This window comes from Micromonospora sp. HK10, from assembly GCF_000982955.1.
GTDB lineage: Bacteria > Actinomycetota > Actinomycetes > Mycobacteriales > Micromonosporaceae > Micromonospora.
In genome coordinates, this window is the sequence record NZ_KQ058729.1 from 1 (window position 1) to 52,262 (window position 52,262).

Annotated in this window: 47 protein-coding genes, 2 pseudogenes and 1 riboswitch; of the genes and pseudogenes, 14 read left to right on the forward strand and 35 right to left on the reverse strand. The window is 70.5% G+C overall.

All coding sequences use genetic code 11. The annotated features are described in order from the left end of the window. Positions 1–213: 213 nt before the first annotated feature. The gene (locus LQ51_RS08000; protein WP_091113588.1) at positions 214–561 is read left to right on the forward strand and encodes a hypothetical protein; all 348 of its coding nucleotides are present in this window, start codon (positions 214–216) and stop codon (positions 559–561) included. Positions 562–566: 5 nt separating this feature from the next. Further along, the gene (locus tag LQ51_RS08005) at positions 567–1,016 is read left to right on the forward strand and encodes a hypothetical protein (protein ID WP_124778772.1); all 450 of its coding nucleotides are present in this window, start codon (positions 567–569) and stop codon (positions 1,014–1,016) included. Between the two features lie 422 nt (positions 1,017–1,438). On the opposite strand, the gene LQ51_RS08010 is transcribed toward LQ51_RS08005, so the two are convergent. Beyond that, positions 1,439–4,891, reverse strand: a complete 3,453-nt coding sequence (locus LQ51_RS08010) for a M28 family peptidase (RefSeq protein WP_369799830.1) — start codon at positions 4,889–4,891, stop codon at positions 1,439–1,441. A 287-nt stretch (positions 4,892–5,178) separates the two neighbouring features. On the opposite strand from LQ51_RS08010, the pseudogene LQ51_RS08015 reads away from it, so the two are divergent. Continuing rightward, a pseudogene (locus tag LQ51_RS08015) lies at positions 5,179–7,833 on the forward strand (LuxR C-terminal-related transcriptional regulator); the annotation flags it as partial. On the opposite strand, the gene LQ51_RS34485 reads toward LQ51_RS08015, so the two are convergent. Then, positions 7,819–7,938, reverse strand: coding sequence for an IS3 family transposase (locus LQ51_RS34485; protein WP_223201434.1), 120 nt, complete (start codon positions 7,936–7,938; stop codon positions 7,819–7,821). The pseudogene LQ51_RS08015 and the gene LQ51_RS34485 overlap by 15 nt on opposite strands. A gap of 733 nt (positions 7,939–8,671) precedes the next feature. Here LQ51_RS34485 and LQ51_RS33775 point away from each other — a divergent pair. Continuing rightward, positions 8,672–8,974 carry a hypothetical protein gene (locus LQ51_RS33775; RefSeq protein ID WP_231605543.1) on the forward strand — a complete coding sequence of 101 codons (303 nt, stop codon included), beginning with the start codon at positions 8,672–8,674 and terminating at the stop codon, positions 8,972–8,974. Continuing rightward, entirely contained in the window at positions 8,974–9,231 is a 258-nt protein-coding gene (locus LQ51_RS33780; protein ID WP_231605545.1) for a hypothetical protein, read from the forward strand. The genes LQ51_RS33775 and LQ51_RS33780 overlap by 1 nt, the downstream gene beginning before the upstream one ends. A gap of 32 nt (positions 9,232–9,263) precedes the next feature. Here LQ51_RS33780 and LQ51_RS08025 read toward each other — a convergent pair whose 3' ends face one another. From LQ51_RS08025 to LQ51_RS08040, 4 genes are all read right to left on the reverse strand, one after another. Next, positions 9,264–10,109 carry a hypothetical protein gene (locus LQ51_RS08025; RefSeq protein WP_046564056.1) on the reverse strand — a complete coding sequence of 282 codons (846 nt, stop codon included), beginning with the start codon at positions 10,107–10,109 and terminating at the stop codon, positions 9,264–9,266. Continuing rightward, positions 10,106–10,687, reverse strand: a complete 582-nt coding sequence (locus tag LQ51_RS08030) for an RNA polymerase sigma factor (RefSeq protein WP_046564057.1) — start codon at positions 10,685–10,687, stop codon at positions 10,106–10,108. The genes LQ51_RS08025 and LQ51_RS08030 overlap by 4 nt, the downstream gene beginning before the upstream one ends. 126 nt (positions 10,688–10,813) lie before the next feature. Beyond that, positions 10,814–11,965, reverse strand: coding sequence for a hypothetical protein (locus LQ51_RS08035; protein WP_046564058.1), 1,152 nt, complete (start codon positions 11,963–11,965; stop codon positions 10,814–10,816). A gap of 6 nt (positions 11,966–11,971) precedes the next feature. After that, positions 11,972–12,283 (reverse strand): hypothetical protein, encoded by a 312-nt coding sequence (locus LQ51_RS08040; protein ID WP_046564059.1) that lies wholly within the window; start codon positions 12,281–12,283, stop codon positions 11,972–11,974. A gap of 206 nt (positions 12,284–12,489) precedes the next feature. Between LQ51_RS08040 and LQ51_RS08045 the strand changes: the two genes are divergently transcribed. The 3 genes and pseudogenes from LQ51_RS08045 to LQ51_RS08060 all read left to right on the forward strand — a co-directional run. Then, positions 12,490–13,056 carry a hypothetical protein gene (locus tag LQ51_RS08045; RefSeq protein ID WP_046564060.1) on the forward strand — a complete coding sequence of 189 codons (567 nt, stop codon included), beginning with the start codon at positions 12,490–12,492 and terminating at the stop codon, positions 13,054–13,056. Between the two features lie 2 nt (positions 13,057–13,058). Next, positions 13,059–13,706: a nucleotidyl transferase AbiEii/AbiGii toxin family protein gene (locus tag LQ51_RS08050; protein ID WP_046564061.1), complete on the forward strand. Its 648-nt coding sequence runs from the start codon at positions 13,059–13,061 to the stop codon at positions 13,704–13,706. Positions 13,707–14,366: 660 nt separating this feature from the next. Beyond that, positions 14,367–15,269, forward strand: a pseudogene (locus LQ51_RS08060) (ATP-binding protein); the annotation flags it as partial. 291 nt (positions 15,270–15,560) lie between these two features. On the opposite strand, the gene LQ51_RS08065 reads toward LQ51_RS08060, so the two are convergent. The 16 genes from LQ51_RS08065 to LQ51_RS08140 form a co-directional block, all read right to left on the reverse strand. Beyond that, a complete protein-coding gene (locus LQ51_RS08065) occupies positions 15,561–15,959 on the reverse strand; it encodes an Imm7 family immunity protein (protein WP_046564062.1) in 399 nt (132 codons plus the stop codon). 1 nt (position 15,960) lies between these two features. Continuing rightward, positions 15,961–21,390 carry a restriction endonuclease fold toxin gene (locus LQ51_RS08070; RefSeq protein WP_082159319.1) on the reverse strand — a complete coding sequence of 1,810 codons (5,430 nt, stop codon included), beginning with the start codon at positions 21,388–21,390 and terminating at the stop codon, positions 15,961–15,963. A 306-nt stretch (positions 21,391–21,696) separates the two neighbouring features. Further along, the gene (locus LQ51_RS08075; RefSeq protein ID WP_046564063.1) at positions 21,697–22,266 is read right to left on the reverse strand and encodes an NADPH-dependent FMN reductase; all 570 of its coding nucleotides are present in this window, start codon (positions 22,264–22,266) and stop codon (positions 21,697–21,699) included. Then, positions 22,253–23,176 carry an arylamine N-acetyltransferase family protein gene (locus LQ51_RS08080; protein WP_052744778.1) on the reverse strand — a complete coding sequence of 308 codons (924 nt, stop codon included), beginning with the start codon at positions 23,174–23,176 and terminating at the stop codon, positions 22,253–22,255. The genes LQ51_RS08075 and LQ51_RS08080 overlap by 14 nt, the downstream gene beginning before the upstream one ends. Positions 23,177–23,193: 17 nt before the next feature. After that, the gene (locus LQ51_RS08085) at positions 23,194–24,249 is read right to left on the reverse strand and encodes a LacI family DNA-binding transcriptional regulator (protein WP_046564064.1); all 1,056 of its coding nucleotides are present in this window, start codon (positions 24,247–24,249) and stop codon (positions 23,194–23,196) included. Between the two features lie 330 nt (positions 24,250–24,579). Continuing rightward, a complete protein-coding gene (locus LQ51_RS08090; protein ID WP_231605551.1) occupies positions 24,580–25,509 on the reverse strand; it encodes an RNA polymerase sigma-70 factor in 930 nt (309 codons plus the stop codon). A 66-nt stretch (positions 25,510–25,575) separates the two neighbouring features. Beyond that, complete coding sequence (locus tag LQ51_RS08095; protein WP_046564066.1) at positions 25,576–25,959, reverse strand: DoxX family protein; 384 nt, start codon at positions 25,957–25,959, stop codon at positions 25,576–25,578. Then, positions 25,956–27,158, reverse strand: coding sequence for an NAD(P)/FAD-dependent oxidoreductase (locus LQ51_RS08100; RefSeq protein ID WP_046564067.1), 1,203 nt, complete (start codon positions 27,156–27,158; stop codon positions 25,956–25,958). Before LQ51_RS08100 ends, LQ51_RS08095 begins: the two co-directional genes overlap by 4 nt. Positions 27,159–27,294: 136 nt before the next feature. Beyond that, positions 27,295–27,696: a monovalent cation/H(+) antiporter subunit G gene (mnhG, locus tag LQ51_RS08105; protein WP_046564068.1), complete on the reverse strand. Its 402-nt coding sequence runs from the start codon at positions 27,694–27,696 to the stop codon at positions 27,295–27,297. Continuing rightward, positions 27,693–27,956, reverse strand: a complete 264-nt coding sequence (locus LQ51_RS08110) for an MrpF/PhaF family protein (protein WP_046564069.1) — start codon at positions 27,954–27,956, stop codon at positions 27,693–27,695. Before LQ51_RS08110 ends, mnhG begins: the two co-directional genes overlap by 4 nt. Further along, the gene (locus LQ51_RS08115) at positions 27,953–28,582 is read right to left on the reverse strand and encodes a Na+/H+ antiporter subunit E (RefSeq protein ID WP_231605553.1); all 630 of its coding nucleotides are present in this window, start codon (positions 28,580–28,582) and stop codon (positions 27,953–27,955) included. Before LQ51_RS08115 ends, LQ51_RS08110 begins: the two co-directional genes overlap by 4 nt. Continuing rightward, entirely contained in the window at positions 28,579–30,120 is a 1,542-nt protein-coding gene (locus LQ51_RS08120; RefSeq protein ID WP_046564070.1) for a Na+/H+ antiporter subunit D, read from the reverse strand. The genes LQ51_RS08115 and LQ51_RS08120 overlap by 4 nt, the downstream gene beginning before the upstream one ends. After that, positions 30,117–30,581 (reverse strand): Na(+)/H(+) antiporter subunit C, encoded by a 465-nt coding sequence (locus tag LQ51_RS08125; protein ID WP_046564071.1) that lies wholly within the window; start codon positions 30,579–30,581, stop codon positions 30,117–30,119. Before LQ51_RS08125 ends, LQ51_RS08120 begins: the two co-directional genes overlap by 4 nt. Then, positions 30,578–33,400: a Na+/H+ antiporter subunit A gene (locus LQ51_RS08130; protein WP_046564072.1), complete on the reverse strand. Its 2,823-nt coding sequence runs from the start codon at positions 33,398–33,400 to the stop codon at positions 30,578–30,580. The genes LQ51_RS08125 and LQ51_RS08130 overlap by 4 nt, the downstream gene beginning before the upstream one ends. A 111-nt stretch (positions 33,401–33,511) precedes the next feature. Next, on the reverse strand, positions 33,512–33,985 hold the full coding sequence (locus tag LQ51_RS08135) for a cation:proton antiporter regulatory subunit (protein WP_046564073.1): 474 nt from the start codon (positions 33,983–33,985) through the stop codon (positions 33,512–33,514). Positions 33,986–34,198: 213 nt separating this feature from the next. Next, the gene (locus LQ51_RS08140; protein ID WP_197087566.1) at positions 34,199–34,690 is read right to left on the reverse strand and encodes an NADPH-dependent F420 reductase; all 492 of its coding nucleotides are present in this window, start codon (positions 34,688–34,690) and stop codon (positions 34,199–34,201) included. Between the two features lie 44 nt (positions 34,691–34,734). Between LQ51_RS08140 and LQ51_RS33785 the strand changes: the two genes are divergently transcribed. Further along, positions 34,735–34,995: a hypothetical protein gene (locus tag LQ51_RS33785; protein WP_231605555.1), complete on the forward strand. Its 261-nt coding sequence runs from the start codon at positions 34,735–34,737 to the stop codon at positions 34,993–34,995. 18 nt (positions 34,996–35,013) lie between these two features. Further along, positions 35,014–35,991: a PP2C family protein-serine/threonine phosphatase gene (locus LQ51_RS08145; RefSeq protein ID WP_231605557.1), complete on the forward strand. Its 978-nt coding sequence runs from the start codon at positions 35,014–35,016 to the stop codon at positions 35,989–35,991. Here the strand turns inward: LQ51_RS08145 and LQ51_RS08150 are convergent, their stop codons facing one another. Beyond that, positions 35,992–36,390, reverse strand: coding sequence for an STAS domain-containing protein (locus LQ51_RS08150; protein ID WP_231605559.1), 399 nt, complete (start codon positions 36,388–36,390; stop codon positions 35,992–35,994). 168 nt (positions 36,391–36,558) lie between these two features. Here LQ51_RS08150 and LQ51_RS08155 point away from each other — a divergent pair, with 168 nt between their 5' ends. Further along, positions 36,559–36,981: an ATP-binding protein gene (locus tag LQ51_RS08155; RefSeq protein ID WP_082159320.1), complete on the forward strand. Its 423-nt coding sequence runs from the start codon at positions 36,559–36,561 to the stop codon at positions 36,979–36,981. A gap of 28 nt (positions 36,982–37,009) precedes the next feature. Here the strand turns inward: LQ51_RS08155 and LQ51_RS08160 are convergent, their stop codons facing one another. From LQ51_RS08160 to LQ51_RS08170, 3 genes are all read right to left on the reverse strand, one after another. Next, entirely contained in the window at positions 37,010–37,330 is a 321-nt protein-coding gene (locus LQ51_RS08160; RefSeq protein WP_046564077.1) for a helix-turn-helix domain-containing protein, read from the reverse strand. A gap of 624 nt (positions 37,331–37,954) precedes the next feature. Next, entirely contained in the window at positions 37,955–38,995 is a 1,041-nt protein-coding gene (locus LQ51_RS08165; protein WP_046564078.1) for a ribonucleotide-diphosphate reductase subunit beta, read from the reverse strand. Then, on the reverse strand, positions 38,992–41,370 hold the full coding sequence (locus tag LQ51_RS08170; protein WP_046564079.1) for a ribonucleoside-diphosphate reductase subunit alpha: 2,379 nt from the start codon (positions 41,368–41,370) through the stop codon (positions 38,992–38,994). The genes LQ51_RS08165 and LQ51_RS08170 overlap by 4 nt, the downstream gene beginning before the upstream one ends. A 126-nt stretch (positions 41,371–41,496) precedes the next feature. Beyond that, positions 41,497–41,705, reverse strand: a riboswitch (cobalamin riboswitch). Positions 41,706–41,905: 200 nt separating this feature from the next. Between LQ51_RS08170 and LQ51_RS08175 the strand changes: the two genes are divergently transcribed. After that, positions 41,906–42,415 (forward strand): hypothetical protein, encoded by a 510-nt coding sequence (locus LQ51_RS08175; protein ID WP_231605561.1) that lies wholly within the window; start codon positions 41,906–41,908, stop codon positions 42,413–42,415. A 77-nt stretch (positions 42,416–42,492) separates the two neighbouring features. Here the strand turns inward: LQ51_RS08175 and LQ51_RS08180 are convergent, their stop codons facing one another. From LQ51_RS08180 to LQ51_RS08215, 8 genes are all read right to left on the reverse strand, one after another. Beyond that, entirely contained in the window at positions 42,493–43,230 is a 738-nt protein-coding gene (locus LQ51_RS08180) for a protein kinase family protein (RefSeq protein WP_046564081.1), read from the reverse strand. A gap of 94 nt (positions 43,231–43,324) precedes the next feature. Beyond that, positions 43,325–44,731 (reverse strand): glycoside hydrolase family 6 protein, encoded by a 1,407-nt coding sequence (locus LQ51_RS08185; protein ID WP_046564082.1) that lies wholly within the window; start codon positions 44,729–44,731, stop codon positions 43,325–43,327. Positions 44,732–44,901: 170 nt separating this feature from the next. Continuing rightward, the gene (locus LQ51_RS08190; RefSeq protein WP_046564083.1) at positions 44,902–45,471 is read right to left on the reverse strand and encodes a nucleotidyltransferase family protein; all 570 of its coding nucleotides are present in this window, start codon (positions 45,469–45,471) and stop codon (positions 44,902–44,904) included. Positions 45,472–45,642: 171 nt separating this feature from the next. Beyond that, positions 45,643–45,870, reverse strand: coding sequence for a hypothetical protein (locus LQ51_RS08195; protein WP_046564084.1), 228 nt, complete (start codon positions 45,868–45,870; stop codon positions 45,643–45,645). A gap of 111 nt (positions 45,871–45,981) precedes the next feature. After that, a complete protein-coding gene (locus LQ51_RS08200) occupies positions 45,982–46,848 on the reverse strand; it encodes a MauE/DoxX family redox-associated membrane protein (RefSeq protein WP_052744779.1) in 867 nt (288 codons plus the stop codon). A gap of 112 nt (positions 46,849–46,960) precedes the next feature. Then, positions 46,961–47,557, reverse strand: coding sequence for a hypothetical protein (locus LQ51_RS08205; RefSeq protein WP_046564085.1), 597 nt, complete (start codon positions 47,555–47,557; stop codon positions 46,961–46,963). 15 nt (positions 47,558–47,572) lie between these two features. Next, a complete protein-coding gene (locus LQ51_RS08210; protein WP_046564086.1) occupies positions 47,573–47,983 on the reverse strand; it encodes an RlpA-like double-psi beta-barrel domain-containing protein in 411 nt (136 codons plus the stop codon). Positions 47,984–48,128: 145 nt separating this feature from the next. Then, the gene (locus LQ51_RS08215) at positions 48,129–49,343 is read right to left on the reverse strand and encodes an FUSC family protein (protein ID WP_046564087.1); all 1,215 of its coding nucleotides are present in this window, start codon (positions 49,341–49,343) and stop codon (positions 48,129–48,131) included. A 369-nt stretch (positions 49,344–49,712) separates the two neighbouring features. Here LQ51_RS08215 and LQ51_RS08220 point away from each other — a divergent pair, with 369 nt between their 5' ends. Next, a complete protein-coding gene (locus LQ51_RS08220) occupies positions 49,713–50,459 on the forward strand; it encodes an SAM-dependent methyltransferase (protein ID WP_046564094.1) in 747 nt (248 codons plus the stop codon). 84 nt (positions 50,460–50,543) lie between these two features. Then, the gene (locus LQ51_RS08225) at positions 50,544–50,987 is read left to right on the forward strand and encodes an ATP-binding protein (RefSeq protein WP_046564088.1); all 444 of its coding nucleotides are present in this window, start codon (positions 50,544–50,546) and stop codon (positions 50,985–50,987) included. 9 nt (positions 50,988–50,996) lie between these two features. Here the strand turns inward: LQ51_RS08225 and LQ51_RS08230 are convergent, their stop codons facing one another. Then, entirely contained in the window at positions 50,997–51,974 is a 978-nt protein-coding gene (locus LQ51_RS08230; protein WP_046564095.1) for an aldo/keto reductase, read from the reverse strand. Between the last annotated feature and the right edge of the window lie 288 nt (positions 51,975–52,262).

Consider the following 52,262-nt stretch of genomic DNA (forward strand, 5'->3'; position numbering starts at 1 on the left):
ACCACTCCAGCGGACGCAACCGGCGGGGGGAGCGGGGTTGGCACCTCGAACGTCAGCCACGATCACGGCGGAACACACTTCAGCCATCCCCACTCCCGGCCCAACGGGCACGGCAACCTCAGCCTGCCGCCGTCACCGACAGACACCCCGGACACGATGTGCGAGTTCGGTGGGCATCGACCCTCTTCGACGAGCGCGGAAGAGCGTGCGGTGATGCCCATAAAGGGCGCGCGGCGCCAGCCCTGCCGCAAGGGCTTTCGGCGGTTCAGTAGCCCCACCGGTGCCGGACGCGGGTTTCGCGTACCGGGATTTCGGGGTGGGGACTTCGGGTTCGTCGCCTACGCCGACACCGACACCGCCCAGGACGTCCTGGTCCGCGTTGTCGGTGGCGACACCGACCCGGGAGCCCAGACCGCCCCCCTCGCACGCGCCCGCGAGTTGTGGTGGCTCTCCCGCGCCGTACGGGCCAAGTACACCGCCATCTCCCGCGCCGTGCCGCTGCTGCTCGCCGGGTACGCCGGCGCCGCCACCACCGCAGCCCTGGCGATCTGGGCCCGGTGACCACGATGACCGCGACCACCACCCTCGTCGTGCAGGACCCCGTCGACGCCTACGAACTGTTCGCCCACGCCCGCACCGTGCTCAGGCTGCCCCTGGACGGCCGATGGCACCTGGTCGACCACGGCCGCGTCCACATGCTGCAAACCCTGCCCGGACAGGGCGCACCGGCCCTGGCCAGCGTGCACCTCCCCGTCGACGGCAGCCGGCACCCCGGCGAGCCCCACGCCGGCATCCCCGGCGGCTACGCCCTGCTCGCCTTCACCACCGACGGCGGCGACACCAACAGGACCCAGCGCCGGCACCGCGACCTCGCCGGCCAGGCTAGTGCGTGGCTGACCCACCGACGGCTTCGCTGGACCTGGTCACACGCCGACGGGCCCTTCACGACCAACCACGCCGATCTTGCGACCAGGGGCCAAATAGTTGATCTTTTTGGGGGTCTGCGCGGTCCCTGATCGCTGCCACGGTGGTTGACCGCTGTGAGTCGATCTCCTCTGAGCATCGGCGAGCTGGTCGAGCACTGGACCCTTGTCCCTGCTGAGCTGGACCTGGTTGCGTCCAAGCATGGCGAGATACGGCCGGGTTCGCGCTGTTGCGGAGGTTCTACGACCGGTACGGCCGCTTCCCGCGAGGTTGGGCAGATCTGCGCCCGGAGGCGATGGACTTCGCCTCTCGCCAGGTCAAGGCGGAGCCGGGTTACTTGGCGTTCTACGGAGACCAGGGCCAGCGGATCCATCACACCCCCAATCGGCTAGATCAACCCGACAACGCACCCAGAATCCAATCCACGGATTCAGGCTAAGGTCCGGTCCGGCAGCGGAACAGGGGCGCAGGACCTGCGGCAGGGTGGGGCGAGCGCCCCACCCTGCCGTTGAACTCAGCCGATCTGCAGGGTCACGTCGTCCAGCACGAAGCTGGTCTGCAGGTAGGCGTCCTCGGTGCCGGTGAAGGTCAGCGTGACCGTCTGGCCGGCGTACGCGCCGAGGTTGACGGTGCGCTGCGTGTAGCCCGTGGCAGCGTTCATGTTGGACAGCGACGCCACGGTGGTGCCGTTGGCCTTGATCGTGAACACGTCGTAGGCGAGCGCCCCGTACTCGTTCGTGTCGATGTGCAGCCAGTAGGTCAGTACCGCACTGGTGCAGCCCGACGGGATGGTGACGGTCTGGCTGATGGCGTCGGTCGCGGTGTAGCCGTATCCGCCGAGCCACGCGTACCGGGTGCCGCTGCGCGGCACCTGCCCGATAGAGGTGCCGATCGCGCCGGTGGAGCCGGTCCACGGCGAGGTGCCGCTTTCGAACCCGCCGTTGAGGATCAGCTGGGCGGCGGTGCAGCCGCCCGGTCCGCCGGTCACGGTCAGCGTGTACGTGGTGCTGTGCGACACCGAACCCGTGCCGGTGATGGTGATGGTGTAGGTGCCGCCGGCCACCGACGAGCCGACCGCGATGGTGGCGGTCGACGAGCTGCCGGAGGTGACCGACGACGGGCTGAACGAGACCGTTACGCCCGTGGGGGCGCCGCTGGCGGTCAGGGTCACCGTCTGGGCGCTGCCCGAGGTGGTGGCGGTGCCGACGGTGGTCGTGGTGCTGGACCCCGCGTTCACGGTGCCCGACGAGGGGCTGGCCGAGATCGAGAAGTCGTTGGTCGGCGTCGAGGTGCCGACCGCCCGGTTCCACAGCGTGTAGGCGATGCCGTCGGCAGCCCGGTCCAGGGCGGTGGCGTTGATGTTGCTGGTGGTGTCGCAGGAGGAGTGGTAGCAGGAGTCGTACGGCTGACCGGCGGTGCCGCCCCACTTCGACGCCTGGGCCGACGTCTTGGTGGCGCTGGCGCCCATCGCGTAACCGGAGGTCGGGATGCCCGCGTTCTGGAACGAGTAGTCGTCGGAACGGCCCTGGCCCTCGACGTTCTCCTCCGGCTGCAGGCTGAGGGAGTCCCAGTACGCCTTCATCGGCTGCGACGCGGTCGAGGTGATGTTGTTGATGAAGTAGCCGCCGTTCTTCGACGCGATCATGTCGAAGTTGTAGTAGGCCTTGATCGCCGTTCGCTGGGTACTGGTCAGCGAGTTGACGTAGAACTTGGAGCCGTTGAGGCCCTGTTCCTCGTCGGTCCACCAGCCGAAGCGGACCTTGTTCAGCATGGTCGGGTTCTGCGCGGCCAGCGCGAGGGCGACCTCGAGCAGCGCCGCCGAGCCGGAGCCGTTGTCGTTGATGCCGGGACCGGCCGAGACGCTGTCCAGGTGGGCGCCGAACATGTAGACGTTGCTCGCGTCGCCGCCCGGCCACTCGGCGATCAGGTTCGGGCCTGCACCGCTGGTGCAGCCGGAGGTGCAGGGCTGCTCGGTGACGGTGTAGCCGGCGGTCTGGAGCTTGCCCTTGAGGTAGGCGACCGACTGCAGGTAGCCGTTGCCGGTCGAGCGGCGGGTGCCGCCGTTGTTGGTGGCGATGGTGTTGAGCTGTGTCAGGTGCGCCTGCACGTTGGACACGCTGATGTCCGGGGCGGTGCCGCCGGGGGTGCCGCCGTTGACCGTCAGCGTGTACTGGGCCGTGTGGGTGACCGACCCGGTGCCGGTCACGGTGATGGTGTACGTGCCCGCGGCCGCGCCGGACGTGGTCGCCACCGTCATCGTGGAGCTGCCGCCCGAGGTGACCGACGTCGGGCTGAACGATACGGTGACCCCGGACGGGGCGCCGGAGGAGGTCAGCGACACGGTCTGCGCGCTGCCGGAGACGGTGGCGGTGTTGACCGTCGCGGTGACCGAGGAGCCCGCGTTGACGCCGCCCGAGGTGGGGCTGATCGACATCGAGAAGTCGGTGCTGGTCGCGGTGCAGGTCGGGTCGCCGGTCTGGGCCGGGACCGCGACCGCGTTCCACGCGTCCTTGGTCCGGTTGAACAGGACGCACGAGGAGTCCAGGTTCTTCGCGGCGGTCAGGGTCGCGGTGCGGTACTTCTTGTGGGTCATGCCGGAGGTCTTCAGCAGCATGCCGCCGTAGAAGATCTTTCCGGCGGACTGGATGCCCACGCCGGTGACCGACGACGGGCCGCCCGAGCAGATGGGGCTGTTCGGCTTGCCGCCGCCCGGCGCGCTGCCCTCGGCGAGCAGGTAGAACCAGTGGTTGAGCGGACCTGCGGCCGCGTGTACCTCGGTGTTGGGAATCGACGAGGAGTAGCAGTTCGGGTGGCCATCGACCAGCGAAGGGTTGTACATGTTGCGGATCGGGCCGCTGCCGACGAGGTCGATCTCCTCACCGACCAGGTAGTCGGGTTCGTCGTAGGCGCTGGACTGGTTGGCGTATGCCTCGGTCAGGGCGCCGAAGATGTCGCCGGTGGCTTCGCCGAGGCCGGCTTCGGAGCTGGTGCCGCCGGGGGTGTTCTGGTCGAGGCCGTGGCCGAACTCGTGACCCACCACATCCATCGACGAGATCCAGTTGCCTGCCGAGTTCTTGCCGATCGTGATCGTCGAGCCGTCCCAGTAGGCGTTCTGCTCGTTCAGGCCGACCTTGATCGGCCAGCTGCCACCGTTGCCGTTGTGCCCGTTGCGGCCCAGCCAGGCCGACAGCATGTCCCATTCCTTCTGCGCCGAGTACAGTGCGTCGACGCAGCCGGTCTCCTTGCTGGTGCCCACCCCGTTGCCCCAGCTGTCGTCCGCGCCGGAGAAGACGGTACTGGTGCTGTAGTCCTGGCAGTTCAGGCCGGTGCGCGTGGTGTCGCGCAGGTAGTACGTGCTGCCCGACTGCGACGTGGTGATCGACAACGGGCTGGGCCCGTTCCACTTGCCGGTGCCGGAACCGGCCGCGGCGTCCTCCTGCTTGGCCAGCACCTGGCCGTTACGCGCGTCCACGAAGACATGCAGGTGGCTGGGCGCCGAGGCGGTGCGCCCGGCGACGACGACCTCCCACGCGAGTCGTGCGGTGCTGTCCTTGACGTGCACCACAAGGGTGCGCGACTCGACCCGGTCGACCTTGGTGAGCAGGCCCTTGGCGGTCTGCTCGGCGCGGTCGGCGGCGACCGTCGGCACGACGGAGACGTTGATCTTCGTCTTGGTGGCGGCCGAGATCGCCCGGATGGCGCCCCGGCCGTCGGCGAGCACGGCGGCGTCGCCGCCGACCACCGGCAGGCCCCGGTAGGTGCGCTCGTAGGCAATGGAGAACAGGCCGTCCACCCACGGGATCACCATGCGACGGTCGTACTGCTCGAAGGGGCCTTTCGCCAGCGCGTCGTGACCGCCGTCGGCAGCGCGGTCGGCTGCAGAGATCGCCAGCGACAGCGGGCTCTGCGCAACCGTGGGTGTAGGGGGCGGGGTGGCTGCGGTCGACTGGGTGGCCACCCCGGTCACGGTGCCCAGGGTAAGCGCAACCGCGACAGCGGCCGCCATGGCAGTTCTTCGATACATCGCAATCCTCCCGCCGAGATGGGTTGAGGGGTGTGGCAGCAGGGCCCGTGTTGATGGGATCTCCGGCAACCGGTGACAGCTCGGCTTTGGCGATGACACTAGGAACGGCGGAGGCTGGCCGAAATCAGGGCAACCCCTTGCTCTGGTGCGCGAAGGACCGTCGGGCGCACTATGATCCGGTGCCAGATTCTGCGACGGCAGTGAATGCGCATCAGGGGGCCACCGGCACCATGCTGCCGGTGGTACCGGGCGTCGTGCGCGGCGCCCGTCGGGTGGTGCTGTTCGGTCCGCCCGGGATCGGCAAGACCGCTGCGGCCGGTGTACTCGGGCAGCAGCTGGGCATGCCTGTCCTAAGGCTGGCTCCGAGCCCACAGGACGCCCAGGTCCCCTACACCGGACTGCTCGAACTCGCACTGGCCCTCCAACCGCTGCCGGCCGCGCGGGAACTCGCGACCGGAATCGACAAGGCCGTCGGAGTGCCGGGCTCTGCCGATCCCGCCGGGACCGCTCTACGGCTGCGCCGGTTGACCGCCACCCTGCTGCTGGACACCCCGCCTCTGACACTGGTGGTGGACAACGCCCAGTGGCTGGATACGGCCAGCGCGGCCGTCTTGCGTTGGGCACTGCGCCTGGCTCCCGACCTTCCCGTCATAGCCGCAGAGCGAATCTGGCGCCCGGGGAGCGAAGGCCACTGGTGCGGCGAGGACCCCTGTGCGGTACGCATCCCGGCGCTGACACCCGATCAGGTCGCAACCCTGCTGTCGCCGTACCGGCTAACCCCCTACGAGGTCACGCAGACCCACATCCGCAGCGGAGGGAACCCGGCCCTAGCCCTCGCATTCGCCGGGGCCCGCAGCCGCGCCACCGACCTGCCGGCCGCTCAGGGTCTCGTAGACGACCTGGTCCTGCCGCCGGCCGCCCGCCGACTGGTGAACGAATGGCTGGGCACTGTGTCGGCCGAAGTTCAGGAACTGTTGACGGTCGCCGCACTCGACGACCGGCCCGACCGCGAACTGCTGAGCCGCCTCGCCGGCCCGCCCGCCGAAAACCTTCTCGCAGAGGCCGAGGCAGCCGGACTGATCAACATCGGGCAGGTCGACGGGAAGATCCGGTTCGCCGCCGCCGCGATCGGTGCCGAACTCGCGGCCCGACCGCCGGTCGCCACACGCAGGCTCCTGCACGCCCGCCTGGCCGAAGCCAGCCGCGACAGCATCCGCCGCGACCGTCACACCACGCTGGCGGCCGACACCAACGACCCGCAGTCGGCCGACTGCGCCGACCGCGCCGCCGCCCGCGCCCGGCTGCGCGGAGAACCCGCACTAGCGGCCGAGCTCTCCCTGCTCGCCGCCGAACGTACCCCGGAGACCGACGCCGACCTGCTCACCGAACGGGCGCTGACCGCCGTACGCGACGCCGCCCACAACGGCGACCTGCCCCGCGGCCAGGCTGCCGTCCGCCTCGTCCTGAACCACGACAGCAGCCCCGCCAACCGCGTCAACGCCCTCATCGCCCTGATCGACTCAGGCGGACAGCACCTGTACAACGGCGACAAGCTGTTCGCCGACGCACTTCACGAAGCGGCCGGACATCCGGACCTGACCGCGCAGATCCTCGTCCGCCAGGCGATCTGGGCCAACGTCAACGGCGATCCCGACCGGGCGTGCGCCCAGGCTGCCCGGGCCGCCAGCCTCGCCCGGAGCGCTGGCGACACCGCCACCACCGCCATGGCCCTCACGATGCAGGCCCGCATCCAACGCATCCTCGGCCGCCCCCAAGCCGAGACCACGCTCGGCCACGCCCTGTCCCTGCCACGCAGCACTCACATCCCCGTCAACGCCAGGCCCGAACAGCTCTCCGCCCGGCACGCCATCTTCGACGACCGTCTGGACGAAGCCCGCAGCGCACTGCTGCCTCTGCTCGTCGAAGCCGAGCGGACCGGAGACGCCGAAGCCACCGTGGATGTCCTGCGCAGCCTCGCCGAAGTCGAGATCCGCGCCGGACGGTGCGGACTGGCCCTCGACTACGCCGGCCGCGCCCTGTCGCTTACCGACAGAGCCGCCTTGGACCCCGCACCAACGTGCTACACCTCCGCCCTGGTCGAGGGCACCGCCTCGTGCACCGACTCCGCCCTCGCTCACGCACGCCGCGGGGCGGACACCTCCCGCCGGGAGGACAACAAAGTCTTCCTCTCCCGAAACCTCTTCGTCCTCGGACATCTTCTCCTGGTCACCGGGCGTCCGAAAGAAGCCCTGGAGGCGCTGGAAGAGGTCCGTACGCTTGAGAAGCGCCAGCAGGTCCGCGACCCGTCCGTCCTGCGCTGGCACGCCGACCTCGCCCAAGCCCTCATCTCCCTCGGCTACCTCGACCAAGCCCGCAAACTGCTGACCGATACCCGTCGCACCGCGACTGATCTAGATAGAAGCTGCGTCCTCCCCGTGCTCGACCGCTCCCAGGCACTCCTGGAAGCCACCCTGGGCAACTACGATGCGGCCGCCGACCTCCTCACCGCAGCAGCCGACCACCTCCGCCACCTGCCCATCGAACACGGTCGAACCCTCCTGGCCCTCAGCCACACCGAACGACGCGGACGCCGACGCGCCAGCGCCCGCACCGCGGCGCAGAGCGCCGCCGACCTCTTCAGCACGCACCAGGCACACCCCTGGATCGAAGCCGCCACCCGCACCCTCCACCAACTGGAGCCCGTCCCCGCGCACAGCAGTACGCTCCCCTGCCTCACCTCCGCCGAACAGCGCTGCGTCGAGCTCGCCGCCAGCGGAGCGACCAACCGCGACATCGCCACCGCCCTCACCATCAGTGTCAAAACAGTCGAAGCAAACCTCACCCGCGTCTACCGGAAGCTCGGCATCCACTCACGCGTCCAACTCGCGCACCTTGCAGCCCTGACGGCAGCGCCGGCAGAAGCCCTGCAGCCCGGCCTGGCGCATCAGCCTGGCAACGCGTTTGCGCCCACTTCCGACTCCGGTGCCCAGGCGTAACTCGGCGTGCGGCGTAAAGGAGCGGGTTGGGCGAGGATCGCACGTGCTTCCCCGGACAGCATCCTCGCTACGTCAAGTCGCAAAATGCCGTGACGAGGATTTAGAATCGAGAAAGTTGACACAAAAAGCAACAGAGGCGGCCGGTTTGCTACTGTAACCGCCAGCAACGGAGCGCAGCAGCTATCCAATGCGACCAACAAACAGAGGTAATGAACGGCTGAATCGCAGGCAGTCGGCCTACCGACATGCATAGATGACGGTCTTAGGAAACCGATGCTCTATCCCCTGAGCTACGAGGGCGCGAGGGCCCAGTCTAGCGACCTGCGGGTTCACCTGGGGTGGCAGGGAGTGGCCCCCGTTCACCCACGTTCCCCGGACCCCTGTTCGCCCAGCCCAGGACTACAGCCCGAGCACACGAACCCCGGTTTTGCGACCGGCGGCCGGCCGGGGTGACCCGTGTCGGCACCGGTTCACCCGGGTTGGCATCCGCTGGAGAACACACACAGCCATCCCCCACTCCCGGCCCTGCGGGCGCGGCAACCTCGAGCCTGCCGCGTCGTTAGCCGGCACCTCGGACACGATGTGCGAGACCTGCGCGGCATCAGCGCTCCACCGAGCGCGGGGCAGGCGTACGGCAGGGTGGCCGATGACGGCTGGTCGCCGGCCGCCGCTCCGAGACCGGCCTGATTCCTACGCCAACGACCGGGACAGCGACTTGAATAGCGGTGTGCAGGTCAATAAGGACGGGCGGGACTGGCACGTCGGCGTCGCCGCCGACGTGGACTGGATCGCCGGTCACGCCACGGCCGGCGTCTCGATCACCACCGCCATCCCGCCGGTCTTCGACCCCTACGCCACCACGTACCAGACCGACGACGTCACCGCCGCCGCCTACGAGCAGGCTCTCATCGAGGACCTCATAACGCACACGCCCGACCAGCCGTGGTGGCTGGCCTACCTCGACAACGGCGCCCACGACGTCGTCTTTCGCCACGCCCCGAGGGTGTTCCGCTACTGGAGCTGGCCGTAGTGCTGGTCCAGGCCGGCCCCGAGCAAGCCCTCACCTGGCGGACCGGTGGTCACATCCGCCACACTCACGGCGCGCTACCCGATCTGCTCTTCCCCGCCGACCGGTCATGGCTGGTCTCCGCGCTCTGGGACGACACCTGGACCTGCCTGGGCGGCCGCGAGTCGCTGATCCACACCCTGGAGTGCGACCCTGTGGCCAACGCCGGCCAGCTCCGACCCGACGAGGACGCGCTGCCACCGGGGCTGACCCGCGAGTGACGACCCACGCCCCGGGCAGCCTCCGATCATGGCTAACGCCCCCACGTCTCGGCGGGACGGCAGTCGCTGGTCGGTTTGCCGTAGATCCGCTTCCCGTCCGGGCCCGCGTAGCAATGCTCGAGTTGGTCCTCGGCCCGGAACAACGGACGCCTGTCGATCTCCGTCCCGGTGGCGTCGTAGCTGACCAGTTCAGGGTCGTTGCCGGCCTTGAGTCTGGCGTCGCTGGTCATCAGGCCGAACGCGCCTGCGGAAAGTCGTGCTGTGGTGGCGTGGCCGTCGCCGTGATCGAGCACGAGCCGGTGGACGCGGCTGCTGACCCGGCCGCTGACGCTGACGTCCCCACCGTCGAACTCGGTGGAGGTCAGCAGCAGCCGCTGCACCGGCCCGGGCAGCCAGGCACCGTGCGGCCACGGCTCAGTGGCGCCCCCGCCGGACTCCCGGGCCGTGCCCGCCCCTTCCACGTCGCAGGTGGCGTAGCCGACGTCGTTCATGAACAACACCAGCGCGCGGTCACCTCGCTCCGTGGCCACCGCCAGGTCGGCCAGGGACACCGGAACGGGTCGCTCCCCTGGAGCCTGGCGGGTCTGTCGTTGTGGGGAGTTCCACTGCAGGCACCGCTCGGCCGCATCCTGCAGCGTCGGCGACAGCTCCCCGGCTCCCATGGCCAACACCTGCACGGTCGAGCGCTCCGGCCGGCCCCACACCACCGCCGCGGCACCGGACGCCACGGCCAGCAGCACCGCCGCAGCCATGGCGATCCGCAGTCGTGAGGTACGCGCGGGAGGCCGGCTCGCGACGCCGAGGATCCGGGCCCGCATCGCGCGCGCCGCCCCCGGTGGCAGGTCCCGCTCAACGGGCAGGTCGAGAATGTCGTTCACCGGTTCCCCTCCTGAATCTCCCCCGGCATCAAGCGGGCCAGGCGGCTGCGCGCCCGACTGACCCGGGACCGCACCGCTACCTCGCTGATGCCCAACACGGCTGCCGCGTCGCGGTACGACACGCCGGACCACAGGCACAACGCCACCGCCTCCCGCTCGGCCGATGGCAACCGGCGCACCACCGCGAGGACTTCGGCCATCCGCCGCTCGTCGTCGAGCCGCGCGGAAACCTCCTCGGCGAGGTCACCATCGGCGTACCGCTCCGCCGGTAGGCGCCGTTGCAGCGCCAGCCACCGGCGCGCCGACCGCCACTCGGAGCGGACCGCGTTGGTGGCGACGACCAGCAACCACGGCAGCGCCGATCCGTCCACGAGTCGGGCGTCGTGGCGGCGGCGCCACGCGACGAGGAACGTCGCCTGGGTGACGTCCTCGGCCGTCGACCACGACCCAGTCAGCCGGAACGCGTGGTTGTAGACCGGACGGGAAAACCGGTCAAAGAGCCGAGCGAACGCCGACTCATCACCGGCGGTGATCGAGGTCCACAGATCCTCGTCCGACGGCCGTACCTGATGCCTCACACCACACTATGGCCGCCAACGCGGGATCTGTTGCAGATCGGCCATCGATAGCTGAAGGCTGATCTCAGGGCTGGCCACGGCGCGCGTCGGCGACGGTGGCCAGCTCACCGGGCGGCGATCCAAGCGTCAGGTGTCGAGGCCTGCGAGGTTGAGGCGTTCGAGCAGGCTGGGCTTGCGGGCGTGCACCGCCCGCAACTCGGCCAACCGGTCTCGGAACGATGAGCTGTCCCCGTCGCGTTCGCCAAGGTCGCGCAGATCGACGAGGAGTTGTACAGCGGTGTCGTACTCGCCGGGTTTCTTCGTGGCGATGAGTTCGTCGACCCGCAGCCATGCGGCGGGTTGGTCGCTCGCGAGGGTGTCGAGGTGCCGTTGCCGGGCTGCTGCGGCGGACCGTTCCCTGCGAACCCGGTCGCGTTCGCACCGCTCGGCGTCGAGGCGTTCCCGTTCGGCGCGCAGGTCGGCGGCGGTGGCGAGTAGCTCCCCGGCCGTGCGGGCGGCCGTCGGGGTGGACGCGTCGGTGGGATGCGCGTCGCGGTAGCGGCGCAGGAGTCGGTTGCGCAGGTGGCTGTCGCCGCCGGTGATCAGGTCGGCCAAAATGCCGTCCTTGTCCCGTACGGGCAGTCCGACGACCCAGGTGCGTAGTTGCGCGGCGGTCGGTTCACCGGAGGCGACCGGCGACGACCCGGCCGCCGCAGCTGCGATCAGGTCGGGGTCGATGCGCAGGAACTCGGCAACGGCGGTGAGGGACGCGTCGAGGCTGCCCAGTCCGTCCGGGGCGGGCGGTTCAGGCTCGTCGTCGGCGATCTCGGCGGACTGTACGCAGCGCAGCCAGGCCAGGTAGAGCAGGCGCAGGTCACCGGCGGCGAGGCCGGCCCGGACCGGGATGATCGAGGCGAGCAGGCCGTGGCCGTCGAGGTCCCACTCGTCGGTGCCGTCCTCGTCCTCGTCGTGCAGGTCGATGATGACGTGCGTGCCGGCGGTCCAGGCGGATGCGCTGTCACCCTGGCAGTACCGGGCGACGGTGGCGGGGTCGAGCACGTTCTTCGGTAGCCGCAGCATGAGCTGGCGGGTGCCCCAGTTCGCCAGGTACAGGTGCGCGTCGAAGTACCGTTCCATCAGCGTGCGTGGGTCGCCCTTGAAGTTGCCCCACTCGTAGGTGTTGACGAAGCTGGTGGCGGTGATGTCGGCCCGGGTGGAGAGCGACCGCAGCTCGGCCCGCTCCCGGCCGGTGAGGGGCCGGTCGACGGCGGTGAACTCGTAGTACTGGTACTCGCTCACCGTGGCCTACCTTCCGGCCCAGTGCCGGTAGGCGTCGATCCACCCGGCACCGTCCGGCGCGGGGGTGGGTAGCGGCAGGTCGAGTAGATCAATCTTCTGCCGGTGGTGGCCTCGGGTGCAGACCGCGACGATGCTGTCCGCGGTCAGGTCGATCTTGCGCACGGTCACCTCGACGCCGAGGACGGTGGTGGTGAACGGCACCGCCAGATGCTCCTCGATCATGTTGAACAGGCCGGCGCGCTCATCGTCGTAATCGTCCGTGTCGACAGTAGCTTCCTCGATCATCGCCTCCAGCGCGGCGCTGCCCGTCGATGCCATCGGCGGAGGATAGCGGACCGGTGCCGAACGACCCGGCCGCACCCATCCTTGCCGCCTCACTTCCACGCCGCATGCCCGGATACCGAGCCCTCGGCTTCACCAGAACATGAGCCCATTCCACCGCCATCACCACGACTGGTCCCGCCTGTCACAGAGATACGATCCGACGCCAAGCATGCTGGGCCTAGCGTAGTAGGCTGAGGGGCATGGGCCGGTTCTCTGAGGATGAGCTGCACGCGGTTGTCTCCCGGTACGAGGCGACGCGGGCGCAGGCGTTGACCGAACGGGACGAGCAGCTGCGGGCGTTCCACGCCGCCGGGTGGCGGCCGGTGGATCTGCAGCGGGTCACCGGTTACAGCCGAGAGACCATCCGTCAGGCGCTCCGACCGGAGGTCCGACGGGCGACCAACATCAGCCGACGCAGGACGGCACCCCAGCCGCCGGCGGACTACCGGCCCTACGGTGACCGGAGGCCCTACGTGGTGGCCGAAACCCTGGCCGCACTGCACGGACCGACCGAGGGCACGGTGTCGCTTCCGCGTCACCTCGACTGGTCCGGGCAGGCCGAGTACGACCTGAACCGGACCGCACGCCTGGCCAGTATGTACAAGGTGGTACTCACTGAGGCCAGCACCGTCGAGGATCTGAACACCTGGCTCGACGCCGATCTCCTCCGGCGGCTCTGGCCCAGCCTCTGGCTGCCGCCCCAGCTCCGGCAGCGCTGGGAGGAAGCCTTCCCCGAACTCGCCGCCACCCGCAGCAACGCGGCGTAGCGGTGGACCCCTTCCACGAACGCCTCGCCCGTACCGGGCTCGCGGCGGCCGATCGATACGGCTTCGCGCTGGCTGGCGGCTACGCGGTCCAGGCAGCCGGGCTTGTCGAGCGGCCCAGCGAGGACATCGACCTGTTCACCGCGTGGGACCGCCGCGACGAGTTCACCGCCGCGGTCGTCGCCGTCGTGCACGCCTACCGCGGCGACGGCCTCACCGTCGAGACCGAGCGGCAGTACGACACCTTCGCCCGGCTGGCCGTCACCGATGGCGCGCGGGTTTCAAAGGTCGAACTCGGCGTGGACTGGCGCGCCAACGAACCGATCCTCATGGCGATCGGACCGGTACTGCACCCCGACGACGCGGTCGCGAACAAGATGAGCGCACTCTGCGGGCGGGCGTTCGCCCGGGACTTCATCGACATCGATGCTACCCTCCGATCCGGCCGCTACACCCGTAACGCCCTTCTCGCCCTCGCGCAGCGCGCCGACCGTGGTTTCGACCCGCGCATCTTCGCCGATGCCCTCGGACAAGCCGCCCAGCTCGACCCCGACGACTTTGCCCAGTACGGCGTCACCGGCGCAGCGCTGGGCGATCTCCGAAGCCGATTTGCAGAGTGGCGCCGCGACCTGCTCGGCGACGAGGAAGGATGACTCGGCCTCGACTCGCGACTACGACAAGCCTGCACCCACAGGTTCCACAACGTTCCAGCTGGTTGTCGGCAAGCGATCGCAGCGAGCCCGCGAAGCGACCGGCACGTAACGAGGGACGATAGGAAAGCCGCACGTCATCGGCCTGTGGAGGCTGGCAGACCGTCGGGTTAGGAAACCGTTGCTCTATCCCCTGAGCTACGAGGGCGCGAGGGCCCAGTCTAGCGACCTGCGGGTTCACCTGGGGTGGCAGGGAGTGGCCCCCGTTCACCCACGTTCCCCGGCCCCCTGTTCGCCCAGCCCAGGACTACAGCCCGAGCCACCTCGACGCCGAGGACGGTGGTGGTGACGGCACCGCCAGATGCTCCTCGATCATGGCCAACAGGCCGACACGCTCGTCCTCGTGACCGTCCGTGTCGACGGTGGCTTCCTCGATCCTCCAGCGACTCTGGCCCACCCTCCGGCTGCCGCCCCAGCTCCGCCAGCGCTGGGAGGAAGCCTTCCCCGAACTCGCCGCGACCCGCAGCAACGCGGCGTAGCGGTGGACCCCTTCCTACGAACGTCCCCGCCCACGTGGCCCGCATATCGAACACCAGATCCCCCGCATAGCGAACGCGACTGGTGCCGCAAATCGAAAGGCTGAGCCTCGCAGATCGAAAATACGCGTTGCCTGGCCGGATGGAGACCGTGGAGCTCTGGCCGTTCTCCCAAGGCGAACTCGACGCAGCGCCGGACGGATTCGTCGACGCCGTCTTCGCGCTCGGCCCGGAGCTGCGGCACGAGTCGGATGTGACCCGCGCCGACTACGCGGCCCGAATCGTACGCGGCGGCCTCCCCGAGGCCACCACTCGCACCGACCCACGCCGCCGCCAACGATTCCTCGACGCCTACGTCCAGGCGCTCATCGACCGCGACGTCCGGCAACTGTCCGACATTCGGCACAAGGGCGAGCTACGCAAGCTGGTACGCCTGCTCGCGGCCAGGTCGGCGACCATTATCACCGCCAACTCCCTCGAATCCGCCCTCGGACTGAGCCGGCCGACGATCGCCCGTTACCTCCAGGCCCTGGAGGAGATCTTCCTGGTCAAACGGATCCCCGGCTGGTCCCGCAACCTGGGCACCCGCACCACCGCCGCGCCCAAACTGATCTTCGTCGACTCGGGCATCGCCGCCAACGAGACCGCGGCCGACGCCCGGGCACTGCTCCGGCCGGGCGCACCGTTCGGCCCACTCCTCGAGTCATTCGTCCTGTCCGAACTCTCCCGCCAGCTCACCTGGTCCGAGCAGCCCGTCGACCTCTCTCACTACCGCGACCAGAGCAGGTACGAAGTCGACGCGGTGCTCGAGAACAGATCCGGCCAGGTGGTCGGGATCGAGGTGAAGGCGGCCACCACCGTCGGACCCGACGACTTCCGCGGGCTACGCCGACTCGCCGACCGCCTCAGCGAGGACTTCATCGCCGGCATCGTCCTCTACACCGGAACCTCCACGCTGCCGTTCGGCGACAGGCTCCGCGCAATGCCGGTCAGCGCCCTGTGGCAGGTTTCCGCCTCGACAACAGACTGAGCCCGCCGGGCGCGAGGGCCCAGTCTCGCGACCTGGGGGTTCACCTGGGATGGCAGGGAGTGGCCCGCGTCCACCCCGTTCCCCGGACCGGCGTTCTCCCAGCCCAGGACCACACCCCGAGCACACGAACCCGGGTTCGGAGCGCTGGCCCGACGCGTCCCGAGGGTGGTGCCGGCCGCCGGCCGCGCCGGCGCACATCATCAAGGGCTTGACCGACTGGTAGTAGGTCAAGCCCTTGATGATGGTTTGATGCGCCCACGGACCTGGCACCTGAGGGACAGGTCCTAGGAATCAGTCCTCCACGACGGGATGCAGCGGTGACAGGAACGGATCGAGGCGTTCGGTGATGTCACCCCGCGCCATGACGTGGACCAGGAACGCATTCGGTCCGGGAGGAACAGGCATCTCCTCGTCCTTCTCATAGAGGAGGCCATAGGAGCCCGGTAGCCGTCGTGCCACGAACTCGAGCACCTGGCGCATCCCCGCCGCCTCGTCCCGACGTCGGTTCGCCACTCCGTGCAGGAGCAGGTGGTACTCCCCGTTGAGTACCGTCACCTCCGCCGAGACATTCGTCGGGAAGTCCAACCCGGCTATCATCTCGTTCACCTCGTCGACGATGGCGTTGAGTTGGCCAGTGTCTGACTCCTCGGTGGTCTGCGCGAGGCGAAACCATCCGTGGAACTCGTACACGTCACCCTCCGAGCGGTCTGGTGTCGATGACGGGCTCGATGCCGTATCGGACACCGTATTCGTGCAGCTTCCTGAGCACTCCACCCGCGGGTGGCCCTTCAAAGTGGAAGTATGGCACTCGCCCGGTTTCGATAGCCTTCTCGAACGTCGCCTTGGCCTGGTTTCGGAAGTCCGAGCCCATCTTGTAGTTCGCCGGCTTGGACTGCGCCACGTAGCGCTGGCTCACCGCGTCGAACTCTCGGCCACGAGGCTCGAACTTCACCGACGGACGCCCGCCGATTCGAGCCGCGAGCGCGATCGCCGCGGGATCATGCACGTTGACGTCGATGAGCTCGGTCGGCGTCCGCCCGACGTAGGCACGCTTCGGGAAGCCGCCACTGGGCACTCCGGGACATTGGGCGCCGTTCAGCAGCCCGCCCGCTCGACTACCCGGGTAGCCGCCCACGCCGCCGAACGCCGCTCCCCAGAGGAAGTCCTGCCCGGCGTCGCTGTAGCTGTACGGCTGGCCCGTCCAGGCAGCCACTCCGGAGCCGTACAGCGCGCTTCCCGAGCCACCGACGATCGCGGAGGTGGCGACCTGCCGCACGCCTGACTGGGAGCCGGCGGCCAGCCCGCCGTACAAGCCGGTGCCGGCACCCCCGGCCATACCCATCGTGGCACCGGTCAGCGCACCGGCCGCCGCGCCGACGACCACCTTCTTGATGCAGGTGTTGCGGTCGTCGCCGCTGAGCCAGCAGTCCACACCACCCACGGCCCCGCCGACTATGCCACCGATGATCGCCGTACAGACGATCGCGCACTGCCCCGTCGGATCGCTCAATACCGTCGGCCGGTTGTACCCGTAGTGGTAGGTCTGGGTGAACGAGGTCCCCAGCGCCTGCGGCACCGGGTCCGGCGTGGTGAACCGACCGTTGCCCGCGTCGTAGTCGCGAGCCCGCACGTCGTAGAGCCCGTTCTTCTGGTCGAGATACTGCCCGTGGAACCGCAGCGGGTTGTTGGCGTACGTGCCGCTGCTGGTCACGACCTCACCGAACGGATCGATGGTGGCGCTACCGGTCAGGGCGGTGGCGTTGGCCAGGTCCGTCACCGAGCCCTGGTAGTCGTCCAGCAGCCAGGCCGGAGTCCCCGCGACGGTGTCGGCGATGGCGCTGCCCAGCTGCCCCTGTGGCTCTTCCCACCACTTGTGGGTCAGCGTGCCCGAGCCGTTCTTCTCCTCCACCCGGGTGGGCAGGCCGAGGGTGTCGACCGTCCAGGTGGCGTCGGTGGAGGCGTTGACGGTCCGGCCGATCCGGTTGCCATCCTCGTCGTAGTCGTAACCGACGACGGGCCCGGTCGGCGGTTGGACTCGTCGCAGGTTGGCGTCGAGTCCGTACCCATAGGTCGTGGTGCCGCCTGGCCCGACCTCGGTCGCCAGCGCGCCGTTGGCGTTGTACGTCAGGGTCGTGGTCGCCCCATTGACGGTCCGGCCGGTCGGCCGGTCATCGTCGTCGTAGGCGTAGGTGGTGGTGCTGGTGCTACCGGACTGCGTCGTCACCTTGCTCTTGCGGTTGCCGTTGTGGTCGTACCCGTAGCTGGTCTGCTGATCGGTCGCGGCGCAGGTCGTTCCCGCAGCCGGCCGGCACACCCGGGTGACCTGGCCGATGTCGTCGTAGGAGTAGATCGCCCGGGACGTGCTCCCGCCCCGGGTGGTGGTCACCGTGTCCGGCGCGCCGGCCAGATTTCGGGTGACGTCCTGACTGACCAGCATCGTGCTGCCCGACGTGTGCGCCACCCGGGTCAGCGAGCCAGCCCGGTCATAGGTGTAGGCGCTGGACGGGCCGCCCTGGCGGGTGACGCTCGTCCGGTTACCCGCCACGTCGTAGCCGTAGCTGACCTGCCAACTCGTGGCGTCGCTGGTGAGCTTCGTGCCACTCATCCGGTGGTCGTCACGCCAGGTGTAGCTCTGCACCCGCCCGTCCGGCAGGGTGCGTCGCTCCAACTGGCCGTTCTTGTTCCAGCCGTACCCGAAGGTCTTGCCGCCGCGGACGATGCTGTTCACCCGTCCGGCGGTGTCGTAGCCGTAGGTCGCGGTGCTGGTTCCGTTGCTCGCCGTCTTGATCTGCCCGGCGCCGTCGTAGGTGTAGGTGAGGTCCGGGGTGGTGTCGCTGTAGTCCACCTTCGTCGTGCGACCCGCCCGGTCGTACGTGTACTTGATGCTGCCGGCGGGGAGGGTCATCGTGTCGACCAACCCGTCCCAGGTGTAGGCGTATCCGGTGACCCGGCCGCCGGGTGTCTTGACGGCGGTGACCCGACCGGACTTGTCGTGGTCGTAGTCGTAGATCTTGCCCATCGGCGTGGTCACCGTGTCCAGGTTGCCGGCCAGGTCGTAACCGAACGAGGTGGCCGGATGGTTCGGCGGGGTCACCTTCTGGACTCGACCGAGGCTGTCGTACTCGTAGGCGGTGGGGTGGTTGTTCGCGTCGAAGACCTTGGTGGGCCGGTTGCTCGCGTCGTACTCGGTCACCGTGGACCGGCCCAACGGGTCGATGATTTTGGTGCGGTTGCCGGCCGCGTCGTACTGGAAGGAGGTGGTGAAGTCGGCAGCCGTGGCGCCGGCGGCGTTGCCACGCGGATCGGTCATCGATTCGAGGCGGCCGTCGTTGTCGTACTTCCACGTGGTGGTGTGGCCGAGCGGGTTCACCTCGTGGGTACGCAGGCCGTCCGGGTCGTGGTCATAGCTGGTGGTCTTGGTGAGCGCGTCGATGGTCGCGTCGAGCCGACCGGTGTCGTCGTACTGCCAGGAGGTGACGGCGCCGCTCGGGTCGGTGACCGACGTCTGGTTGCCGGCCTTGTCGTAGCCGTACTTGGTGATCCGCTGCAACGGGTCGATCACCTGCGTCGGCCGGTTGACGTCGTCGTACTTGGTCTCCGTCACGGCGCCGGACGGGTCGGTGACCGACGTCGGATAGCCCTCGTTGTCGTATCCGTAGTTGGTCGTGTCGGTGGCCGGGTCCCCACCCGTGGCGTTGCCGCGTGGCCCGACGACGTGGTGCAGCCGGCCAGCGGCGTCATAGTGGTAAGTCGTCTTCGCGCCGGTCGCCTCGGTGGTGGAGGTGATGTTCCCGGCGTCGTCGTATCGGGTGGACCGGGTGTGTCCCGCTGGATTGGTGACGTCGGTCAGCCGGTTCGCGTTGTCGTAGACGTAAGTGGTGACGTGGTTGTCCGGGTCGGTGACGCTGGTCTGGTTGCCGTTGGCGTCGTAGCCGTAGGCGAATACCCGGCCGGCGGGGTCGGTGCTGGTCAGCATGCGTCCGGCACCGTCGTAGGTGTAGCGGGTGGTGTACTTGGCGGGGTCCGCGCCGGTGACATTGCCGCGCGGGTCGGTGCTGCTGAGCATCCGCCCGGCGGCGTCGTAGGTGTACGTCGTCTTGCGGCCACCCAGTGTGGTCATCGACGTCACGTTGCCGGCCGTGTCGTACCCGTAGGTGGTCACCCGCCCGGCGGGGGTGGTCACCGTCTTCACGTCCCCGGCCGTGGTGTAGGTGTAGCTGGTCTTGCCGCCCAGCGGATCGGTCTCGGTCAGCAGCCGCGCCTGTCCGTCATAGCCGTAGATGGTCTTCTTTCCACGGCCATCCGTGTACGAGGTGACGTTGTTCGCCGCGTCGTAGGTCCACGACTCGACGATCCCCACCGAGGTCGGTGAGCTCCGGCTGAGCATGTTGCCCCGGGTGTCGTACGTCATCGTGGTGACGTGGTTGTTCCGATCGGTGATCTTGATCGGTCGTAGCGTTGGGTTGGGTTTGTTGAAGTCGTACTCGTAGGCTGTCACCTTGCCCAGCGGATCGATCTGCTCGGTCAGCACGCTGCCCTTGTAGATGTCGGTCCAGATGCCACCGTTGTTGTCCGGGAAGTTCGCCACCGAACTGCCCCATGTCGGCTGGGTGGTGTGGCCGGTGGCGTCGGTCTGCTGAATGACCCGGCCGGACGAGTCATAGGTGGTCTGCATCACCAGCTTGTTACGCGGATCGGTGATGCTGTTCAGTCGCTGGCTAGCGTCATAGGTGTACTTCGTGATGCCACCGTTGAGGTCGCGCACCGTGGCGAGCCGGTTGCCGCTGTCGTAGGTGTAGGCGAGGTACCGGCCGTCGGCGAGGGTGACCCGGTTCAGCCGGCCCGACGTCGCGTCGTATGCGAAGGTGTGGGTACGACCCGCCCCGTCCGTGACACCGGTCAGCTTCGAGTTGGTATAGCTGAAGCTGAGCCCGATGCCCGACCGGTCCTTCCAGGACGCCAGGTAACCCACCGAGTCAAAGGTCAGCTTTTCCTGGTCGACCGTGGTGAGTGTCAAACCGGTGGCGAGGGTGCCGGCGAGGGTGGCCTGCACTCCGGCGGAGGCGGTTTCCCACTTGCCCGCGCCGAGGTCCTTGAAGACGGCGTACGAACCGTCCTCCAATCTCAGGTTCGCCCGGCCCGATGACACATTCACCCACAACGGGTACGAGTGCGCCCACCGTGGACCGAGCCAGACCGAAACGTTGCTGGCCGACGAGTAGGTCCGGGCCAGCCGGAAGTCCACTCCCGGTGCGGGCACGTGAGCATCGACGACGGACTCGCTCAGCCCGCCGGTCGCCGTGTTGACCGGGTCACCCCGGAACGCCTGGAAGCACGGCCGGCCGCTGGCGTTGCTGAGCCCGCAGCCCAGGGTCTCGTTCGCGGGCAGGACCGACGCGCCGCCCCGGGCCACGACAACTGGCGATATCGCCTCGGCACTCCAGTCCGTCCCACAGCTCCAGTCCAGGCTCCATTCCTGTGCGGTGCCGCTCGCCGTAACGGCGACCTTCCCGTAGTAGCCGACACCGGGCACGTAGCCGTGCTCGGGGGTCATGTACCACCCGTAGGAGCCAGCGGAGCTCGGGAACCCCGCGTTGAAACAGTACTCATCGATCTTGACGTTGTCCGAAGCGCGATGGACGGTGATGTGGTAGGCGACTGCGCTTGCTGGCTGCTCCCAGTCGATGCCCCAATAGATCGTGCCGGGGTCCAGCTCGAAGTCCCCGGGGACCACAAAATTGAACGGCGGGCCGATGGCCGCGCTCGCGGGGGCGGACGAGGCGATCGCGGCGGAGCGGCTGGATTTCCGCATCCCCGTCATCCGATGTCCGCCCGGCGCGTCGTGCCGCTTTCGCACCCACTCGGTGGCGCTGTGGGCCTCGTTCCGTCGCGCCGACCGGTGGGCGCTCTGCAGCTTCTCGACCTGCGCCTGGCGCTCCGCCAGCGTCATTGGTTTCGGTGGCTTCGGGACCTGCCGGGCGGGCGGCACCACGGCGGTCGGCCGGGCCGCCGAGCCGCGCTGGCCGGTGGTAGCTCCAGCCGGCGAGACACCGACTACTTGAAGCATGACAAGCATCGCGAGCACGAACGTGGGCAGGCTGAAGTGTTTCGATCGATGCATGAACGGTCCCCCGTGGACAGATGATGGTATCGACGATGCGGCCGCTGGAAAGCCAGCCAGTCAGGAGCTTCCCATCGAAGTGCGAGGATATGTAAGGCCTTACATCCGAGCCGATCCCGTGCTATACGTACGCGCGAGTTCACGCTGTGTGGCCGTCCAGGGCATACGACGGATCCGGTAGTTCGGTGGCGCGCGGCCGCAACTGTCTCGTGCTGACCCGACAGGTCGAGGCACTCACCGCTCTGCTCGCCGCACGCGGACACCAGCCGCTCGTGCTCCACCCCTGGGCTACGAGGGCGCGAGGGCTCAGCAGTCGTACGGACGGTCCGCCCGGGCGGCTGCCAGGGTGTGGGCCCACCAGTTCAGCTGGCGCACCATCTCGGCGAGGGCGGCTTCAACGCGCCCGGGATCGCGCAGTTCGCCATCGTCGTCGAACGCGTCGTGCACGTTGGGAATCAGGACGCTGGTGCGCATGGTGGGGACGTGCAGTTCGGCGAAGACGGTCCGTAGCTGTTCAACGGCGCGCAGACCGCCGGAGGCACCGCCGTAGGAGACGAATCCGAGGGGCTTGGCCCGCCACTCTTCGTAGGGCGTGTCGATGGCCGTCTTCAGGGGGCCGGGATAGCCGTGGTTGTACTCGGGCGTGACCACGACGAAGCCGTCGGCCTGTTCGACGCGCTTGGTGAACCGCTCGGCGTCTCCACCACCGGCCAGGTCGCCGGGGAGATCGAGTTCGGCCAGGTCGAGGTGGTCCACGACGGCGTCGGTGTGCCGGTCGAGGTGGCGCAGGAACCACCGCGTCACTCTCGGGCCGATGCGGTCGGCGCGGACGCTGGCGGTGATGACGGAGAGGGAATACGGGTCACGCATCGTCATCTCCTGTCGGTGGTCGGAGTTCCAGGTCCGGGGCGGTGGGGCGGTCTACGCCGGGTGGGGCGAGGGTGGCGACGAGGGTCTGGACGTCCGGCGGGCTCAGGGCAAGGCCGAACTCGGCGTTGAGGACGGCGCCGTACTCCTCGTCGGTCAGCGATCGGGTGCGGGTCGCGGCACCGGGGCGTTCCTCGCTGTAGTCGCGGCCGATGAGACGCCGGACCCTCGTGTCGTCCTTGTGGACGACGATGCACTGCTGGGTGAACGGCGAGGATGGGCTGGTGGAGGTGTTGTGGTTGGCGACCTCGACGTCGACCGGGTACTGCGGCTCCTCGGTGAAGGTCAGCAGGGTGGTCCAGGTGTCGGTGGTCCGCTCCTGCAGCCGCCAGGCGTCGTCCGTGCCGCGCCGGAGCTGGTACTCCCACGCGCCTTGTCGCTGCGGGGCGTCCTCGACCAGCGGCACCGGTTCGAGCAGGCCGGAGCCGAAGCCCACGTCGGCCAGCCACACCTGGTCGCCGTCGTCGACCCGCAGGACCAGGTGCGAGCGTGGGCGCGGCTGCTCGGCCGGGTCGCCGGTACGGGCGAGCAGCCGGTCCACCCGGTAGCCGAGGTGCTGGAGTACCCCGCCGAAGAGCACGTTGTGCTCGTAGCAGTACCCGCCGCGGCCGGCGTGGACGAGCTTGTCCTGCACCCGCGGCAGGTCCACCTCGACGCCCCGGCCGAGCATCACGTCCAGGTTCTCGAAGGTGATCGCGGCGATGTGGGCCCGATGCAGGTTGCGGAGCGTCGCACCGTCCGGTGCGGTGGGCCCGCGGTGACCGACCCGACGCAGGTAAGCGTCGACATCGAGTGCGTCGATCCGCCAATGGGTCGTGGAACGTGTGTCTCCCGGTGGCGAAGCCTGTCGAGGGGTCATGTCACATTCCTCTCCCGTCAGCGATTCGGAGCGGGACCGGTGCTGGAGCGGACGACGAGTTCGGTCGGCAGGGTCAGGCGACTCGGCGTGTTGTCCGGGTCGAGCAACATGCGTGCCATCAGCCGGCCCTTCTCGTGGATGGGCTGACGGACGGTGGTCAACCCGGTCGAGGCCGCCAGGGGCACGTCATCGAAGCCGGTGACCGACACGTCGTGTCCGACGCGAAGCCCTTGGACCGTGGCGACCTCGACGACGGCGGCGGCGAGCACGTCGCTGTCCGCGGCGATCGCCGTCGGGCGGTCGGGGGCCGCGAGGAGCGATGTCGCCGCCAGGCGCCCGGTGGCGTCGGCGTTGTTTCCGCCACTGACGACGCGCACTCGGGCCCCAGCGGGCAGCGCCTCGCGGATGCCGGCGAGCCGATGCCGCGAGTATGGGTAGAGCGCTGCCTCGTCGGCGGGCGGGACGGCGCAACCCGGCTCCCGCGGGGAGGAGAGGACCACCGCGACCTCGCGGTGGCCGAGGTCGGCGAGGTGGCGTCCGATCTTCCGACCCGCCTGCCGATCGTCGATCAGCACACAGCGACCTGCTGCCGTCTCGGAGGAGCGAACCAGGGGTAGCGAACGCTCGGACAGCGCACGGACGGCCGGATGGTCGTCCGTGAACCCGTCGGCCACCGCACCGTCGATGACCGCCCGGTGCACGGCGTCAAGCGACTCACGTACCTCCGCGTCGCTGAGTCCCGCGACGACCGGCGCGAACGGAATGAGCACCAGACTCGTACGGCTGTGCGCCAGGGCCTCGGCGAGGCCGCCGAGCAGGGCAAGGACGTAGGGGTCACGGAAGGCGTACGTCAGCCCGGTCGTGAAGATGACGCCGATCGCGTTGGCCCGCCCGGTCCGCAACGACCTCGCGGCGGCATCCGGGCCGGAGTAACCGAGTTCGCGTGCCACGGCGAGGATCCGCGACCGCATCTCGCTGGACAACCGATCCGGGCGGTTGAAGGCGTACGACACCGCAGCCGTCGAGACTCCGGCTGCCTCAGCGACCGACCGCAAGGTAACCCGCACACCCATGCCATCCCCTTGTTAATCGTTTAACATGGTGCATCGTGGCAAGTGTGACGTCAAGCAGAGGCCCAGGGCCACAGCGGCGATCCCCTGGCGCGTTGCCGGGTGACCATCAACTCGGTGACTGGCTCGCGGACGTGCAGGACCGCACGTCGGTGGCTACCGGTCACCGGCGGCGCCGTCCGTCTCGTCAACCTCGCCGCGCAGCCGTGGGCGTCCGCGGGTCAGGCTCGAAGGCACCGGCCCGACCCACGCGCTGGTGATCCTGGAAGGACCTGCCAGCGCCGGCTGGCAACGCGGACGCGGTGTGCGGGCCCGGGAACGGGGAAGCTCAGTTCATCGCAGGGTGAGCGGGGTTTCGGATTCGACGCGGGTCAGCTTCTCGGGGTTGCGGACGTAGTAGAGGCCGGTGATGCGGGCATCCTCGACACGGATCGCCAGGACGCCGTCGAGCTCGCCGTCCAGGCGTACGAGGAGTGCCAGGTTGCCGTTGACCACGGTCGGTTCAGCGGTGAGCGTGCCGTCGACCTTGCCCAGGCCACCGAGGAACATGCGGGCCACCTTCTCCGCGCCGGCGATCGGCCGCAGCGCGGCCTGCTTGACGCCGCCGCCGTCGCCGACCAGGACGACGTCAGGGGCGAGCACGTCGAGGAGACCCTGCAGGTCCCTGGTCTCGACCGCGCGTTGGAAGGCCCCCAGGGCCGCTCGGGTCTCGCTCGGGGAGACCGGCTGGCGGGGGCGGCGGGCATCGACGTGCTGGCGGGCGCGGTGCGCGATCTGGTGGACGGCCGCGGGGCTCTTGCCGACGGCGGCCGCGATCTCGTCGTAGCTGACATCGAAGGCCTCGCGCAGAACGAAGACGGCGCGCTCGGTCGGCGACAGTGTCTCCAGGACGATCATGAGCCCCATCGACACGCTCTCGGCGAGCATGACGTCTTCGGCCACATCCGGTGCGGTGAGCAGCGGGTCGGGCAGCCAGGGGCCGACGTAGGCCTCCTTGCGGCGTTGCATGGTGCGCAGCCGGTTGAGCGACTGCCGGGTGGTGATCCGGACCAGGTAGGCGCGCTGGTCGCGAACCTGCTCCGTATCGACCTTGCTCCACCGCAGCCAGGTTTCCTGGAGGACGTCCTCGGCATCGGTGGCCGATCCAAGCATCTCGTATGCGACGGTGAAGAGCAGGTTGCGGTGGGCGACGAAGGTATCCGTCGCCGGGTCAGTGGCGTGGCTCACATCGCGTCCCTTCTTCGTCGCGGGCGGCCCGGTCACCGAAGGCCCTCAACCTTCGGATCACCCGCGCCCACCCGGCACCACCCCGCCAGCGGCACGGCTTCATCAGGCGGTGAAAGGCTCGAGGCCGAAACGGCCCCACGCGATGAAGGTGGCAAGCGCGACGTAGCCCAGGTTCACCATGACCAGTCTGAACTGATTGAGCCGGACATGGATGATCATCGCACCGACCATGAGCAGAACCCAGCAGACGGCAGTCACCGGCACCATGAACGGTGCGATGTCGAGCACCGCGGGCAGGATCAGGCCAACCGCGGCCAGGAGCTCGAGCACCCCGATGGTCTTGATGAAGCCGACGCTGGCGTGTCCGGTCCATTCCCCGCCCTTAAGCGCAGCCAGCTTCTCCCTGGGTACGAACGTCTTGGTGATTCCGCCGGTCAGGGAGACTGCCGCCAGCAGCCCGCTGGCGATCCAGAGAGCGAGGTTCATGCGGTCTCCCCCTGCCTGGTGTGGGCCGGCGCCTCGCCGCGCTTGACCCGCAGCAACTCCTGGCGCCTGTCGTCCTTGACCCAGGTGAGCGAGCCGGGCTTGCGTGCCTCGTCCGCCAGATGCCTGACGGTGTGCTTGCAGACGAACTCCTTGAGCTTCGCGCCCGCGCCGCCGCCGAGGTACCACCTGTTCGCGGTGTCGTCCCTGGCGGCAAACTGGAAGATGCCGGCGCGACGCCCCAGGCTGATGCACTGGCCGAAGAACCCCAGGTTGATGGGGGACGGCCGGGCACCCGCGATCCGGGCCAGCACCGTGTCGGCGGCGTGCGCGCCGATCCTCGTCGCGGCCTGGCAGCTCATCCGGAACGGCAGGTCCGACGGGGCCGCCGAGTCCCCGGCCGCGACGATGCGCGCGTCGTCCACGCTCGTCAACGTCTCGTCGGTGAGCAGGCGGCCCAGCGTGTCGGTGCTCAGCCCGCTGCGGGCGGCCAGGTCCGGCACGCCGAACCCGGCGGTCCAGATGGTCACCGTGCTCGGCACCTCTCGGCCGCCGCCGAGCCGTACGGCATCGCGAGTCACCGCCGTCACCTTCGTGTCGGGGCCGTCGAGCACGGTCACCCCGAGCCTGGCCAGCCGCCTGGCAACCGAGCGCCGGCCCCGGGCGTGCAGATACGGGCCGAGCACCCCACCGCAGACAAGGGTCACCGTACGGCCTGCCTCCGCCAGCTCGGCGGCGGTTTCGATGCCGGTCGGGCCGGCTCCGACAACCGTCACCGGGGCCGTTGTGGGAGCGGCGTCGACGATCGGCCGCAGCCGCTGCGCCTCCTCCAGGCTGGCGATCGGGTAGCCGAACTCGGCCGCTCCGGGCACGTCCGGGTGGGCGCTGCCACTGCCCACCGCGTAGATCAGGTAGTCGTAGCCGACGGTGCCGCCGGCCGCCAACGTCACGCTGCGCCCGGCCGCGTCGATCCGGGTCACCGTGTCGACCACCAGCCGGACGCCCTCGGCCAGGACTTTTCGGTAGTCGACGACCGCGTCATCGGACCCGCCCACCACTTGGTGCAGGCGGATCCGCTCGACGAACGTCCGGCGCGGATTGATCAACGTCACCGCTACATCGTCGCGCTGCGTCAGGCGATTGGCCGCCATGACGCCGGCGTACCCGCCGCCGACCACGACCACATCGATGTTCACCGCCATAGTGGGCTCCTCCGTTCCACGGGGTTCGCCCTCAAGACACCGCGTGACCGACAGTGCTGACATCGTGTGAGGCAGGCCACTGCACAGGCGCGGGGTGACGCCGGCTGACCTTGACGGTCGGCGGGTCAGCGCGGGCTCAGCCGGGGCCCTGGGACGCCTGCGCCGGCGGAGACGGCACCCCGCGATTGGCGTTGATCCGCTCCCAGTCAGGTGCGAGCTCGTCGGTGATCAGCAGGTCCCGCCCGATGTCGCGGTGCGGATACGCGGTCCGGCCCACCATGTGTGCCGCGACCGGAGCGCTGGCGAGCTGAAAGAGACCGATGAGCACCAGGGTGGTGATGTCCACCCCGTTGCGCAGCCGCAGCGCGCAGCCGAGCAGGACCAGGAGCAAGCCGAGCACCTGCGGCTTGGCGGCCGCGTGCAGCCGGAAGAGCAGGTCGGGGAAGCGCAGCAGGGCGACGCCGGCGGCGAGGCAGAGCATCGCTCCGGCGACCAGGCAGCCGGCGGCGACCGTGTCGAGGACGGCGTCGAGGCTCATTGGTCACCCTTCCGGGTCGCGAACCGGGCGATGCTGACCGAGCCGACGAACCCGAGGATGGCCAGCACCACGAGCACCGGCAGTGCGGTGGCGTCGCGGCTGTACGCCGCCTCCATGGCGATGGCGGCGACGACGATGGCGAGCAGGACGTCGGTGGCGACCGCCCGGTCGAGGATGGACGGCCCGCGGATGATGCGGACGAGAACCAGCGCGCCGGCGATGGCGAGCAGGACGGTGACGGTCACGGCGACGACGATCATGTCGGAACCCTTTCCTGGTCAACCGGCTGCGGCGGGCCGGCCGGGTATGAATCGGTCAGGCGGCGGACCTCGTCGGGCGAGCCGATGGCGTTCACGATCCGGGCCTCGAGCTCGTACACGCCGCGCCGGAACCGCTCGACCTCCTCGATCGTGCGTACGCCGATGACGTGGACGTAGAGGGTGCCGGTCGCCCGGTCGGCCTCGAGGATGAGGCTGCCGGGGACCAGGGACAGCGCCTCACCGACCAGCGTGAGGTTGAGGTCCGTGTTGACCCGCAGCGGCACCGCGATGATCGCGCCGCGCGGCGTGTGCCGGGGGCGAAGCGCCAGCCAGGCGATGTGGATGGAGGCGACCACGAGGTCCCAGTTGAAGCGCAGCAGGAACCGGGCCGCCGGCAGCGGACGGAAGCGACCGGCGAAGGTCACCGGGGGCAGCGGGAACACCGCCAGCAGTACGGTGGCGACCAGCACACCGCTGATCACGTTCGCCCAGCTGAGGGTGCCCCACAGCAGTACCCAGACGGTGGTCAGGGCGGTCATGGCCATGATCCGGTTACGGCGACGGTCGCGGCGGGTCAGCGGCGGGTTCGGTCGGGCGGGACCGGGCTGGGTCATCGGGTCGCTCACGGGGCACCGTCCGGGAACACGGCCTCGACGTACGGGGTGCGGCGCAGCAGGTTCTCGGCGGCGTCGGTGCTGACCTCGAAGAGCGGCCCGGCGACCGCGGTCAGGGCCAGCCCGAGCACCACGAGGGCCACGGTCGGCGCGATCATCAGCCGGGGCAGCATGGCGCCCGTGTACGCACCGTCGTCGGTCCGGACGGTGTCCCCGGCCGCCGGCATGTCGGGGTGCGGAGCACGCCAGAAGGCCAGGTTCCAGACCCGGGCGATGGCGTAGAGGGTGAGCAGGCTGGTGAGCAGCCCGCCCGCGACCAGGACCCAGGCCAGCGGACTGCCGTCCGCCACCCCGGCCTGCACGAGACCGAGCTTGCCGAGGAACCCGGAGAACGGCGGGATGCCGGCGAGGTTGAGCGCGGGCACGAAGAACAGCACGGCCAGCAGTGGCGACAGCCGGGCCAGCCCGCCGAGCCGGTCCAGGGCGGTGCTTCCGCCGCGCCGCTCGACCAGGCCCGCGGCGAGGAACAGCGTGGTCTGGATGGTGATGTGGTGCACCACGTAGAAGATCGCGGCGGACAGCCCGAGCGCCGTGGTCAGGCCGATCCCGAACAGCATGTAGCCGATGTGGCTGATCAGCGTGAACGACAGCAGCCGCTTGATGTCGGACTGGGCCACCGCACCGAGAATGCCGACCACCATGGTCAGCACCGCGGCCACCATCAGCAGGTCAGCGCTGCGGCCCCCGGGGAACAGCAGCGTCTCGGTGCGGATGATGGCGTACACGCCGACCTTGGTGAGCAGGCCGGCGAAGACCGCGGTGACCGGGGCCGGGGCGGTCGGATAGCTGTCCGGCAGCCAGGCCGACAGCGGGAATACGGCCGCCTTGATGCCGAAGGCGAGCAGCAGCATGCCCTGCAGCACCAGGCGCAGGTCGTCCGGCAGCGCGTCCAGGCGGTCGACGAGCTGGGCCAGGTTGAGGGTGCCGGTCGAGGCGTACACCAGGCCGATCGCGACCAGGAAGACCAGCGACGACAGCAGGCTCACCACGACGTACGTGGTGCCGGCGCGGATCCGCGTCTCGGTGCTGCCCAGGGTCAGCAGCACGTAGCTGGCGACCAGCAGGATCTCGAAGCCGACGTAGAGGTTGAACAGGTCGCCGGAGAGGAACGCGTTGCACACGCCGGCGGTCAGCACCAGATACGTGGGGTGGTAGACCGACAGCGGTGTCTCCTCGTTGCCGTCGGCCATGCCCTGCCCGATGGAGTACACCAGCACGCACAGGGTGACCGCGGCGGAGACGACGAGCATCAGGGCGGCGAGCTGGTCGGCGACCAGCACGATGCCCAGCGGCGCCACCCACCCGCCGACCTCGACGACCAGCGGCCCGTCCACCGTCGAGCGGATCAGGAGCGCCGCGGCGACGCCGACGGTGGCGGTGAGGACGGTGAGACTGACCCACCGTTGGGCGCGCGGACGGCCGGCGAGCAACAACGTCAGGGCCGCGCCGAGCAGCGGCATCACCACGGGCAGGGGAACCAACCAGGTCATTGGGCCCTCCCGGCGTCGCCGGAAACGACGACGGGTCGCTCGGCGGGCTCCTGCGGCGGCTCCCCGTCGGGTGAGTCGTTGTCCGCGGTGCCGGGGCCCTCGTCCCGGTCGGCCAGCTCCATGATGCGCCGGTCCTCGACGTCGTCCTGCACCTCGTCGTGACCGTTGAGGTGCCAGCTGCGGTATGCCAGCGCGAGCAGGAACGCCGTCATGCCGAGGGTGATGACGATCGCGGTGAGCACCATCGCCTGGGGCAGCGGGTCGCTCATGTCCTCTCCGGCGGTCGTGCCGACGATCGGCGGGCCGCCGGCCCGGCCCCCGGTGAGCAGGAGCAGGTTGGCGCCGTTGCCGAGCAGGATGACGCCCATCAGCACCCGGGTCAGGCTGCGTTCCAGCAGCAGCGTCACCCCGGCGGCGAACAGCACGCCGACGACGAGGACGTAGGTCAGGTTCGGGTTCACACCAGCTCCTTCGTCCGGGCCTCGGGGGCATCCTCGGTCTCCTGCTGGCGGTCCATCTCCGCGCCGAGGCCGCGCAGGATGTCCAGGATCAGGCCGACCACGATGAGGTAGACGCCGACGTCGAAGAAGACGGACGTCACGAAGTGCAGGTGGCCGAGGACCGGCACGTGCAGGTCGAGGACGGCGCTCTGGAGGAACTCCCCACCCAGCACCATCGCGGTCAGGCCGGTGCCGAGCGCGACGAAGAGCCCGGCGCCGAGCAACGCGCCGGCATCCACCGGGGCCGCCCCGTTGAGTTCGGTACGCCCGCCCGCCAGGTAGCGCACGGCCAGCGCGAGACCGGCGACCAGGCCGGCGGCGAAGCCACCTCCGGGGGCGTTGTGGCCGGAGAAGAGCAGGTAGATCGAGAAGAGCACGATGGCGTGGAACAGCAGCCGGGTGATGGTCTGGAGGATGACCGACTGCTGGCGGATCGTCGCACCGACCGTGAGCCAACGCGGGCGGACCGAGTCGCTGGAGCCGACGCCGGGGATGTCCCGGCGCAGGCCCAGGTCCCGGGAGCGGCGGAAGATCAGGCTGGCCACGCCGGTGGCGGCCACCACCAGAACGGCGATCTCGCCCATGGTGTCCCACGCGCGGATATCCACCAGCGTCACGTTGACGATGTTCTTGCCGCCGCCGTACGAGACCGCTTTGTCGGCAAAGCCGACGGAGATCGGGGTGGCGACGCGGGAGCCCGCCGCCACGTACGCCATGCCGGCGGTGACCACGCCGACCGCGACGCCGAGGGCGATCCGGCCGCGGCGGCTGGCCCGGATGGGCCGCTCGGAGAACTTTGCCGGCAACCGGCGCAGCACCAGCACGAACATGGCGATCGTGACCGTCTCGACGAGGAACTGGGTCAGCGCCAGGTCCGGGGCGCCGTGCAGGATGAACAGCAGTGCCGTGCCGTAGCCGGTGACCCCGACCAGGATCATCGCGGTCATCCGGCGCAGGGCGCGGGCTGCCGCCACGGCGGCGACGACCACCACCGCGCCGGCGACGGCCTGCAGGGGCGTGTCCCAGAGCGTGAACCGCTGCGGCCACGGCGCGCCCGCCAGCAGCGCCCCTCCGGGCAGCACGACCAGCACCAGCAGGATGACGCCCAGGTAGAACGGGAGGGAACCGCGTTGGGTGGCGCCGGTGAGTTCCACTGCCACCCGGTCCACGCCGCCGACGAGCCGGTCGTAGACCTTCGCCCCGTCGACCGGCGCCTGCGCCGGGCGCAGACGGCCGCGGCGCTGCAGCAGGAACAGCCCTGCGCCGGCGGCGATCGCCAGCGCGGAGAGCCCGAGCGCCGGGGTGAACCCGTGCCACAGCGAGAGGTGGTACGCGGACCCCACGCTCGGGTACAGGTCGGCGTAGGAGACGAGGACCCGGTCCACGGCGGGTGCGAAGGCCCCCACCGCGAGGCCGGCGACGGCGAGCAGCGCGGCCGGCGCGAGGAACGGCCACCGGACCGGCTCGGCCGGCGTGGTCGGCACGCCGGCCTTGCCGGCGAACGCACCCCACCCGAACCGCAGCGTGTACGCGACAGTCAGCGCCGAGCCGAGCACCACCCCGGCGAGGACCACCAGGTCGGCCGTACCGCCCTGCAGGAACGCCTCGACCGCCGCCTCTTTGGCGACGAAGCCGGCCGTCGGCGGCAGGCCCGCCATCGAGGCCGCCGCGAGACCGGCCACGACGGCCAGCGCGGGCACCCGCCGGCCCAGGCCGCTGAGCTCGCGCAGGTCCCGGGTGCCGGTGACGTGCTCCACCACGCCGACGGAGAGGAACAGGGTGGCCTTGAACAGGGCATGGGCCAGCACCATCGCCGTACCGGCGAGGGCGGTGTCCCGCGTGCCGGCGCCGAGGACCACCATGAGCAGGCCGAGTTGGCTGACCGTGCCGTAGGCGAGCAGCAACTTCAGGTCGACCTGCCGCAGCGCCGCCCAGCCGCCGAGGAACATCGTGATCAGGCCGCCGGCCAGCAGGACGGGACGCCATGGCGTGGCACCGACCACCGCCGGCCCGATCAGTGCGACGAGGAAGACACCCGCCTTCACCATCGCCGCCGCGTGCAGGTACGCGCTGACCGGGGTCGGCGCGGCCATCGCCCCCGGCAGCCAGAAGCTGAACGGGAAGATGGCCGACTTGCTCAGCGCGCCGAGCAGGACCAGCACCAGGGCGACGGCGAGGTAACCGCCAGTGGGTAGGTTGTCGGCGATCTCCGACCAACGGTAGCTGCCGGCATGCTCTCCGAGCATCACGAACCCGGCGAGCATCGCCAGCCCGCCGAGCGTGGTCACCAGCAGGGCCTGCATGGCCGCCCGCCGGCTGGCCCGCCGGGTCGGGTCGCTGGCGATGAGCAGGTAGGAGAAGACGGTGGTCAGCTCCCAGAACACGTACATCAGCAGGAGGTCGTCGGAGACCACCAGGCCGAGCATCGCTCCGGCGAACGCCACGAACACCGCTGCGAACCGGCCGAGGCCCGGGTCGTCGGAGCGGAAGTACCGCGCGCTGTAGCCGAGCACCAGCGCGCCGACACCGCCGACGAGCAGCAGCATCAGCCAGGCCAGGGTGCCCATCCGCAGCGCGACGTCCAGTCCGAGCTGCGGCACCCAGGTGACCGTCTCCACCACCGGCGCGCCGGTGCGGACCGTGCCGGTCTGTGCCAGCGCCCAGCCCAGGGTCGCCGCCGGCGCGAGCGCGACGAGGTAGAGGGCACGACGGCCCCAACGGCGTACCAGCACCGGGGCGATCGCAGCTGCGAGCACATGGATCGCCACCAGTACCAGCACACACCCTCCCCAGGGTTCTACTTTCGGTTAGCCAAGCCTAACCTGAACAAATCGGATCGACACCTGCGCGCCGTCGCGCCGCGACGGCTGTCGATGATCGGAAGCAGTGGGTCAGCCGACGGCCTGCGCCACGGCCGAGATGCCGGCCTCGCTGCCCGCCACGACCACGTCGTCTCCGGCGACGATGACGAAATCATCGCCGGGCGCCGTGATCGTTTCGCCGTTGCGGACGACGGCCAGCAGCGACAGGGCCTGCCCGCCGAGGTCGATGTCCCGCCAGGCGCGTCCGTCGCCCGGCGTTCCCAGGGCGACTGCGATCCGCACCACCGAGAGCCCCGGCACCTGCCGATCCAGGCCCACGAGATGCTCGACGGTCACCACCGCCTCGAGCAGTCCGGACAGCACCTGCGCCTCGGTCCGTCCCAGGGTGAGGGTGTACAGGGCGGTATCCGGGTCCTTCGGGTGGTAGATGACGAGGTCACGCCGTCCGTCGGGGTGGGCGATCAGGCCCGCTTGCTGGCCGCTGGCCGTTCGGAAGCGCTGGCAGACGCCGATGCCCGGTAGCGTCCTCTTCTCGACGTGCATCACCCACCCCCTTCGCGGTGACGGCCCGCCGTGGCGCCGCCAAGGTCCTTAATCCGTATCATCCGCAGCGGGCGGTCCGCCATCTCCATCGATGTCCGTCCACTGTCTGCCACCGACCTCCGCCGCGTCCACGCGTCGGCGGCGCGGTGCCGCCGGCGGGGTGGTTCGTCACCGGTTTCTCCGCAGAGAGGTTGTGCCGCCCGGCCGGGCGGGTCAGGCCACGACGCCGAAGCCGCCGGTCCAGGAAACCTTCTCGGCCGCGGCCAGGCTGATCTGCAGGAAGCCGAGGGCCTCCATCTCGCGGGCCCGCTTGAGCGCGCCGGCGTCGATGACCTTCAGGCCGGCCGCGCTGATCACGTCGCTGAGGGTGGCCTTGGCGTCGGCGTCGTCGCCAGCGACCAGGACGGTCGTGGTCAACTGGCCGACGGTGCCGGCTGCCAGCGTGCCGGCGAAGGTGGTGTTGAAGGCCTTGAGTACCCGGGATTCCGGCAGCTTGGCGGCGATCTCGGCGGCGGCCGAGCTGTCGGCGGGAACGGTGAGGGAGTCGAAGGTCTCGAAATTCAGCGGGTTGGTGATGTCGACCACGATCTTGCCCGCGAGTTGTTCACCACGCTGGGCGATCACCTGGTCGACGGTCGGGTAGGGAAACGCACGGCGCGACGACGCGCGTCGATCAGCCGGCCCGCGGGCCACCGACCACAGCACGCGGAGCATTCCGCCCGGCCAGTCGGCTCTCGTAGGCTCGGACGGTGGAGAGCAGTCGAGGGCGGATCATGGCGCAGATGTTGGATGCGGCAGAGAACGCCTCGCCGGTCGAGGCGGTCGAGGCTGTCACCCGGGAGCTCGGCGCGACGCTGCGGGCACGTGCCGTCGCGTTCCTGATCGCGGACCTCAGCGGCCGGGCGTTGGTCCGGTTGACCCACGTGCCGTCTGACGACACGGGTACGGGGCGCCGGGGCGGTGATGAGGTCGCCACGGTGATGCCGTTCGACGGCGGCCCCGCCGAGTAGGCGCTACGCACCCAGACGGTGCAGGTGATCGCCCAGGACGGCACCTGGACGGTGTTGGCGCCGGTGACCGACCGGGGTGAGGCGATCGGCCTGCTCGAGATGATCCTGCCGGACGAGCCGGTCCCGCGGGCGCTGGAGGAGATCACCCGCACGGCGCACGTGTTGGCGTTCGTGGTGATCGCCAACCGGCGGTACACCGACCTCTTCGAGTGGGGCCAACGCACCACTCCGTTCACCCTCTCCGGGGAGATCCAGCGCCGCCTGCTGCCCGCCTCGTTCACCTGTGAGGCCAGCGCGTTCACCCTGTCCGGCTGGCTGGAGCCCGCTGCGAGTATCGGCGGGGACACCTTCGACTACAGCCTCGCCCGTGACGTCCTGCACTTCAGCGTCACCGACGCGATGGGCCACGGGGTGGCCAGCGCGCTGACGGCCACCCTGGGCGTGGGTAGCCTGCGCAACAGTCGCCGCCGCGGGGTGGGCCTGGTGGAGCAGGCGGAGGCCGCCAATGCCGACGTCGCCGAACACGCCACCGTCCCCGGCAACTACATCACCGCGGTCCTCGGCCGTCTCGACCTGCGCACCGGGGTCTGCGCGCTGCTCAACGCCGGGCACGTGCCGCCGATGCTGGTGCGCAACGGAGACATCCGGACGCTGCCGCTACCGGCCAACTTCCCGCTGGGCATGTTCGCGGGCGTCGAACACCGCGCCGGTGAGATCCCCCTGCGACCGGGCGACCGCCTGGTGGTGATCACCGACGGCATGCGCGAGCGCAACGCGGCCACGCTGGATCTACCGGACCTGTTGCGGTCGATCAGCGGTCTGCATCCGCGCGAGGCGGTCCGCGCGATGGCCGACGCCGTACTCGAGGTCAGCGGACCGACCCTGGCCGATGACGCCACCCTGTTCATCCTCGACTGGCACGGCGGCCACAGCGAGGACCGGCGCACCAGCGCCGGCGCCGACCAGGGGCGTGCCAGCAGCGCGTTGCCCGAGTGACTAGCGGTCTGTCGCATGGTCGGTGAACGGCACATCGGCCTCAGCCGCCGGCACACTGTCGTAGACCTGGATCACCCGGTCGACCGACGTGACCGTCAGGACGCTGCGCACGGCGGGCTGCACCGCGGCGAGGCACAACCGGCCGCCGACCTCCCGCAGCGCCTTGAAGGTCGCCACCAGCGCGCCCAGCCCGCTGGAGTCCATGAACCGCACCCCGGCCAGGTCCATCACCACCTGCCGGTCACCGGCGTCGACCAACCCTTGCAGGCGCTCGCGCAACTGCGGGGACGTCGCCATGTCCAGCTCGCCGCGCACCTCGACCACCGTGCAACCCCGGCCGGGTCGGACCGACAGCAGCAGATCCACAACATCCTCCCCCACGCCGATGGTCCCGCCCACCCTATTCTGCCGGCAGGTGGACCGCCGCCGGGCAGCGTACGTCGAGCCGGCACACTGGCCGTTCCACCTCCGAAACCCCCGGGTCGGGCTGATCGCCACCGGAGCATCGCGCCTCCGGCTGACGCAGTTCTCCGATGGGTCAGGCTCGATCCGGGAAGGAACTACGTAATGCGGGTGAGCATGACCCTGTCACTCCCGCGTCAACCGGCCTCGGTGACCCGCGCCCGCCATGTGCTCACCACCCTGTTGAGCCTCACCGACGCCGCCGAGGACTGCCGTGGCCACCTCGCCGTGCTGATCACCGAGGCGTGCGCCAACGCGGTGCTGCACGGCGATCCTGACAGCGCCGTCGACATCACCATCGACCTCGACGACGACGTCTGCCTACTCGAGGTCGGCAACCGCGGCAGCACCCCCGACGGCGCTGGACTCGACGCCGGACTCCCCGCCCCGCTCACCATCGGTGGCCGCGGCCTGCCCCTGATCGCCGCACTCGCCGACACCGCCGCCTTCGTCGCCGGACCTCCGGACCACGTGCTGTTGCGCATCACCAAACACCTCACCGACGCACGACCGCCATCGGACCGATGACCGGCCGCCGGCCACATCGGTGAGCCGGTCAGTCGTGTTGCCCCGTACCGTGCTGCTGGTTCCGGTTCTGCCGCAGGGCTTCCTCGAGTTGGTCTTCGAGGATGATGATCCGGCAGGCGGCGTCCAGGGCGGTGCCCTGGTCGACCATCTCCCGGGCCCGGGCCGCCAGGCGCAGCTGGTAGCGGGAGTAGCGGCGGTGCCCACCGGCAGATCGGTGCGGGTTGATCAATTTCGCCTCGTCCAGGCGGCGCAGGAAGTCCTGCGTGGTGCCGAGCATCTCCGCGGCCTGGCCGATCGTGTAGGCCGGGTAGTTCTCATCGCCGAACATGTCGTCAGGGTCCTGCCCCATGCCACCTCCACGTCGAGGGCCCCGGCGCTTACGCGCCGGGGCCCAGGGTTACGGGTCAGACACCATCTACCGACGGAGACGTCGGCTTGTCGTATCCGCACGAGCCACAACTGAGGGCTTCGGGTGCGGGGATCGCATATGCGTGACCGGAGACCACCTCTCGTTCGATGGGAACTGCGGTGTCCGCCCGGCCTGAGATGACGGCCGACGGCGGGCGATCCAACGGTGTACGGCCCTCCCTTTCCTCTACTACTTCTTCCCTGGCTGACGTACGGTCCGCCAGCGTTCGGGCCCACGCGACTTTCCGGCCCGCACACGCACGGCGAACATCAGCTGGAGCCCTGAAAGAGCCTCGGCCCCACCTGCACCCCGGCTCGTGTCAGGCCGGGTGACGTGCTCCTACTGCTGCTCGGGAGGGAACGATGAAGACTGCTCCTCCCGCGCCGTCCGTCGTGACCTCACGGCCGGACGGCCCGTCTGCGTACTGACGGATCTTTCCTCTCGACTCCAAGAAGAGTATGCCAGACCGCAGAGGATATCTAGTCGATTCAGCCGAGGTTTTCTGGCCGCCGGCGATCAGGATGGCTGCGCCCGAGGCCGCCGGCGGTCCGGCCGCCCGCGGCATCAGAAGTCGTCGTCGAAGGTGACGCTGCCGCTGACACCGACCTGGTACGCGGAGACCCGCCGCTCGAAGAAGTTCGACAACTCCTGCACGTCCTGCAGTTCCATGAACGCGAAGGGATTCGTCGAGCCGTAGAGCGGTGCGATGCCGAGTTGGGCGAGCCGGCGGTCGGCCACGTGCTCCAGATACTGGCGCATGTCCGCCAGGGAGAGCCCGGAGACGCCCTGTTCGAGGAGGTCCGCGGCGAACTGGGCCTCGCACTCCACCGCGTCGGCCAGCATGTCGCGTACCTGGCGGGCCATTTCGTCGTCGAACAGGTCCGGTTCCTCGGCGCGTACGGTGTCCACCACGTCGAAGGCGAACGTCATGTGCATCGACTCGTCGCGGAACACCCAGTTGGTGCCGGAGGCGAGGCCGTTGAGCAGGCCCCGGGAGCGCAGGTAGTAGACATAGGCGAAGGCGCCGTAGAAGAACAGCCCTTCGATGCAGGCCGCGAAGCAGATCAGGTTGAGCAGGAACGCCCGGCGGTCCTCGCGGGTCTTCAACTCGCGCAGCTCGAAGATCGAGTCGATCCAGCGGAAGCAGAACTCGGCCTTGCGGCGGATGGACGGGATGTTCTCGATGGCGGCGAACGCCGCGTACCGCTCCTTCTCGTCCGGCACGTAGGTGTCGAGCAGGTTGAGATAGAACTGGACGTGCACGGCCTCCTCGAAGAGCTGCCGGGACAGGTAGAGCCGACCCTCCGGGGAGTTGACGTGCTGGTAGAGGTTGAGGACGAGGTTGTTGGCGACGATGGTGTCGCCGGTGGCGAAGAACGCGACCAGCCGGGACACCAGGTGCTGCTCGGCCGGGGACAACCGGGCCAGGTCCGCGAGGTCGGCGTGCAGGTCCACCTCCTCGACGGTCCAGGTGTTCCTGATCGCGTCCTTGAACCGGTCGAAGAAGTGCGGGTAGCGCATCGGGCGCAGGGTCAGGTTCATGCCGGGGTCGAGCAGCAGGTGCCCCGCCGTGCTGGCGGTACGGGTTTCGGGAACGGTGGTCACTGGCACGCCTCGCAGCTCTCGGGGTTCTCCAGGGAGCAGGCCACCGCTTCCTCGTCGGGTACGGCGACGACCGGCTTGATGGCGACGGTGGCCTGCTGGATGCGCGTCGCCGGTCGGGAGCGCAGGTAGTAGGTGGTCTTCAGCCCGGACTGCCAGGCGTAGCGGTACATCGAGGAGAGCTTGCCGATGGTCGGCGCGCTCATGAACAGGTTCAGCGACTGCGACTGGTCGACGTACGGGGCCCGCGCGGCGGCCAGGTCGATCAGTGCCCGCTGCGGCAGCTCCCACGCGGTGCGGAACAGGTCCCGCACGTCGGGCGGCAACTCGTCGATCGCCTGCACCGACCCCTCGGCGCGTTTGATCCGTTCCCGGATCTCCGGCGTCCACCGTCCCCGCGCCTTCAACTCCCGGACCAGGTACGTGTTGACCTGGAGGAACTCGCCGGACATGGTCTCGCGCTTGAACAGGTTGGACACCTGCGGCTCGATGCACTCGTAGCAACCGGCGATCGAGGCGATCGTGGCGGTCGGGGCGATCGCCACCAGCAGCGAGTTGCGCAGGCCGTGCGCGGCGACTGCCGCGCGCAGCGTCGCCCACCGTTCCTGCTGGGTGGGCTCGGCACCCCACAGGTCCGGGTGCAGCTCCCCCCGGGCGGCGCGGGTCTCGGCGTACGCCGGGTGCGGGCCGAAGCGTTCCGCCAGGCCGGCCGAGGTCTCCAGGGCGGTCAGGAAGATCTCCTCCTGGATCCGGGTCGACAGCTCCTTCGCCTCGGCTGAGTCGAACGGCAGCCGCAGCGTGAAGAACACGTCCTGCAGCCCCATCAGGCCCAGCCCGACCGGCCGCCAGCGCGGGTTCGACGCGGCGGCCTGCTCGGCCGGGTAGTAGTTGATGTCGATCACGCGGTCGAGGAACACCACCGCGGTGCGGACCGTGCCGCGCAGCTTCGCCCAGTCGACGCCGTCCGCGGTGACGTGCGCGCCGAGGTTGACCGAGCCGAGGTTGCAGACCGCGGTTTCCGCGTCGCTGTTCACCTCGAGAATCTCGGTGCACAGGTTGGACAGGTGGATGGTGTTGCCCGGCATCCCGGTCTGGTTGGAGAGCCGGTTCGACGCGTCCTTGAAGGTCATCCAGCCGTTGCCGGTCTGCGCCAGGGTCCGCATCATCCGCCCGTACAGGTCCCGGGCCTTGATCGTGCGGACCGCCTTCTTCTCGGCGATCCGGTAGGCCGCGTCGAACTCTTCGCCGTACAGGTCGGGCAGCTCCGGCGCGTCGGACGGGTCGATGAGCGACCAGTCGCCGTCGGCCTCGACCCGGCGCATGAACTCGTCCGGGATCCAGTTGGCCAGGTTCAGGTTGTGGGTGCGCCGGGATTCCTCGCCGGTGTTGTCCCGCAGCTCCAGGAACTCCTCGATGTCCGGGTGCCACGGCTCCAGGTAGACGCAGGCCGCGCCCTTGCGCCGGCCGCCCTGGTTGACCGCCGCGACACCGGCGTCGAGGGTCTTCAGGAACGGCACGATGCCGTTGGAGCGACCGTTGGTGCCCCTGATCAGCGCGCCCCGGCCGCGCACCCGCGACCAGGCGATCCCGATGCCGCCGGAGAACTTGGACAGCTTCGCCACCTGGTGGTACCGCTCGTAGATCGAGTCCAACTCGTCCCGCGGGGAGTCAACCAGGAAACACGACGACATCTGGGTGTGCCGGGTGCCCGAGTTGAACAGCGTCGGCGAACTCGGCAGGTACGCCAGCGACGACATCAGCCGGTAGAACCCGATCGCCTCGCCCGGCGTGCTGGACAAGCCGCAGGCCACCCGCAGCAGCCAGTACTGGGGCGTCTCCACCACCAGCCGCGACCGCGGGTGCCGCAGCAGGTACCGGTCGGCGACCGTACGCAGTCCGAAGTACTCGAACCGCAGATCACCGTCCGGGTCCACGGCGTCGTCCAGCTTGCGGGCGTTGCGGGCCACGAACGCGGCCGTCGCGTCCCCGATCAGGCCGAGCCCGTGGGCGTACCGGATCGACTGGCTGAAGCTGGCCACCCCCTGCCCGCGGACCTCCTTGTCCACGTACGCGGCCAGCAACCGCGCCGCCAGCTTGGAATACTGCGGTTCCTCGCCGATCAGCTCCGCGGCCGTCTGGATCGACAACTTGTCCAGCTCGGCGGTCGTCGCACCGTCGTAGAGGCCGCTGATCGTCTTCGTCGCGATCCGCAGCGGGTCCACCTCGTCCAGGTCCGCGACCCAGCGCTCCACCGCTCGAACGATCTTGTTGACGTCCACCGGCTCGGCGTCACCGTTGCGCTTGCGGACCTGCATCACCTGCCGGCGCTGCTCCGGCTGAGCCGGACCGGCGGGGAGCACTTCCCGCACCACAGTCATGACCTCTCCCTCGCGCTGTCTCCGATGGCCTCGGGACGCGCGGGAGGACGCCACGGCGCTGCCAGGAAGGGGTCAGCTCCGGTTGCCGGCGTCGGTCGTCCCACGCGACCTTCGACCGCCGCCCACGTACGTGGACGGCGCGCTGGCAGGTCTTCGGACTCGTGGGCGTCAAGCCTCGTTCCTACTGGCCGTCGCTTCCCGGGCATGCTCGGCCCAGTGCTTCGTGACGGCGGTCGTTCCCACTCACCGCTGCGGGGCAGTTCCGGTCTCGCACCGGATTCCCTCTTGCCTCGGCCGCCCTGGATGGGCACCGAACCAGCTACAGCGGACACTATATATGGACACTCCCATCGTCCAACACCCCCATATGCTGTGTCGGCGTGTCGTGATCGGCGTTCGCGCCGGTGGGGGCCGGCGTCCCTGCGCGGGTGGGTGACGGCCCGATTCCCGTGCCGACCGTCGCCACGGCGGCTTGAATAGCGGGGTGCGGGTCAGCCGGGACGGACGGAGTTGGCGCATCGGCACTGCCGCCGACGTGGCATGGATCGCCGGTCACACCACCGCCGGCGTCTCGGTCACCACCGCCATCCCGCCGATCTTCGACGGCTACGCCACCACGTACCAGACGGAGCAGGTCACCGCCGCCGCCTACGAGCAGGCCCTGGTCGAAGACCTCCGCCGGCACACCCCCGAGCAGCCCTGGTGGCTGGCCTACCTGGACACCGGCGCCCACGACGTCGTCTTCCCGCACGCGCCCCGGGTATTGCTCTATTGGAACTGGCCGTACGTGCTGGTCGAGGCCGGCCCGGAGCAGGCCCTCACCTGGCGCACCGGTGGTCATCTGCGCGCCGCCCGCGGCGCGCTACCCGACCTGTTCTTCCCCGCCGACCGCTCATGGCTGGTCTCCGCGCTCTGGGACGACACCTGGACCTGCGTCGGCGCCCCGGACGCGCTGATCCGCACCCTCGAACGCGACCCGCTGGCCAACGCCCGCCGGGTCCGACCCGACGAAGACGCGCTGCCGCCGGGGCTGACCCGCGAGTGACGGCCAGCGCAGAAGCCCCGGTCGGCGCCCGACGGCGGCCACCGTCCCACGTCCCGGCGGGTCGGCGGCGGCCGCGCCTACCGGTGCCGCAGGGTGGTGCGCCACGCCGCGACGAGTGCCGCCACGTCGGGGTACCGGTCGGCGGGTGGGGTGCTGGTGGCGCGGTCGACGACCCGGTGCTGGTGGTGGGAGCCGCGCCAGCCGGCCGGGGAGTCGAGGAGGTGGTGGATGGTGCGGCCGAGGGTGTGGACGGTGCTGCGCTGGTCGATGACGGCGCCCCGGACGAACTCCTCGGGGGCCATGTAGCTGCGGGAACCGGGGAGGCGGTCGGCGTCGAGGGTGAACGGGCCGGCACGATACTCGTCGAGGTCGATCAGGCGTAGCCGGCGGGCGTCGAAGTCGTACAGGAAGCAGCCGTCGTAAAGGTCGACCGCGACGTAGCCGGCGGCGGCGACGGCCAGGTGCGCGTCGAGGACGGTGTCGATGGCCGCTTCGACGTCGGGCCGGGGTAGGTGCTGGAACCGGTGCAGGGCGCCGCGGTCCGAGCCGTGGGTGGTGGCCTGGTTCAACACGCTGCCGTCATGCCACGGGTAGACCAGGATCGGCCCGTCGAGCACGTGCTCGGGGCGCACGATCGCCGGGTGTCGCACCGCGGCGTGGAACCGGGCGGCCCGCAGCAACGAACGGCGGCTGGGCGCGGTGGTGGCCGTCTTGACGAACCAGCGGCGGCCGGCCGCCTCGACGCCGTACGAGACGCACCCGGAGTCCTGGGCGTCGAAGACCGCGAACGCGGAGTCCAGGCAGAGTTCGATCACGCGGCGCAGTGTAGGACCGGACTCCGGCTGGGAACGGGGAGCGGCCCGGCACGGAGAACGATCCTCCGCGCCGGGCCGCTCGTGTCGGGCGGGGTCAGCCGGCCGCGCAGGTGGCCGTCGCACCCGAGCCGGTGCCGGTGCCCTGGAAGCCGAAGTTGGTCGACTGCCCGGCGCCGACCTGCCCGTTGTAGCCCACGTTGGTGAACCGGACGGTGCCGCTGGTGCCGCTGGCCTGGGCGTTCCACACGCCGGTGATCGCGGCGCCACCGGGCAGCGTGATGGTCACCGTCCAGCCGTTGATGCTCGCGGAGCCGGCGGTGACGTTCACGCTCGCGGTGAAGCCGCCGGGCCACTGGTTGACCGCCACCGACGCGGAGCAGCCGTTACCGGTCGGCGGCGGCGTGGTGGGGGGCGCCGTGGTCGGCGGCGCGGTCGTCGGCGGCGCGGTCGTCGGCGGCGCGGTCGTGGGCGGCGCGGTGGTCGGCGGGTTGGTCGTCGGCGGCGCGGTGGTGGGCGGGTTGGGCGCGCCGTTGGCCAGGCTGTAGGCCAGGTCCGGCTGGAACGATCCGGCCGTGTAGCGGCAGCCGTCCGCCTCCCCCGGCGGCTTCACCCAGAGGTACGCGTCGATGTTGCCGTCGCCGGTGTTCGTCGTCGGGTACTGCCCGATGCGCCGGTCGGTGTTGTCGTCGGCGCACCAGTCACCGGCGGCTCCCCCGTTGCGGCTGGTGTCGATGACCTGGCGCTTGCCCTGGATGCCCATGCCGTTGAGGGCGGAGATGACCGCCCGGCCGAAGTTCGCCTCGCTGGAGGTGGGGTTGAAGTTCGACACGTTGGTGAAGAAGCCGTCGGCGTACTGCACGCCGGCCGCCCGGAGCCGGTTGGCCGTGTCACTCGCACTGTTCCAGGTGGAGTGGCCACCGTCGAGGTACACCTTGGCGTTGGGGTTGGCCGACTTGATGGTCTGGGTCGCCGTCGAGAGCGCCTGGTTGCGCGCGTTGAGTTCGTTGCCGCTCAGGCAGGTCTGCAGGGCGAGCGAGTCGGTCTCCAGGATGATGATGACCGTCTGGTTGCCCAGCCCTCGGGCGAAGTTGGACACCCAGGTCTGGTACTGGTTGAGGTCCGGCGCCCCGCCCGCGCTGGCCCCGCCGCAGTCCCGGTTCGTGATCTCGTACACCGACAGCACCGGGATCTGCTGCGCCGAGTTGGCGGCGCCGACGAACCCGGAGACCTCGGACTGCACGGTCGACGGGTTGAAGTTGGCGAACCAGCGGGCCTGCGGCTGGCTCGCGATCTTGTCGCGGATGACGGCGGCTCGCGAGTCGCCGGAGTTGGCCGCGACCCAGCGCACGACGGCCGAGTTCGGGTCCCGGTAGAGCGATCCGGACAGCGTGCCGGCGGAGGCGCTGCCGACGGCGAGGCAGACGCCGACGACGGTGGCGCCCGCGACGGCCGCCACGCTGGCTGCCACCGGTCTGCGGCGGAGCGGGGAGAGGGTAGCCACGACGTGTTGCCTCCTGATCACATAGACGTTTCTAAGTTTGTGGGAGCGTTCCCATGGACGGTAGCGGAGGCGCGCGCCGCTGCCAAGATGTCGAGGCTCGTCGTTGCGAACGCGGATGCGTCGCCGGGTCGAGGGGTCGGGGCCGCGCGACGGACCGCGCCAGCGCCGGCTCAGGTCACGACGCGGACGCCCGGCCAGCGTTCGGCGGGGCGGTGGCGGGCCAGTCGCCGCCGGGAGATCTCCGGGCTGACCCGGGTGGGGTTGCGCCGCCACACCCCGTCGAGCAGATCGTCCAGACCGTGCGGCGCGCACACCCCGATCCGGTCGTCTGCGTCGAGGCGGACGGCCACGGCGGTGGCGTACTCGGGCCAGGTGGCGACCGCCTCGGCGATGCCGCGCAGTGGGGCCACCGGGTCACCGCCGAACTTCGCCGGATACCAGGTGTGCACGGCGGCCTGGTTCTTCGCCTCCCACGGCGGCTCTGGCCAGGCCGCGACCAGGCGCGCGGTGGCCCACTCGTCATGATCGCGGCTCAGGTCCGCCGGATCGAAGAAGACGACATCGACATCGCGCACCGACGACGGGTCGAAGCCGTCGCCGTACCGCTCCCCCCAGACCAGATCGCGGACCGCGCCCGCGCCGATCCAGGCGTCCGGCAGGCCGGAGTCCCGGACGACGCCCAGCGCCCGGACCAGCCACGGGCTGCGCTCGATCAGGTCCCGCAGGTCGTCTTCCCGCATCGGTTCCCCTCGTGGCCGCTACCCGGACCCCCGGTCAGGCGCGCCACCACACCCCGGCCCGGGAGTACCCCGCCATAACGGTAGCGGCGGGTGGGGCTCAGCCAACCGACGCCACGTCATGGTACGCGGACGCCGCCGGGTTGCCCCGGCGGCGACGCTCGGCCCGCGCTGTCAGCTCTGCTGTCCCACCGCCGCACGGACCGCCTGGGCGGGGCCGTCCATCCGGCCGTTGAAGGGCGGGAAGCTGTTCTCGTCCAGCCGGCCGCCGGCACCCGCCCAGCCGTCCCCGTCCTGCGGCCGGCGCCGCAGCGCCATCGCGCCCGCCGCTCCGGTCAGTGTCCCCGCCGCGAAGGCGAGCAGCAGCGCCTGCCGCAGGTGGGGGTGCTTCTTCCGCGCCATGCCTGCTCCTGATGTCCAACGTGTCTTCATGATGCTGATTGTCGGACTCCGCGGCTGACCGTGACGGCGGAATCGGCAGCCTTGCATGCCCGCGGCGGCGAGCCGGGCCGGCTACGCCGGGACGACGTCGAGCCGGGGACCGGCGGGTCGCCCCGCCCCGGCCAGGGCGAGCACGGTCTGGCCGGTGGCGTCGTCGACCACCGCGACGCGTACCGCCGCGGGCTCCAGGTCGGTCAACGGCACGGCGAACACGGCCGTCGCCGGGCGGCCCTGGTAGCGCGCGGCGTGTCCGACGAAGCGCCACTCACCGTCGTCCCAGTGCTCCCGCACGTCGGAGCGGAGCAGCGGCGCCACCCGCCGGTAGGAGTCGCTGAGCTGGACCTGCTGCACGCTGGCGAGCAGCGGGAGGCCGGACCCGCCGCGCAGCGGGTTGGTCAACCGGGCGCGCAGCCGGCGCAGCGGCAGCAGCCAGGCCGCGTCCAGTTCCGGGGAGAGCGCCACCACGGCGGCGGCCTCGGCGAGCAGCACGGCAATGCCGGCCCCGGGGCGGGTGGCCAGCGCGTCCGGCCAGGCGCCGGGGAGCAGCGCGGCCAGTCCGGCCGCCGCCACCAGCAGCGCCGCCCGGACCAGGCTGCGGCCGGCGACGGGGGTCGGGCGGCTGCTCAGGCAGCCGCAGGAGGAGGCGGGTGCGGCCCGGCGGGCGTACCCGAGGTAACCGAGAAAGCCGACGGCCAGCGCGGTCGCGGCGACCGCCGCCGGTCGCGGGGCGGGCAACAGCAGGAGCAGCGCGCCGAGGGTCAGCTCGACGCCGCCGAGCAGGCGGTACGCGGGCAGCGCCCGGTTCGGGCCGATCAGCCGGGCGAGGGCCGTCCGTTGGGCGGCCGTCCGGGCGTGCCGGTTGAGCAGTTTGACGCGGGCGGACGAGACCAGCACCGCGCCGACGACCAGCGGTTGCAGCGCCGCGATCAGGTCGATCATCAGTTCTCCCCTCGATTGGCGGGTACGCCCGGGCGGCGCGCACGCCGCCCGCCGGCGGCTCCAGGCCGGCGCGTCCGCCGCGCCGCGACCCGGAGCCGTCGGGCGTGTCCGGTCAGGCGGCGGCGTAGACGGTGGCGATGTCGATCTCGTTGGTGTCCGGGTGCCAGGCGCCGAGCACCTGGACGTGCCGGCCGACCCGCAGCAGGGACAGGTCGCTGACCGCCGGCGTGCCGTTGTAGACCGCCGCGGAGCGGCCCTGCACCACGTGGGCGACGATGCGCTGCCCCTTGTGGTCGAGGTGCAGCAGGTTGCGGCCGACGGCGGCGATGTGCGCGTGCAGGTTGACGATGTTGACCCAGACGGAGTCGGCGGCGAGCGTGCCGTCGGGCAGGCGGACGCCGCGGGCGTAGAGCCCGTCGCCGATGGCCACCTGGTCGAAGGTGGTCGGGTGCAGCTTCCAGATGCTGGTGCCGTCGGTGATCCGGATCGAGTGCAGCACGGTGTCGGATCCGAGGACCAGGAGCAGGTGGCCGGAGATCTTGCTGATCCGGCCCTCGACGAAGTTCGGGTCGGGGGCGCCGGGTTCGATGGCCGCCGCCTCGGCGGCGAACGCGGCGTCGGGGGCGAGCGAGCCGAGCCCGGTGGCGCCCACCACGCCGCCGAGCGCGGCGGTGGCGAGCAGGCGCCGGCGGTCCAGGGTCTGAGGCATGGGTAACCCTCCCGTTCAGACGGTGTCGACCGAGCAGGGCCGCAGCCCCACGGAGAGGCTGCCGATCGCGCTGAACGCCGCCGGCGTCAGGTCGATGATCCGGTTGCTGCCGCAGGCCGAGCCGCAGCAGGTGCGCTCGCCGCAGAACAGGTCGGTCTGCGGGCCGCAGTCGGCGATGGTGGTGCCGACCCGGGCGCCGTTGCAGAGGTTGGTGGTGTAGTGCCGGAACCCGCACCCGCGCCGGCTCATGCTCAGCCCGCAGGTGTCCGGGTGGGTGATGGCGTAGCACGCGTCCGAGGTGTTCGGCCAGGCGTGCTGGTAGTTGCCGGACTTGCAGGTGCCGCAGGCACCGCCTCCCGCGGTGCCGCAGGGACCCCAGGCCGTGCCGCAGCAGAACCACGACACTTCGCCTTGTATGGCCGCCATGGATACCTCCCTCCAGAGATGATCGACAACGATGGATGTCGATATAGATGGCGATTGTTATGTCGGAAACCACCTCCGTCAACACCTGCGGCGAAGATTTCCTACGGGTGGCACTACCGGCGGCCGGCGACGGCACGCGGGAGGCTCAGTCCGCCACCGGGCCGTCGCGACGGGGGTCGGGCTCCGGGGGCGTGAGCGGGCCGAACGCCCGCCGCACCCGGCGGTTCGCCTCCTCCTGCGGCAGCGCCGTGGCGACCAGCAGATCACTGGCGGCGGTACGTACCTGGGCCACCACCACGGCGCCGGAGAAACCCACCCCGGCCCGGTAGGCGTGCCCGGCGTCGGCGACCGCTCGCTCCGCCTCCTCGCGGGTCCTGGTGGGCTCGGCGGCCCCCCGGGCGAACTCCCGGTGCAGCATCCGCACCGACCCGGCGAGCCGGGACACCGCCGCCGGCAGGGCCGCCGGGATCGGCTCGCCGTCCTCGATCAGGGTGATGGTGCGCCGGATCAGGGTGCCGCTGTTGCGCATGGCCCGGTCGACCGGCTCCACCGCTTTGGCGTACCGGCCGAGCGGCCCCTCCCGGGCGCTCCAGTAGACCGGAGACATCGTGCTCGCCTCCCGGGCGCCCTGCGCCGCCTCGCCGAAGGCGCCCAGCTCCGCCTTGTTGTTCCGGAGCCGGTCCCGGGCGGCCCGCGCCCGGACGGCGTCCCGTTCCCGCAGCGCGGCGGCGGTGGCGTCGAGCTGGTCGGCGAGCAGGTCCAGGGCGGGACCGGCGGAGCGGTTGATCAGCCGGAGCGGATTGAGCGGCAACAGCACCGCGGTCACCACCAGGGCCGCCCCGCCACCGATCAGAGCGTCGGCGAACCGGGGCAGTTCCAGGTTCGACACCAGCGGCGTCAGGGTGCCGATCAGCACCGCCGTCGCGCCGGCCTGGACCACCAGGGCGGGGCTGCGGCCGACGAACGCGGCCACCAGGATCGCGAGCAGCACCATCACTCCGAGCTGCCACGCCCCGACACCGATCGCGCCGATCAACAGGTCACCGGTGAGGATGCCGAGCGCCACCCCGACGACCAGCTCCACCGTGCGACGCAACCGCTGACCGACCGACGCGGCCAGCGTCACCACCGCCGAGATCGGCGCGAACACCGGCTGCGCGATGTGCAGCAGGCTGTCGGCGACCCACCAGGCAAGCCCCGCGGCCAGCCCGGCCTGGGCGGCCAGCCCGAGACCGGCCCGGACCCGGCGCAGCCGATCGGGCAGCGCCCCGCCCCAGCGGCGGGACAGGTCGGCGATCCGTCCGCCGGGCCGGGTACGCGTCGCTCCGCTGCCCTCCCTCGACGGACCCGCGCCGGCCACGGCCGGGGCTACCCGCTACGGCGCGATCCAATCCTGCCGTCCGGCGCGGCGGCGACCGCCGACGTCGACGGCACCCGCCCTGCGCCGAGCAGCGGGCCGGTAATCGGCGCGGTGGTGACCGCCGACGCCGACGACTCCCGCGCCGGCCAGCCGGCCGGTAGTCGGCGCGGCGGCGACCGCCGACGGCACCCGCCCTGCACCGAGCAGCCGGCCGGTAATCCGTTTGGCGGGCGGCCGGGCGGCGGATAGCCTCGCCGCCAACGTCACTCCGACTGCCTGAAGAGGGTGTTTTGGTGCCCGTGCCGCGCCGAGCCGAGCAGCGTCGTCTTCTCTCGACGTCCCCACCTCTCTTCTCCTGGAGTGATCACATTGGATCTGCCACGTAGTTTCAGCATCCGCGAGGGCGACCTGCGGATCCTCAACCCGATCGACGACGTCAAGCTGGCCACCCTGGGCCGGGTGATCGGGCTCCGTCCCGGCACGTCGATCCTCGACCTGTGCAGCGGCAAGGGCGAACTGCTCTGCACCTGGGCTCGGGACCACGGCATCACCGGCACCGGGGTGGACATCAGCACCGTCAACACCGCCGCCGCCCGGGCGCGCGCCGCCGAGCTGGGCGTCGCCGACCAGGTCCGGTTCGAGCACGGCGACGCCGCGGCGTACGTACCCGAACAGGTCTTCGACCTGGCCGCCTGCGTCGGCGCCACCTGGATCGGCGGGGGTGTCCCCGGCACCCTGGACCTCCTGGAACGCGGGCTGCGCCCCGGCGGGATGGTCCTGGTCGGCGAGCCGTACTGGCGGCTCGACCCGCCCGACGAGAAGACCTGGTCCGCCTGCCACGCCCGCTCCCGGGACGAGTTCCGGGACCTGCCCGGGCTGGTCGGGCTCTTCGGCGAGTGCGGCTGGGACCTGGTGGAGATGGTCCTCGCCGACCAGGACAGCTGGGACCGGTACGCGGCCGCGCACTGGCTCAACCTGCGCCGGTGGCTGGACGCCAACCCGGACGACGAGCTGGCCGGTGAGCTGCGCCAAGAGCTGACCGACGACCCGCTGCGGTATGTCCGCTACCGGCGCGAGTACCTGGGCTGGGGCGTCTTCGCCCTGCTCCGCCGCTGACCCGCGCGGCCGGCTCCCGCTCGTCCCCCCGGGGGCGGGCGGGAGCCGGCTTAGCCGGCGGCTACGCAGGGTAAAACGCAGCCCATGGAACAGCTGCGCACCTCGCCGCCGCCGCCGGAGGCCGCCGATCTGGAGCGGTGGGTGCTCGACAGCCCGGACGGACTACGCGACCTGCGGGCGTCGCTGCGCGACGCGCTGGAGCGGCACGGACTGGTGCAGGGCGAGGACCTCGACGAGGTGCCGCACCTGGTCGTGCTGGTCGCCACCGAGCTGGCCAGCAACGCGCTGCGGCACGGCCGGCCGCCGACCATCGTCACCCTGCTCGGCCGCGACGACTGCTTCCTGCTCGACGTGGCCGACCACGACGTGCGCACGGTGCCCGAGCTGACCGACATCCATCCGCTGGACTCCGGAGGGCGGGGACTGTTCCTGGCCCAGCAGCTCTCGCTGGCCGTCGGCTGGTACGCCACCGCGCACACCAAGAACATCTGGGCGTCGTTCCCCCGCCAGTCGCGGCCGGACGCCTGAGCGGCGACCCTAGAAGCCCGCGACCGGGTGCGGGACGTACGGCGCCTCCAGCTGCGCCACCTCGTCCCCGGTCAGCTCCAGGTCCAGCGCCGCCACCGCGTCGGTCAGGTGGTGCGGCTTGGTCGCTCCCACGATCGGCGCGGTCACCGCCGGGTGGCGGGCCAGCCAGGCCAGCGCCACCTGGGCCCGGGGCACCCCCCGGGCCTGCGCGATCCGGGCCACCGCGTCGACCACCGCGCGGTCGTTCTCCTCGGTCCGGGCGTACAGCCGGCGGCCGAACTCGTCGGTCTCCGCCCGCGCGGTCTGCTCGCCCCAGTCCCGGGTCAGCCGGCCGCGGGCCAGCGGGCTCCACGGGATCACCGCGATGCCCTGGTCGAGGCAGAGCGGCAGCATCTCCCGCTCTTCCTCCCGGTAGAGCAGGTTGTAGTGGTTCTGCATGGAGACGAACTTGGTCCAGCCGTGCCGTTCGGCGGCCCAGAGCGCCTTGGCGAACTGCCACGCGTACATCGAGGAGGCGCCGAGGTAGCGGACCTTGCCGGCGCGGACCAGGTCGTGCAGCGCCTCCAGGGTCTCCTCGATCGGGGTGCCCGGGTCGAGCCGGTGGATCTGGTAGAGGTCCACGTAGTCGGTGCCGAGCCGGCGCAGGCTCGCGTCGATCTCGCTCATGATGTGCTTGCGGGACAGGCCGGCCCGGTTAGGTCCGGGCCCCATCCGGCCGTGCACCTTCGTCGCGATGACCACGTCGTCGCGGCGGGCGAAGTCCTTCAGCGCCCGGCCGACGATCTCCTCGCTGGTGCCGTCGGAGTAGACGTTGGCGGTGTCGAAGAAGTTCACCCCCAGCTCCAGCGCCTGCTGGATGAAGGGCCTGCTGTCGGCCTCCGACAGCGACCACGGGTGCGCACCCCGCCCCGGCTCGCCGTAGCTCATGCAGCCCAGGCAGAGCCGGGACACCTCCAGGCCGGTAGACCCGAACTTGACGTACTCCATGCGGTTGTCCTCCTCCTCGCACCCGCCGTCCATCTCACCACCGGCGGGCGCGCGCCGCAGGCCGGCCGGTTCCATCCTCGGCCGGCACCGGGCCGTCGTACGTCCGGGCCGGTTCGCGCAGAGCCGGGCCCGGAGCGGAATTGATCCACTCCGGTTGCCGCAATCCGGCCTCTCCACAGCGCCCGAGGCCCCCGTTTGCGGTATCCCGGGCGGACCTCCCACGACGAGCGCCGGCGACCCGGCCCGCCACGACGAGCGCCGGCGACCGGCCCCGCCGGGGCGGCCGGC

Coding starts and splice junctions, on each gene's coding strand:
- LQ51_RS08000 (WP_091113588.1), top strand. CDS start 214: ATGCCCATAAAGGGCGCGCGGCGCCAGCCCTGCCGCAAGGGCTTTCGG.
- LQ51_RS08005 (WP_124778772.1), top strand. CDS start 567: ATGACCGCGACCACCACCCTCGTCGTGCAGGACCCCGTCGACGCCTAC.
- LQ51_RS08040 (WP_046564059.1), bottom strand. CDS start 12,283: ATGGCATCGACGGGCAGCGCCGCGCTGGAGGCGATGATCGAGGAAGCT.
- LQ51_RS08045 (WP_046564060.1), top strand. CDS start 12,490: ATGGGCCGGTTCTCTGAGGATGAGCTGCACGCGGTTGTCTCCCGGTAC.
- LQ51_RS08070 (WP_082159319.1), bottom strand. CDS start 21,390: ATGCATCGATCGAAACACTTCAGCCTGCCCACGTTCGTGCTCGCGATG.
- LQ51_RS08075 (WP_046564063.1), bottom strand. CDS start 22,266: ATGACGATGCGTGACCCGTATTCCCTCTCCGTCATCACCGCCAGCGTC.
- LQ51_RS08080 (WP_052744778.1), bottom strand. CDS start 23,176: ATGACCCCTCGACAGGCTTCGCCACCGGGAGACACACGTTCCACGACC.
- LQ51_RS08085 (WP_046564064.1), bottom strand. CDS start 24,249: ATGGGTGTGCGGGTTACCTTGCGGTCGGTCGCTGAGGCAGCCGGAGTC.
- LQ51_RS08095 (WP_046564066.1), bottom strand. CDS start 25,959: ATGAACCTCGCTCTCTGGATCGCCAGCGGGCTGCTGGCGGCAGTCTCC.
- LQ51_RS08100 (WP_046564067.1), bottom strand. CDS start 27,158: ATGGCGGTGAACATCGATGTGGTCGTGGTCGGCGGCGGGTACGCCGGC.
- mnhG (WP_046564068.1), bottom strand. CDS start 27,696: ATGAGCCTCGACGCCGTCCTCGACACGGTCGCCGCCGGCTGCCTGGTC.
- LQ51_RS08110 (WP_046564069.1), bottom strand. CDS start 27,956: ATGATCGTCGTCGCCGTGACCGTCACCGTCCTGCTCGCCATCGCCGGC.
- LQ51_RS08120 (WP_046564070.1), bottom strand. CDS start 30,120: ATGACCTGGTTGGTTCCCCTGCCCGTGGTGATGCCGCTGCTCGGCGCG.
- LQ51_RS08135 (WP_046564073.1), bottom strand. CDS start 33,985: ATGCACGTCGAGAAGAGGACGCTACCGGGCATCGGCGTCTGCCAGCGC.
- LQ51_RS08155 (WP_082159320.1), top strand. CDS start 36,559: ATGCGGGTGAGCATGACCCTGTCACTCCCGCGTCAACCGGCCTCGGTG.
- LQ51_RS08160 (WP_046564077.1), bottom strand. CDS start 37,330: ATGGGGCAGGACCCTGACGACATGTTCGGCGATGAGAACTACCCGGCC.
- LQ51_RS08170 (WP_046564079.1), bottom strand. CDS start 41,370: ATGACTGTGGTGCGGGAAGTGCTCCCCGCCGGTCCGGCTCAGCCGGAG.
- LQ51_RS08190 (WP_046564083.1), bottom strand. CDS start 45,471: ATGCGGGAAGACGACCTGCGGGACCTGATCGAGCGCAGCCCGTGGCTG.
- LQ51_RS08195 (WP_046564084.1), bottom strand. CDS start 45,870: ATGGCGCGGAAGAAGCACCCCCACCTGCGGCAGGCGCTGCTGCTCGCC.
- LQ51_RS08200 (WP_052744779.1), bottom strand. CDS start 46,848: ATGATCGACCTGATCGCGGCGCTGCAACCGCTGGTCGTCGGCGCGGTG.
- LQ51_RS08205 (WP_046564085.1), bottom strand. CDS start 47,557: ATGCCTCAGACCCTGGACCGCCGGCGCCTGCTCGCCACCGCCGCGCTC.
- LQ51_RS08210 (WP_046564086.1), bottom strand. CDS start 47,983: ATGGCGGCCATACAAGGCGAAGTGTCGTGGTTCTGCTGCGGCACGGCC.
- LQ51_RS08225 (WP_046564088.1), top strand. CDS start 50,544: ATGGAACAGCTGCGCACCTCGCCGCCGCCGCCGGAGGCCGCCGATCTG.
- LQ51_RS08230 (WP_046564095.1), bottom strand. CDS start 51,974: ATGGAGTACGTCAAGTTCGGGTCTACCGGCCTGGAGGTGTCCCGGCTC.